At 67.4% G+C, this 54,718-nt stretch carries 54 protein-coding genes, 2 pseudogenes and 1 riboswitch (2 of these 57 cut by a window edge); of the genes and pseudogenes, 24 read left to right on the forward strand and 32 right to left on the reverse strand.

Going from position 1 to position 54,718, the window contains the following annotated elements; all coding sequences use genetic code 11:
• The 6 genes from AC3WLF_RS00785 to AC3WLF_RS00810 form a co-directional block, all read right to left on the reverse strand.
• Window positions 1–233, reverse strand: the beginning of a protein-coding gene (locus tag AC3WLF_RS00785) for an FAD-binding oxidoreductase (protein WP_492357662.1). It extends 1,318 nt beyond the left edge of the window; only the first 233 of its 1,551 coding nucleotides appear in the window; the start codon lies at window positions 231–233; the stop codon falls past the left edge of the window.
• On the reverse strand, window positions 230–1,909 hold the full coding sequence (locus tag AC3WLF_RS00790; protein WP_492318468.1) for a glycerol-3-phosphate dehydrogenase/oxidase: 1,680 nt from the start codon (window positions 1,907–1,909) through the stop codon (window positions 230–232). Before AC3WLF_RS00790 ends, AC3WLF_RS00785 begins: the two co-directional genes overlap by 4 nt.
• 18 nt (window positions 1,910–1,927) lie before the next feature.
• Window positions 1,928–3,451 carry an FGGY family carbohydrate kinase gene (locus AC3WLF_RS00795; RefSeq protein ID WP_492318467.1) on the reverse strand — a complete coding sequence of 508 codons (1,524 nt, stop codon included), beginning with the start codon at window positions 3,449–3,451 and terminating at the stop codon, window positions 1,928–1,930.
• Window positions 3,448–4,911, reverse strand: a complete 1,464-nt coding sequence (locus AC3WLF_RS00800; RefSeq protein ID WP_492351890.1) for an MFS transporter — start codon at window positions 4,909–4,911, stop codon at window positions 3,448–3,450. The genes AC3WLF_RS00795 and AC3WLF_RS00800 overlap by 4 nt, the downstream gene beginning before the upstream one ends.
• Before the next feature lie 150 nt (window positions 4,912–5,061).
• The gene (locus tag AC3WLF_RS00805) at window positions 5,062–6,429 is read right to left on the reverse strand and encodes an NTP/NDP exchange transporter (protein ID WP_492318465.1); all 1,368 of its coding nucleotides are present in this window, start codon (window positions 6,427–6,429) and stop codon (window positions 5,062–5,064) included.
• A 12-nt stretch (window positions 6,430–6,441) separates the two neighbouring features.
• The gene (locus AC3WLF_RS00810; protein WP_492318464.1) at window positions 6,442–7,359 is read right to left on the reverse strand and encodes an aldo/keto reductase; all 918 of its coding nucleotides are present in this window, start codon (window positions 7,357–7,359) and stop codon (window positions 6,442–6,444) included.
• 89 nt (window positions 7,360–7,448) lie between these two features.
• Between AC3WLF_RS00810 and AC3WLF_RS00815 the strand changes: the two are divergent.
• Window positions 7,449–7,721, forward strand: a pseudogene (locus AC3WLF_RS00815) (ABC transporter ATP-binding protein); the annotation flags it as partial.
• A 102-nt stretch (window positions 7,722–7,823) separates the two neighbouring features.
• Here AC3WLF_RS00815 and AC3WLF_RS00820 read toward each other — a convergent pair.
• The 7 genes from AC3WLF_RS00820 to AC3WLF_RS00850 all read right to left on the reverse strand — a co-directional run bounded on the left by AC3WLF_RS00820 (window position 7,824) and on the right by AC3WLF_RS00850 (window position 13,503).
• Complete coding sequence (locus tag AC3WLF_RS00820; protein WP_492318463.1) at window positions 7,824–8,204, reverse strand: type II toxin-antitoxin system VapC family toxin; 381 nt, start codon at window positions 8,202–8,204, stop codon at window positions 7,824–7,826.
• Complete coding sequence (locus AC3WLF_RS00825) at window positions 8,201–8,407, reverse strand: type II toxin-antitoxin system VapB family antitoxin (RefSeq protein WP_492318462.1); 207 nt, start codon at window positions 8,405–8,407, stop codon at window positions 8,201–8,203. Before AC3WLF_RS00825 ends, AC3WLF_RS00820 begins: the two co-directional genes overlap by 4 nt.
• A gap of 110 nt (window positions 8,408–8,517) precedes the next feature.
• Window positions 8,518–8,703: a hypothetical protein gene (locus tag AC3WLF_RS00830; RefSeq protein ID WP_492318461.1), complete on the reverse strand. Its 186-nt coding sequence runs from the start codon at window positions 8,701–8,703 to the stop codon at window positions 8,518–8,520.
• Window positions 8,704–9,204: 501 nt separating this feature from the next.
• The gene (locus AC3WLF_RS00835) at window positions 9,205–10,566 is read right to left on the reverse strand and encodes a GntP family permease (RefSeq protein WP_492318460.1); all 1,362 of its coding nucleotides are present in this window, start codon (window positions 10,564–10,566) and stop codon (window positions 9,205–9,207) included.
• Between the two features lie 111 nt (window positions 10,567–10,677).
• On the reverse strand, window positions 10,678–11,070 hold the full coding sequence (locus tag AC3WLF_RS00840; RefSeq protein ID WP_012355941.1) for a RidA family protein: 393 nt from the start codon (window positions 11,068–11,070) through the stop codon (window positions 10,678–10,680).
• A 52-nt stretch (window positions 11,071–11,122) separates the two neighbouring features.
• Window positions 11,123–12,595 carry an N-acyl-D-amino-acid deacylase family protein gene (locus tag AC3WLF_RS00845; RefSeq protein WP_492351892.1) on the reverse strand — a complete coding sequence of 491 codons (1,473 nt, stop codon included), beginning with the start codon at window positions 12,593–12,595 and terminating at the stop codon, window positions 11,123–11,125.
• A 2-nt stretch (window positions 12,596–12,597) separates the two neighbouring features.
• Window positions 12,598–13,503 carry a MurR/RpiR family transcriptional regulator gene (locus AC3WLF_RS00850; protein WP_492318458.1) on the reverse strand — a complete coding sequence of 302 codons (906 nt, stop codon included), beginning with the start codon at window positions 13,501–13,503 and terminating at the stop codon, window positions 12,598–12,600.
• A gap of 224 nt (window positions 13,504–13,727) precedes the next feature.
• On the opposite strand from AC3WLF_RS00850, the gene AC3WLF_RS00855 reads away from it, so the two are divergent.
• From AC3WLF_RS00855 to AC3WLF_RS00865, 3 genes are all read left to right on the forward strand, one after another.
• On the forward strand, window positions 13,728–14,996 hold the full coding sequence (locus AC3WLF_RS00855) for an amino acid deaminase (protein WP_492318457.1): 1,269 nt from the start codon (window positions 13,728–13,730) through the stop codon (window positions 14,994–14,996).
• A 13-nt stretch (window positions 14,997–15,009) separates the two neighbouring features.
• Window positions 15,010–15,945, forward strand: a complete 936-nt coding sequence (locus AC3WLF_RS00860) for a sugar kinase (RefSeq protein WP_492318456.1) — start codon at window positions 15,010–15,012, stop codon at window positions 15,943–15,945.
• Window positions 15,946–16,010: 65 nt separating this feature from the next.
• Window positions 16,011–16,655, forward strand: a complete 645-nt coding sequence (locus tag AC3WLF_RS00865) for a bifunctional 4-hydroxy-2-oxoglutarate aldolase/2-dehydro-3-deoxy-phosphogluconate aldolase (protein WP_492318455.1) — start codon at window positions 16,011–16,013, stop codon at window positions 16,653–16,655.
• Window positions 16,656–16,749: 94 nt separating this feature from the next.
• Here the strand turns inward: AC3WLF_RS00865 and AC3WLF_RS00870 are convergent, their stop codons facing one another.
• Window positions 16,750–16,881 (reverse strand): entericidin A/B family lipoprotein, encoded by a 132-nt coding sequence (locus tag AC3WLF_RS00870; protein WP_010814145.1) that lies wholly within the window; start codon window positions 16,879–16,881, stop codon window positions 16,750–16,752.
• A 145-nt stretch (window positions 16,882–17,026) separates the two neighbouring features.
• Window positions 17,027–17,817 (reverse strand): annotated as a pseudogene (locus AC3WLF_RS00875) (EAL domain-containing protein).
• Between AC3WLF_RS00875 and AC3WLF_RS00880 the strand changes: the two are divergent.
• The gene (locus tag AC3WLF_RS00880; RefSeq protein ID WP_492357812.1) at window positions 17,698–18,399 is read left to right on the forward strand and encodes a hypothetical protein; all 702 of its coding nucleotides are present in this window, start codon (window positions 17,698–17,700) and stop codon (window positions 18,397–18,399) included. The pseudogene AC3WLF_RS00875 and the gene AC3WLF_RS00880 overlap by 120 nt on opposite strands.
• Before the next feature lie 259 nt (window positions 18,400–18,658).
• Here AC3WLF_RS00880 and AC3WLF_RS00885 read toward each other — a convergent pair whose 3' ends face one another.
• Window positions 18,659–19,972: a hemolysin family protein gene (locus AC3WLF_RS00885; RefSeq protein WP_492317172.1), complete on the reverse strand. Its 1,314-nt coding sequence runs from the start codon at window positions 19,970–19,972 to the stop codon at window positions 18,659–18,661.
• Window positions 19,973–20,224: 252 nt separating this feature from the next.
• On the opposite strand from AC3WLF_RS00885, the gene AC3WLF_RS00890 reads away from it, so the two are divergent.
• The 5 genes from AC3WLF_RS00890 to AC3WLF_RS00910 all read left to right on the forward strand — a co-directional run bounded on the left by AC3WLF_RS00890 (window position 20,225) and on the right by AC3WLF_RS00910 (window position 25,507).
• Complete coding sequence (locus AC3WLF_RS00890; RefSeq protein WP_492317171.1) at window positions 20,225–21,169, forward strand: YncE family protein; 945 nt, start codon at window positions 20,225–20,227, stop codon at window positions 21,167–21,169.
• Window positions 21,170–21,245: 76 nt separating this feature from the next.
• Complete coding sequence (locus AC3WLF_RS00895; protein WP_492317170.1) at window positions 21,246–22,583, forward strand: MFS transporter; 1,338 nt, start codon at window positions 21,246–21,248, stop codon at window positions 22,581–22,583.
• Window positions 22,580–23,530 (forward strand): amidohydrolase family protein, encoded by a 951-nt coding sequence (locus tag AC3WLF_RS00900; RefSeq protein WP_492317169.1) that lies wholly within the window; start codon window positions 22,580–22,582, stop codon window positions 23,528–23,530. The genes AC3WLF_RS00895 and AC3WLF_RS00900 overlap by 4 nt, the downstream gene beginning before the upstream one ends.
• 57 nt (window positions 23,531–23,587) lie before the next feature.
• Entirely contained in the window at window positions 23,588–24,577 is a 990-nt protein-coding gene (locus tag AC3WLF_RS00905; protein WP_492356277.1) for a LysR family transcriptional regulator, read from the forward strand.
• Window positions 24,578–24,613: 36 nt separating this feature from the next.
• The gene (locus AC3WLF_RS00910) at window positions 24,614–25,507 is read left to right on the forward strand and encodes a helix-turn-helix domain-containing protein (protein ID WP_492357663.1); all 894 of its coding nucleotides are present in this window, start codon (window positions 24,614–24,616) and stop codon (window positions 25,505–25,507) included.
• Here AC3WLF_RS00910 and AC3WLF_RS00915 read toward each other — a convergent pair.
• A complete protein-coding gene (locus AC3WLF_RS00915; protein ID WP_035816823.1) occupies window positions 25,482–26,021 on the reverse strand; it encodes an acyloxyacyl hydrolase in 540 nt (179 codons plus the stop codon). The two genes, AC3WLF_RS00910 and AC3WLF_RS00915, sit on opposite strands and share 26 nt — an antisense overlap.
• Before the next feature lie 345 nt (window positions 26,022–26,366).
• Window positions 26,367–26,525: riboswitch (FMN riboswitch) on the forward strand.
• Between the two features lie 164 nt (window positions 26,526–26,689).
• Here AC3WLF_RS00915 and ribB point away from each other — a divergent pair.
• The 4 genes from ribB to AC3WLF_RS00935 all read left to right on the forward strand — a co-directional run bounded on the left by ribB (window position 26,690) and on the right by AC3WLF_RS00935 (window position 30,577).
• Complete coding sequence (gene ribB, locus AC3WLF_RS00920; protein WP_492356278.1) at window positions 26,690–27,373, forward strand: 3,4-dihydroxy-2-butanone-4-phosphate synthase; 684 nt, start codon at window positions 26,690–26,692, stop codon at window positions 27,371–27,373.
• A 104-nt stretch (window positions 27,374–27,477) separates the two neighbouring features.
• Window positions 27,478–28,065: a surface-adhesin E family protein gene (locus tag AC3WLF_RS00925; protein ID WP_492317165.1), complete on the forward strand. Its 588-nt coding sequence runs from the start codon at window positions 27,478–27,480 to the stop codon at window positions 28,063–28,065.
• A gap of 175 nt (window positions 28,066–28,240) precedes the next feature.
• Complete coding sequence (locus tag AC3WLF_RS00930; RefSeq protein ID WP_010814156.1) at window positions 28,241–28,474, forward strand: hypothetical protein; 234 nt, start codon at window positions 28,241–28,243, stop codon at window positions 28,472–28,474.
• 360 nt (window positions 28,475–28,834) lie between these two features.
• Window positions 28,835–30,577, forward strand: a complete 1,743-nt coding sequence (locus AC3WLF_RS00935; protein WP_492357664.1) for a mechanosensitive ion channel family protein — start codon at window positions 28,835–28,837, stop codon at window positions 30,575–30,577.
• Between the two features lie 29 nt (window positions 30,578–30,606).
• On the opposite strand, the gene AC3WLF_RS00940 is transcribed toward AC3WLF_RS00935, so the two are convergent.
• Complete coding sequence (locus tag AC3WLF_RS00940) at window positions 30,607–31,038, reverse strand: RT0821/Lpp0805 family surface protein (RefSeq protein ID WP_492317163.1); 432 nt, start codon at window positions 31,036–31,038, stop codon at window positions 30,607–30,609.
• Window positions 31,039–31,241: 203 nt separating this feature from the next.
• Between AC3WLF_RS00940 and AC3WLF_RS00945 the strand changes: the two genes are divergently transcribed.
• From AC3WLF_RS00945 to mdoH, 3 genes are all read left to right on the forward strand, one after another.
• Entirely contained in the window at window positions 31,242–31,613 is a 372-nt protein-coding gene (locus tag AC3WLF_RS00945) for a hypothetical protein (RefSeq protein WP_010814159.1), read from the forward strand.
• 367 nt (window positions 31,614–31,980) lie between these two features.
• Window positions 31,981–33,579 (forward strand): glucan biosynthesis protein G, encoded by a 1,599-nt coding sequence (locus tag AC3WLF_RS00950; RefSeq protein ID WP_492351899.1) that lies wholly within the window; start codon window positions 31,981–31,983, stop codon window positions 33,577–33,579.
• The gene (gene mdoH / locus AC3WLF_RS00955; RefSeq protein ID WP_492357665.1) at window positions 33,552–36,164 is read left to right on the forward strand and encodes a glucans biosynthesis glucosyltransferase MdoH; all 2,613 of its coding nucleotides are present in this window, start codon (window positions 33,552–33,554) and stop codon (window positions 36,162–36,164) included. Before AC3WLF_RS00950 ends, mdoH begins: the two co-directional genes overlap by 28 nt.
• Before the next feature lie 106 nt (window positions 36,165–36,270).
• On the opposite strand, the gene AC3WLF_RS00960 is transcribed toward mdoH, so the two are convergent.
• Entirely contained in the window at window positions 36,271–36,858 is a 588-nt protein-coding gene (locus AC3WLF_RS00960) for a hypothetical protein (protein WP_454749468.1), read from the reverse strand.
• A 387-nt stretch (window positions 36,859–37,245) separates the two neighbouring features.
• Between AC3WLF_RS00960 and AC3WLF_RS00965 the strand changes: the two genes are divergently transcribed.
• A complete protein-coding gene (locus AC3WLF_RS00965) occupies window positions 37,246–38,451 on the forward strand; it encodes a Bcr/CflA family multidrug efflux MFS transporter (RefSeq protein ID WP_492317160.1) in 1,206 nt (401 codons plus the stop codon).
• A gap of 19 nt (window positions 38,452–38,470) precedes the next feature.
• Here AC3WLF_RS00965 and AC3WLF_RS00970 read toward each other — a convergent pair whose 3' ends face one another.
• Both AC3WLF_RS00970 and AC3WLF_RS00975 read right to left on the reverse strand, forming a co-directional pair.
• Window positions 38,471–39,328, reverse strand: coding sequence for a mechanosensitive ion channel family protein (locus AC3WLF_RS00970; protein WP_492351901.1), 858 nt, complete (start codon window positions 39,326–39,328; stop codon window positions 38,471–38,473).
• Between the two features lie 213 nt (window positions 39,329–39,541).
• Entirely contained in the window at window positions 39,542–40,744 is a 1,203-nt protein-coding gene (locus AC3WLF_RS00975) for an ammonium transporter (RefSeq protein WP_456806532.1), read from the reverse strand.
• 508 nt (window positions 40,745–41,252) lie between these two features.
• Here AC3WLF_RS00975 and AC3WLF_RS00980 point away from each other — a divergent pair.
• The 3 genes from AC3WLF_RS00980 (at window position 41,253) to AC3WLF_RS00990 (ending at window position 42,728) form a co-directional block, all read left to right on the forward strand.
• Entirely contained in the window at window positions 41,253–41,534 is a 282-nt protein-coding gene (locus AC3WLF_RS00980; RefSeq protein WP_010814166.1) for an HU family DNA-binding protein, read from the forward strand.
• 210 nt (window positions 41,535–41,744) lie between these two features.
• Window positions 41,745–42,230, forward strand: coding sequence for an acyl-CoA thioesterase (locus AC3WLF_RS00985; protein ID WP_013952870.1), 486 nt, complete (start codon window positions 41,745–41,747; stop codon window positions 42,228–42,230).
• Between the two features lie 15 nt (window positions 42,231–42,245).
• On the forward strand, window positions 42,246–42,728 hold the full coding sequence (locus AC3WLF_RS00990) for a CreA family protein (RefSeq protein WP_456806530.1): 483 nt from the start codon (window positions 42,246–42,248) through the stop codon (window positions 42,726–42,728).
• Between the two features lie 33 nt (window positions 42,729–42,761).
• On the opposite strand, the gene AC3WLF_RS00995 is transcribed toward AC3WLF_RS00990, so the two are convergent.
• The 5 genes from AC3WLF_RS00995 to AC3WLF_RS01015 form a co-directional block, all read right to left on the reverse strand.
• Window positions 42,762–43,604 carry an acid phosphatase gene (locus AC3WLF_RS00995; RefSeq protein ID WP_492357666.1) on the reverse strand — a complete coding sequence of 281 codons (843 nt, stop codon included), beginning with the start codon at window positions 43,602–43,604 and terminating at the stop codon, window positions 42,762–42,764.
• A gap of 47 nt (window positions 43,605–43,651) precedes the next feature.
• Window positions 43,652–45,400 (reverse strand): class I adenylate-forming enzyme family protein, encoded by a 1,749-nt coding sequence (locus tag AC3WLF_RS01000; protein ID WP_492357667.1) that lies wholly within the window; start codon window positions 45,398–45,400, stop codon window positions 43,652–43,654.
• 97 nt (window positions 45,401–45,497) lie between these two features.
• Window positions 45,498–46,262 (reverse strand): SDR family oxidoreductase, encoded by a 765-nt coding sequence (locus AC3WLF_RS01005; protein WP_011617096.1) that lies wholly within the window; start codon window positions 46,260–46,262, stop codon window positions 45,498–45,500.
• A 205-nt stretch (window positions 46,263–46,467) separates the two neighbouring features.
• Window positions 46,468–47,334 (reverse strand): arylamine N-acetyltransferase family protein, encoded by an 867-nt coding sequence (locus tag AC3WLF_RS01010; protein ID WP_492317156.1) that lies wholly within the window; start codon window positions 47,332–47,334, stop codon window positions 46,468–46,470.
• Window positions 47,335–47,361: 27 nt separating this feature from the next.
• The gene (locus AC3WLF_RS01015) at window positions 47,362–48,114 is read right to left on the reverse strand and encodes a Crp/Fnr family transcriptional regulator (RefSeq protein WP_492356280.1); all 753 of its coding nucleotides are present in this window, start codon (window positions 48,112–48,114) and stop codon (window positions 47,362–47,364) included.
• Window positions 48,115–48,329: 215 nt separating this feature from the next.
• Between AC3WLF_RS01015 and AC3WLF_RS01020 the strand changes: the two genes are divergently transcribed.
• Window positions 48,330–48,827, forward strand: a complete 498-nt coding sequence (locus tag AC3WLF_RS01020) for an Mpo1 family 2-hydroxy fatty acid dioxygenase (RefSeq protein WP_492356281.1) — start codon at window positions 48,330–48,332, stop codon at window positions 48,825–48,827.
• Here AC3WLF_RS01020 and AC3WLF_RS01025 read toward each other — a convergent pair whose 3' ends face one another.
• From AC3WLF_RS01025 to AC3WLF_RS01035, 3 genes are read right to left on the reverse strand one after another with little or no spacing between them, the layout of a single operon-like run.
• Entirely contained in the window at window positions 48,828–50,168 is a 1,341-nt protein-coding gene (locus tag AC3WLF_RS01025; RefSeq protein ID WP_492317153.1) for a sensor histidine kinase, read from the reverse strand.
• Window positions 50,169–50,843, reverse strand: coding sequence for a response regulator transcription factor (locus AC3WLF_RS01030; protein WP_492317152.1), 675 nt, complete (start codon window positions 50,841–50,843; stop codon window positions 50,169–50,171).
• Window positions 50,844–50,860: 17 nt separating this feature from the next.
• Window positions 50,861–51,211 (reverse strand): PepSY domain-containing protein, encoded by a 351-nt coding sequence (locus AC3WLF_RS01035; protein ID WP_492317151.1) that lies wholly within the window; start codon window positions 51,209–51,211, stop codon window positions 50,861–50,863.
• 349 nt (window positions 51,212–51,560) lie between these two features.
• Between AC3WLF_RS01035 and AC3WLF_RS01040 the strand changes: the two genes are divergently transcribed.
• Both AC3WLF_RS01040 and AC3WLF_RS01045 read left to right on the forward strand, forming a co-directional pair.
• Entirely contained in the window at window positions 51,561–52,019 is a 459-nt protein-coding gene (locus AC3WLF_RS01040; RefSeq protein WP_010809407.1) for an HU family DNA-binding protein, read from the forward strand.
• 53 nt (window positions 52,020–52,072) lie between these two features.
• Complete coding sequence (locus tag AC3WLF_RS01045; RefSeq protein ID WP_492357668.1) at window positions 52,073–53,134, forward strand: alpha/beta hydrolase fold domain-containing protein; 1,062 nt, start codon at window positions 52,073–52,075, stop codon at window positions 53,132–53,134.
• A 225-nt stretch (window positions 53,135–53,359) separates the two neighbouring features.
• Here the strand turns inward: AC3WLF_RS01045 and AC3WLF_RS01050 are convergent, their stop codons facing one another.
• The 3 genes from AC3WLF_RS01050 to AC3WLF_RS01060 form a co-directional block, all read right to left on the reverse strand.
• Entirely contained in the window at window positions 53,360–53,728 is a 369-nt protein-coding gene (locus tag AC3WLF_RS01050) for a 5-carboxymethyl-2-hydroxymuconate Delta-isomerase (protein ID WP_035823957.1), read from the reverse strand.
• A gap of 123 nt (window positions 53,729–53,851) precedes the next feature.
• Complete coding sequence (locus AC3WLF_RS01055) at window positions 53,852–54,448, reverse strand: HAD domain-containing protein (protein WP_492317148.1); 597 nt, start codon at window positions 54,446–54,448, stop codon at window positions 53,852–53,854.
• 191 nt (window positions 54,449–54,639) lie between these two features.
• Window positions 54,640–54,718, reverse strand: the 3' end of a protein-coding gene (locus tag AC3WLF_RS01060; RefSeq protein WP_492317147.1) for a methyl-accepting chemotaxis protein. The gene runs 1,550 nt beyond the window's last position; 79 of the gene's 1,629 nt are visible here — the last part of the coding sequence; the start codon falls outside the window, past its right edge; its stop codon occupies window positions 54,640–54,642.

A 54,718-nucleotide genomic window follows, 5' to 3' on the forward strand; every position in this document is an offset into this window, starting at 1 on the left:
CCGGCCCACCAGTCGCGGGTCCACGCCACGACGTCGGCGGTATCGGTCAGGACCTCGTCGGCCACCTTGCGCAGGGCCGCGACATCGGCCGCGCAGACGGCAATGGTGTCGCGTTGCAGGCCCGGCGCATCCGGCGTGCCCTGGATGTTCGCCGCATAGCCCGGCGGCGTGTGGGCGCCGACAACGTAGTTGCCGCGGTTGTAGCCGCGCTTGATGGCTTCCTTGCTGATCATGCTGAGTCTCCCATGAGGACGGATTTTTCGAGGGCGACGGCGGCCAGGTATTCGCTGACCTGCCGCGCCACGGCCGCTTCGGACAATCCGAGTTCGGCCTGGAGGATCTGGCCCACCCGCGCTGCGGCACGGGCGGAGGCATCGCGCGCCATCAGGCGGGCACGGATGCGTCGTGACAAGACGTCGTCAACCGTGCCGGCCAGTTCATGACGCACGGCGTAGACGATTTCGGCTTCGGTATACGGCAGGCCTTCGACGATCGGCCTGGCCAGGGTGGCGTCCGCCTGCAGGATGTCGCTGACAAAGCGCGCCTCCGTGCCATAGCGCTCGCCCAGGTGCGCGGACATGCCGCCGGATGCGACGATGGCCTGCGCGTCATAGCCAGCCGCCCCGAGCAGATAGGCCGATCTGGTCAGGCACTTGCTGCGCTTGCCGATGACCTTCTGCGCGGCATCGATGGTTTGCTCTGCCATGTGCCGCGAGGTCGTGAGCTTGCCGCCGACGATGGTCACCAGGCCGTCGTCGGCGGTATGAATCTCGTGATTGCGCCTGATTTCCAGGGTCTTGCCGCCGGGCGGCGCCACCAGCGGGCGGCACCCCGCGATGCTGCCCACCACGTCATCCGGCGTCAGGTCGGTCTTTAGTGCCGAGCGCGCGCCCTCCAGCAGGAAGTCCAGTTCCTGCCGGGTGCACATGACATTGTCGAGGTCGCCCTCATAGTCTTCGTCGGTGGTGCCGAGGTAGGACACATTGCCCCACCGCGTGATGGTTGCCCGGCGGTTGCGGCCGGGCACCGGGATCGTCACCGTGCAGTCATTGCGGATCTTCAGCCACGGGATGGCAATGTGGACGCCCTTGGCAGGGCGGATGTGCAGGGTCCTGGCTTCGCCCTTCCTGCGGCCGGTCCAGTCGCGCAGCCAGACGCCGGTTGCCATGATGACCACGCCTGCGCGCACGCGGATCTCGCGCTCGCCGGCGTGGACAATGGCGCCATCCACCTTGCCGTGGCCATCGCGGGTGATCTCGGCGACGGTCGCGTGATTGACCACGGCCGCGCCATGGAACGCTGCCGTGCGTGCGATGTTCAGTGTCAGGCGGGCATCATCGACGCGCGCATCGAAGTACAGGTAGCCGCCGGTCAGATGTTCCTCATTGAAGGTCGGGCAGTGTGACAGCACCTCGGCCTTGGTCAGCTTCTGGTGCAGGATTCCCTCGCGCCAGCCACCGGCGAGGTCGTAGGTCCAGAGCAGGCTTTCGAAGGCCTTGGCCAGGCGCTTGTCGAACACGCCGTTGCGCTCCATCACCGGGAACAGGAACGGCAGCCGCTGCACCAGATGGCGCGCGTTGCGGCGCAGGCGCTGGCGCTCCAGCAGTGAATGGCGCACCAGGCCGAGATTGCCCTGCTCGATATAGCGCAGGCCGCCGTGCACCATCTTTGATGACTTGGACGAGGTCCCCGCGGCGAAGTCGCACTTTTCAACCAGCGCCACGCGATAGCCGCGCAAGCTGGCATCCAGCGCGGCGTAGGCGCCCGTCACGCCGCCGCCGACCACCAGGATGTCGAACGCATCCGCCTCCAGGCGGTCGAGCAGGTCCCGGCGCATCAGCCGCAATGGCTCGGTGCTGGTCATGGCGGCGCGCTCGCGGTTAGCGCTGCGGGATGGAAAAATCACCATGTCTGTTGTTGCTCCTGGTTAATGGACCGCAAGCGCGTCCGCATGGTTGAGCTCGGATGCCACCCGCGCATTCCAGAGCGCGCGCCGCTGGGCGCGCTCATCGGCGCTGATCGCAGGTTCGAATACCGCGTCCGGGGTCGTGGTGGCCCGGGCCTGCTGCATGGAATCCCAAAGCAGGCCGGACGAGCCGGCAAGGTAAGCGATGCCGCGCAGGCTGGCGCGGTCGGTCTCCTTCATGCGGTGGATGGAAATTCCGCTGAGATCCGCCTGCATCTGCAGCAGCGCATCGCTGCCGGACAAGCCGCCGCCGACCACCAGTTCCGACACTGGCACGCCCGCGATCTCCCGGTTGGCCTCGATGCAGGAAGTCACCGAGTGGGCAATGCCTTCGAGGATGGCAAAGGCCATCTCGGCCTGCGTCGTTGCCATCGAGATACCGGTCAATGCTGCGCGCGCTTCAGGCTGCATGCGTGGGACTCGCAGGCCGGTCAGCGCGGGAATAAAGGTCACGCTTCGTGACGATGCAACAGTGCTGGCCAGCGCACTGATTTGCCTGGCATTCTCGAACCAGCCGAGCTTGTCGCAGACCCAGTTGAGCGCGGAGCCGGTGGTGGCGACAAAGGTTTCGACGGAGAAATGCGACACGCCCAGCTGCCGGCGTGCGGTCATGGTCAGGGTGCTGTCCGACTTGCCGCTGCGTGCGGGAAGGTTCGGACCGACTACCAGGTCGACGAAGCTGCCGGTGCCATGCAGGCACATCGCCTGGCCGGCATCGAGGCATCCTAGGCCGATTGCGCCGGCGAGCTGGTCCCCGGCACAAGCGAGGATCGGCACGTCAATCCCCAGCACGTCCGGCCGCGTGCGGCCGAAGTCGTCCGCATCCTGGCGCAGCTCAGGCAGCAGCTCGCGCGGAAAGCCAAGCGCGTCGATCCAGTCGAGCTGGTAGCGATGCCCGGTCAGCACGTAGGCGTTGCATGAGGTGGCATTGGTCGGCGTGGTGATGCACGCGCGTGCCGTCGACAGGTGCCAGAGCAGCCAGCTGTCGATGGTGCCGAAGGCGAGCCGGCGCGCACGGAAGGCGTCAGCCACAGCCGGCGTGTCACGCAGGTGCCGCGCCGCCCACAGGTAAGGCGAGCGCACACCGGTGGGGCGGCCGACTGCTTCGCGCAGAGTCGCGTCCCATGCCGGCGCAAGCTGGTCGAGATCGGCTGCGTATCGCGTGTCCTGCCACACCATGGCGGGTACCAGCGCACGTCCGGTCTGCGTGTCCCACAGTACCGCGGTGGCGCGCTGGGTCGCGATGGCGAGGGCGGTGACGGTCAGGTCTTCGTGAGCGGCCTGCGCCAGGGTGGCGCGGCAAACCGCCAGGGTCTTGTCGAGCAGGACGTCGGCGTCCTGTTCGACCACGCCGGGGCAGGGGGAACGGACCTCAAGCGTGGTGTACTCGAGGCACATGACATGACCGTCGGCGGCCACCACCGCTGCCCGCGTGCCTGAGGTGCCCTCATCGATTGCAAGGATGACATTTCTGCGCTGGGTCATGGGCGGGCCTTTTCAATCGCGGGATTCATGAAGCCCGGAGCGTCCGGCACATCGCCCTTGAACTGCGGGGCATCGGCTTCATTGTCGGGGTTGATGGTGGTGCGGGTCGGGTCCCAGCGGATCGCGAAGCAGATGATGCTGGCCAGCAGCGGGACCACGGACAGGATCAGGAAGGTGGTCTCCAGCCCATACTGTGCGCGGAACAGCGGGAACACCAGCAGGCCCAGTGCAGCGCCGATGGCACCGAGTGCGCCGATGATGCCGTTGGCGCCCGCGCGCAGTTCACTGCGGAAAGACAGTGACGACAGGCTCTTGCCATTTGCGCCGGGTCCGCCCGAGTGGAACAGAATGAACAGCGACGGAACGACCACTGCCATCCACATCGGCATCTTGCCGTTGAACAGGCCCAGGATCAGCAGCATGGCGAATACCGCAGCAAAGCCGAACGCCGAGGCGCGGCGCAGGCCCAGCTTGCGGCCTATCAAGGGCGAGAGGAACCCGCCAAAGATGCCGCAGACGTTGAAGACCAGCGCGCCGATCGTCGCGTACACAAAGTCCTTGCCGAACAGGGCCGCACTGATCAGCGGCAGGTACCAGCCGATCGCGAAGTACTGGATCGACTGCCCGATCTGCACAGTTGCCGCCAGCACGGTGCGCGGCAGGTAGACGCCGCGGAAGATCAGCAGCACGTTGGCCAGGCCGCGGCGCGCCTGGTTGAGGACGGGGATGCGTTCCGCGGGCGGTGCGGCAACGAACTCACGTCCGTAGATGCGCGTCATGGCATGTGCGGCGGCATCGAGCAATTCCTTGCGCGCCAGCCAGATCGGGCTTTCCACCAGGAACAGGCCCTGCAGCAGCAGGATGATCACGCCGAAGACCGCGGTGGCTGCCACCGAGTAGCGCCAGATCGTGTCGCCAACGTCCCAGGAGTAGAACAGCAGTGCCAGCAACAGGTTAGAGCAGACGGCCGTGTACCACATGCCTTGCCACGTGTTCAGCCGACTCTTGAGTTTCACCGGCGTGAACTCCGCCAGCACCGCCATGGCGATGGCAAAGTCGATGCCGTAGGCCGCGCCGACAAAGAAGCGACCGGCCAGGATCACCTCGAAGCCGGGGGCAAACACCACCAGCAATGCGCCGGCCACAGCCAGGACCTTGGCGAGGATCAGCGGGCGGACGCGGCCCCAGCGGTCGGCCATCCAGCCGCCGATAGGGTTGAAGGCAATGGCCACCCATGAAGCAAACGAGGTCAACAGGGCGACTTTTGCCGGCGCGAGTTGAAGGTTGCGCGTCATCGGCCCGAGGCCGGCGCTCAGTGCAGAATTGGAAAATGCATCAAGGAATAGCCCGCCGAGTGCGAGCCACCAGATGACACCGGCCCTGCCGCGAATGCCTGGGCAGGAATCTATGTAGGCAATGACATCATCGATGCCACGAATCTTGATGGCAGAGTGTTGCACGGCGGTCTCCTCTTATTTGTTCTGTAAGAGGCCGCAGCAACTGCAAGGCGCGAAGAGACCATCTTACAGATGGTCTCTTATCTAGATCTGCGTGGCCAATGTATGGCTTCGCAGGCACAGCGTCAACCGGGAAAACCCTTGTCCTGGGCATTAGCGTGCAGCGGTATTCCCCACGGCACGGCGCGGACTGGCATCCGGCGGGGCCAGTTGACCCTCATGCCGCCGCCCCAGCCACCAGCCCAGCCCCGCCCACACCAGCGCCAGCACGGCGCCAGCCAGCGCCACCGTGGCGGGATGGCCCGACAGCGCATCGATCGCCGTCTTGACCCACGCACTGACCGCATCGCCCGCACGGTAGACGGCGGTGTCGATCACGTTCTTGGCCTTGTACTTGGTCTCGGGATCGACCACGGTGAACAGCATCTCGCGCCCGGGGCGCAGCAGTGCGTATTCGCCCACGCGCCGCAGGATCATCACGCCGGCCAGCACGCCGAAGGTCGGCAGCATCGCCAGTACGAGAAAGCCGCAGGTCACCGCCAGCGGCACCGCGGTCAGCAGCACGGTGACGCCATAGCGGCGCGCCATGCGGCCGGTGAAGAAGAGCTGGACCAGGATGGTCAGCGCCTGCACGGCAGCATCCAGCGCGCTGAAGACCTGGGTCTGGCGGGTGCGCTCCGGGAAGGCCTCGGCCACCAGCCGCGCCTGCTCGAAATACAGGAAGGTGCTGGCCGTGGCCAGCAGGATCACGAACAGGCCGATGCCAAGCAGGTAGCGCGAGCGCAGCAGCAGCGACAGCCCGGCCAGCAGCCCGCCGCCGATGGGGTTGGCCGGATCCTGCGCCGCGCCGGCCGGGGCTTCGCCCGGCTGCACCACGCCCGCGCCGGCGCGGCGGCGCCAGCCGAACAGCCAGCCCACGCCGGGCAGCGTTGCGGCCAGCAGCGCGGCCGACAGCAGCATCAGTCCGGTCAGGCCGATCCGCGGCACCAGCCAGCCGCCCAGCACGGGGCCGGCCAGCCCACCCGCGCTGGCGCCGGCGGCCAGCAGTGCGAACAGACGGCGCGCCTGCTCGGGGCGGAACACATCCGCCATCAGGCTCCATGCCACGGACACCACGAACAGGTTGAACACCGACAGCCACACGTAGAACACGCGCGCCAGCCAGACGTTGTCAGGCAGGGCGCGAGTGGCCAGCGCAAAGCCAAGCAGGTTGGCGATAAAGAAGGCGTACACCCAGGGCACGAAGCGGCGCCGCGGCAGCCACGCGCAGACCGCGCCGTACAGCGGGATCGCGGCCAGCATCACGACAAAGGTGGCGGTGAACAGCCACTGCAGGTTCTTCACGCCGCCGGCAATGCCCATGGTCTCGCGCACCGGCCGCAGCATGAAATAGCTGGCGAACAGGCAGAAGAAAAACAGGAAGCCGGCCACCACGGCGCCGCCCTCGCCGGGGCGGATGCCGAAACCGCGCCGCAGCCGGGCCAGGCCGCCGGCAGGCGGGTCGCGCGCGGGATCGTCCACGATCGGTACGGCTCAGCGCAGCAGCGCGGCGATGCGCTCGCGCTGGCCGGGATCGGGCATGCGGCCCAGTCCGGCGCCGAGGTTGTCGGCCATGTTGGGCGGCTTGGAGGTGGCCGGGATCGCCGCGGTCACGGCGGGATGGCTGACGATGAACTTCAGGAACAGCTGGGCCCACGAGCCGCAGTCGATATCGCCGGCCCACGGCGGCAGCGGGCGGTCCTTGACGGCGCGAAAGAGGCGTCCGTCCTGGAATGGCCGGTTGATCAGCACCGCCACGCCGCGTGCTTCACACAGCGGCAGCAGCGTGCGCTCGGCATTGCGCTCGGCCACTGAATAGTTGATCTGGACAAAGTCCACGCGCTCGCTGCGCACGATCTTCTCCAGCGCCTCGTGCGCGTCCTCGCGGTAATGGGTGATGCCCAGGTAGCGGATGCGGCCCTGTTCCTTCAGCTCGCGCAGCCAGCGCAGGTTGGCCTGCCAGTCGATCAGGTTGTGTATCTGCAGCAGGTCGACCTTGTCTACATGCAGGTCGGCCAGCGAGCGCGCCCATTGCGCCTGCGCGGGCGCGCCGGATTTGGCCGAGATCTTGGTGGCCAGGAACACCCGGCTGCGGGCGTTGGCCGCGCGCAGCAGGTCGCCGGTCACGGCCTCGGCGCTGCCGTAGCTGGGCGCGGTATCGACGACCGAGCCTTCGCTCTGCAGCAGCAGGCCCATCACCTCCGCCAGCGGCTTGCGTTCGTCGGCGCCGGTGCCGACGTTGAAGGTGTCGGCGGTGCCCATGCCGATCACGGGCAGGGCTTCGGTGGTGCCCGGGATATTGCGGCGCAAGGGGGCGGCGACGGTGGCGGCATGAGCCGGCAGCACAGGGCCGAGGCCGGTAGCGGCCAGGCCTGCTGCAAGGCTGAGGAAGGAGCGGCGGTCGATCGACATGGGATGGTTCCCGGCAAGTGACTTACTGGTTGACCTTAGGCTGCGGGCGGACCCTTGTAAACCGTTGCGTTGATCAGTTGCGCGACAAACTGATGCTCAACCCGGCGCTGTTGATGCTGGACGAACCGATGGAAGGCTCGGCGCCGATCATCATGCAGGAACTGCGGCGGGTGATCCGGCAACTGATCGGCCAGTCGGACATGGCGGCGATCGTGGTGGAACGGAATGCGCGGCTGGCACTGGCGATGACGCAGCGGGCGATGGTGCTGGACCGGGGAAGGGTGGTGCATGCGTCGGACAGCGCTGTGTTGCTGGCAGACAAGGCGCGGCTGGATGCGCTGATGAGTGTGGTCGGGGTATGACGTGGCCAAAAAAACGTCGCGAACCTGGTGCAGGTTAACCTGCCGGTCGCTTTCAGCAGCCAGTGCCTCGTTGCTGAATAGAGTCGCGGCGCTTCACGTGACCTAGTGAAGCTTGGGTCGATGCGCCACACCAAAACGCACTGACAAGTCGTTGAGACGTTGGTCCAGTGTCCATAGCCGTGCGCCTGGCGTGATCAAAGTGGAAGCCAGCAATGAGACATCCACCAGGCCGCAACCGAGTCCATGCAATTTTTCGTGCTCGATGAACGCCATTACCTCTGACAAGCTCGCTTGCCTTGCGGGCTGCAACAGCCCGATGTCACCGAGTGTCCGCGCACGCGGTGCCGGGGGCGTCCCGCAGGCTAGTTCAACCAGGACCATGGGGTGGGTCAGTGCTTGATCCGACACGAGCAGACTGACCAGTGCGTCATTGCGGTTCTTGAAATGATCCACCCACACAGAGGTGTCGACGAGCACGCTCATTTCGATTCGGGTTCGATGCGGCTACGTGGCACATCTTCCATGTCGGGAGCGGTGCCACCCAGCGCCGCGAGGCGCTTGGCTGCTTGCACCCGCACGAAAGTCTTGATTGCCTCACGAAAAAGATCAGATTTGTCCATGCCAGGGTCGGCTATCTCTAGTGCTTGTTCATAAAGGGCGTCGTCGATAGTGACGGTCGTGCGCATAGCATGCTCCTCGCCTCAGATTTGATGTTATGGTGCATCAAAAAAAGCATCTAGGCAAGGTTGCCTGCAGGATGGTGTGACGGTGACTGCCCCGTCACACCAACGAGCCGCTACAGCATCCGCTCCCGTTCGGCCAGCAGTCCATCAAGCTGCGCCTTCACCATGCCAAGCAGGCAAAGCGCGCTGAAGCAGCCCTCCGAGCGTTCGCTTTCGTGATCCAGAAGTACGAGAACGCCGTTAATACCAGCGCGAACCTGCTGCAGGCATTCGTTAGTCATTTCATCGATCGTCGTCATTGATTCCTCACTAGTGAGTGCGCGCCACTCCTTTCCACGTGAGGGCGGCGGGCCAGTCAACGAGGGTGGAAAGACCGGTCTGACGAGGTGGAACCGGCCAGCCTTGCGGCTGCCTCGCTTGGCCCGCCATGGAACCATGCGAGCACACAGGCGTTGCATGCTGCAAGCGCAACGCCTGTCCTCGTCAGACATCCGGGCTTTCCACACCCGATCATCGGTGATCCGATGACGCCACCAGTATTTGCTGTCGGTGCAGGGGAATCGATGAGAGATGTCGCATTTCCAGGGGCGGGCGAAGTTTGAATCCATGCAGCGGATCCAGAAATCGCCGACTCTTGAAAATGCGCGTGCGGCTTTCGTAGACCGCGCCCATGCCGTCGAAGGCAGCCACGGCCGGCCATGAAGTTGGGATGGTGGCGCAGGCAAGCCAATCCCGGTTGATACCGGGGCCTGCCGGGGCCGCCCGGCGCGCCCCCGGGGCGGGGGCGCGGGAGGTAACGCTCAGATCAGCGTGGCCAGGCCCAGCGTCAGCAGCAGCGCCACCACGGAGATGATGGTCTCGCAGACCGACCAGGTCTGGAAAGTCTGGGTCACGGTCATGTTGAAGTACTCCTTGACCAGCCAGAAGCCGCCGTCGTTCACGTGCGACAGGATCAGCGAGCCGGCGCCGGTGGTCAGCACCAGCAGTTCCGGGCGGGTGCCCGGCACGCTGGCGGCGATCGGCGCGACGATGCCCGCGGCGGTGGTCATGGCCACCGTGGCCGAGCCCGTGGCGATGCGGATCATCACCGCCACCAGCCAGCCCAGCACCAGCACCGACACGTTGGCGCCGGTGGCGACGTCGACGATGGCGTTGGAGATGCCCGAGTCGCGCAGGATGCGGCCAAAGCCACCGCCGGCACCGACGACGAGCGTGATGATGGCGGTGGGCGCCACGCACTCGTTGGTGAACTTGAGGATGGTCTCGCGGTTGAAGCCGCGCGCCTTGCCGAAGGTGTAGAAGCTCACCAGCGCGGCGATCAGCAGCGCCATCACCGAGTTGCCGATCAGCTTCAGGAAGTCGTTGGCAAAGGTCTTGGGCGTGGTGAACAGGTCGGCCCAGCTGCCGATCAGCATCAGGATCACGGGCAGCAGGATGGTGAACACCGTGATGCCGAAGCCCGGCAACTCGTGCGATGCCTTGACGCGCTCATCCTCTTCGGTGAACTGGTCCGCCAGCGGGTTGATCTCGGGCAGCTTGACGTAGCGGTCCATCAGCTTGGCGAACAGCGGGCCGGCGAGGGCTGCGGTGGGAATGCCAACGATCAGCGCGTACATGATGGTCTTGCCGATGTCGGCGCCATAGGCGGTCACCGCCAGCAGTGCGGCCGGGTGCGGCGGAATCAGGCCGTGCACCACGGACAGGCCGGCCACCATCGGGATGCCGACCAGCACCATCGACGTGCCGGTGCGCTTGGCCACGTTGAAGGCGATCGGCACCAGCAGCACGAAGCCCACTTCAAAGAACACCGGCAGGCCGACGATAAAGGCGATGGTGGCCATCGCCCAATGCACGTTCTTCGCGCCGAAGAAATCGATCAGTGTGTTCGCGATGCGCTCCGCGCCGCCGGACTCGGCCATCATCTTGCCGAGCATGGTGCCAAGGCCGACCACCAGCGCGATATGGCCCAGCGTGCCGCCGACACCGGCTTCAAAGGACTTGACGATGTCGCCCATCGGCATGCCAACGGCAAAGCCGAGCAGCACCGAAACGACCACGAGGGTAATGAAGGGGTTGAGCTTGAAGCGCGCGATCAGCACCACCAGTGCGATCACTGCGATCAGCGCATACACCAAGAGCGTGGTTCCGGTGACGGCACCCATATTGTCTCCTTGTGTGGAAAAAAGGCCGCTTGTGGCGGCAGGGGTTAGTTTTTAGTTTTTCCCCTCTTCCGCGGTTGGGAGAGGGGAGTACACAATCCGCAGGCAGCAGGCTCAGGCTGCCGGCTTCTTGTAGGCGATGCAGTCCACTTCGACCTTGCAGTCCACCACCATGCTCGACTGCACGCAGGCGCGCGCGGGCGGGTTGGCGCCGAAGTATTCCTTGAAGATCTTGTTGAACGAGGCGAAGTCGCGCGTGTCGTCCAGCCAGACGCCGCAACGCACGACGTGCTCGGGGCCGTAGCCGGCCTCGGCCAGGATGGCCAGCACGTTCTTGATGGCCTGGTGGGTCTGGGGCACGATGCCGCCGTCGATGACCTCGCCGTTGACCATCGGCACCTGGCCGGAGACGTAGAGCCAGCCATCGGCCGCGACCGCGCGGGCAAAGGGCATGTGCTGGCCGCCGGTACCGGTGCCGCCTTCGACGCCGAATCGTTTGATGTCCATGGGTACTCCTGGGATGTGTTGGATATGGGAAGGAAGGAGGGCAGCGCGCCGGTCAGGCGGCGCCGAACTCAGGCCGCGAGCCTCGCGGCAGGAACCGGCCGGCGCGCACGCCGGTGGTCTGGCGCTGCTGCCATGACAGCTCGCCGTTGACCCAGACCGCGGCAATGCCCTCGGCCGGTTGCATTGGATCGGTAAAGCTGGCCGCATCGCGGATGGTGGTGGCGTCGAACAGCACCAGGTCGGCCCAGTAGCCTTCGCGCACGAAGCCGCGCTCCTGCAGGCCGAAGCGCTCGGCGGACATGCCGGTCATCTTGTTGACGGCCACCGTCAGCGGGAACAGCTCGCGGTCGCGGGCGTAGTGGCCCAGCACGCGCGGGAAGGCGCCCCACAGGCGTGGATGCGGCAGCGGGTCGTTGGGCAGCCCGTCCGAGCCGACCACCGTGGCCGGATGGCTCAGGATGCGGTCGACGTCGGCGTCTTCCATGCAGTGGTAGACCGCGCCCGCGGGCATCAGCCGGCGCGCGGCTTCGTGCAGGTCGACCTGCCATTCGGCGGCGATATCGGCCAGCAGGCGGCCGCTCATTTCGGGCGCGCCTTCGGACCAGGTCACCATGATGTCGAAGTCGCTGGTGACCTGCTTCAGGTCCAGCGTGGAGGAGCTGGCGGTGTAGGGGTAACAATCGCAGCCCACCGGCTGCCAGCGCTGCGCGCCGTCGAGTGCGTCCAGCACCTCGGTGCTGCGGCCCCAGTTGGCCACGCCCGCGCATTTCAGGTGCGAGATCACCACCGGCACGCGCGCATGGCGGCCGATGCGGAAGGCCTCGTCCATGGCGTCGAGGATCTCGGCGAACTCGCTGCGCAGGTGGGTGGCGTAGAGCGCGCCGGCCTTGGCCAGCGGTTCGGCCAGCGCCAGCACCTCATCGGTCGGCGCGCTGAAGGCATTGGCGTAGGCCAGGCCCGTGGACAGGCCCAGCGCGCCGTGCTGCAGCGCTTCTTCCAGCTGTGCGCGCATTGCCGCGATTTCTTCCGGCGTGGCGGCGCGGTCGAAGCGGTCCATATGGTTGCTGCGCAGCGCGGTATGGCCGACCAGCGCGGCAACGTTGACCGCGGGCTGCGCGGCTTCCACCGCATCGACGTAGCTTTTGAAATCCGGGTAGCGGAAGGCGTCGGCATGGCCGAGCAGGTTCATCGGGTCGGGCGGCTCGCCCGCCAGCGTCACCGGCGCGGCGCTGATGCCGCAGTTGCCGACCACCACCGTGGTCACGCCCTGCGACAGCTTGGGCGTCATCTCGGGCTGGCGCACCACGTTGGTGTCGTCGTGCGTATGCACGTCGATAAAGCCCGGTGCAAGGACCAGGCCGTCGCCTTCGACTACATGCGAGGCGGCGTCGGGATCGATCGCGCCGGCTTCATCGAGGCGGGCGATGCGGCCGTCGCGCAGGGCCACGTCGGCCAGGCGCGCGGCGGCGCCGGAGCCGTCGATCAGGGTGACGCAGCGGATCAGGGTATCGAACAGGTGTGGCATGGTCAGTCTCCCAGCGGCTGGCGGCTGTCGGGGCCCCTGGCGGGGCCGCTTTCACCGCGGTGGGTGTCCAGCACGTACTTGAGCCGGCGCAGGCGCTCCTTGCTCTGGTCCGGCTGCAACAGCGCGCATTGTGTGGCCAGCACGTCCAGCACCATCAGCATGGCGTAGCGCGATGCCGACGGCTTGAAAATGAAATCCGTCTCCAGCGTGCGCACCGGCAGCAGCACGTCGGCACGCGCGGCCAGCGGCGAGCCCAGCGCGGTCACGGCCACCAGGCGGGCACCGTACTCGCGCGCGATATCGCAGCTGGCCAGCATCTCCGGCACGCGGCCGCTGGCCGAGAAGGCCAGCACCACGTCGTCGCGGCCCAGCGTGGCCGCCACCATCTTCTGCAGCAGGGCGTCCTGGTAGCTCGCCACCGGCTGGCCCAGGCGCGCCAGGCGATGGCGCGCCTCGTCGGCCATGAACGACGAGCCGCCGCCCATGCCAAAAGCGTAGACCATGCGTGCGCCAAGCAACAGGCGCGCGGCCTGTTCGATGCGCTGCGCATCCATCATGCCGCGGTTGACTTCGAGCGCGGTGAGGATGTCGGCGTGGATGCTGTCAGCGAGCGTGGCCGGGGTGGCTTCACCGGCGGGAACGCTGCCGGGCTGCAGGAAGCGCGCACCCACCGCGGTGGCCTGCGCCAGGCGCAACTTCAGGTCGCGCACGTCGCGGCAGCCGATGGCCTTGGCAAAGCGCGTCACGCTGGCCTCGCTGACGCCGGCCTTGCGCGCCAGCTCATTGATGCTGGCGGCGGCCGCGCCGGCCAGGTCTTCCAGCACCACCTGCGCCACCTTCTGCTCGGCCAGGCGCAGCGCGGGGCCGCGCTCGGCGATGCGGGTCAGGATGTCGAAGGGCGCGGTCATGGGCGGCAGGTCTGGTGTGAAGACGGGTTGGATCGAAATGTGACGGAAGCTGCAGTGTCCGCGGGCAGGGGCTATAACAGTGATTGGCGCACGTGGCGGATGCCAGTCGCGTGGTCCCGGCTAGCCCTTCCGGGCATCTGCGTGTTACTTTATAACAAGGATGAAATATCTTATTTTCAGGGCTATCATTACGTCAATCAGATTTTTTCAGGGTGATGACAAGCATGCATGAAATAAAGTATCAGGCCGGCGTGATCGATCCGCTCAACAAGGCGCTGGGCCGGATGGAAGCCCCGATCGCCCCGGATGCGGCCGGCCAGACCGGCTGGAACCTGTTGCAGGAAGAGTTGAGCCTGCCGGCCGCGGTGCTCTATGAAGACCGGCTTGCGCACAACCTGGAGTGGATGCGCCGCTTCATGAACGAGTACGGCGTGCAGCTTGCGCCGCATGGCAAGACCACCATGGCGCCCAAGCTGTTTGCGCGCCAGCTCGGCGCCGGCGCGTGGGGCATCACGCTGGCCACCGCGCACCAGACCGCTGCCGCGCATGCGCACGGCGTCAAGCGCGTGCTGATGGCCAACCAGCTGGTGGGCCGGCGCAATATGGAAATCATCGCTGACCTGCTGCGCGATCCGGATTTCGAATTCTTCGCGCTGGTGGACTCTGCCGCGCTGGTCGACCAGCTCGGCAAGTTCTTCCAGGAGCGCGGCCAGAAGCTGCAGGTGCTGCTGGAACTGGGCGTGGAAGGCGGGCGCACCGGCGTACGCGACGATGCGCAGCAGCAGGCCGTGCTGGACGCGCTGGCGCGCTGGCCGCAGGCGCTGTCGCTGGCCGGCGTCGAGATCTATGAAGGCGTGCTCAAGGAAGAAGCCGATATCCGCAAGTTCCTGCAGCGCACCGTGGCGGTGACGCGGCAACTGGCACAGGAAGGCCGCTTCGGCCGCAGCCCGGTGGTGATGTCGGGCGCGGGCTCGGCCTGGTACGACGTGGTGGCCGAGGAATTCGCGCGCACCGAGATCGGCGCGCCGATCGACATCGTGCTGCGCCCGGGCTGCTACCTGACGCATGACGTAGGCATCTACCGCGCCGCGCAGCAGCGCATCCTGGCCAGCAACCCGGTCGCGCAGAAGATGCGCGAGGGCCTGCTGCCGGCGCTGCAGCTGTGGGCCTATGTGCAGTCGATCCCCGAACCGGACCGCGTCATCATCGGCATGGGCAAGCGCGATGCGGCCTTCGACGCCGGCATGCCAATCCCGGCGCGGCTGTACCGGCCCGGCACCGAGGCGCCGGTGGACGTGCCCGCGCACTGGGAGGTCACCGGCATGATGGACCAGCACGCCTACCTGCAGGTCAAGCCGGGCGACGACGTTCAGGTCGGCGACATGATCGCTTTCGATATCTCGCACCCGTGCCTGACTTTCGACAAGTGGCGCCATATCCCGGTGCTGGACCGCGACATGCGCGTGATCGACATCGTGCAAACCTTCTTCTGAGGCAGACGGCCCCATGAGCATCGACATCCTGGCCTACGGCGAACCGCTGGTGGAGTTCAACCAGCAGCCCGACGATCCGTCGCGCTACCTGCAAGGCTTTGGCGGCGACACTTCCAACTTCTGCATTGCCGCTGCGCGCCAGGGCGCCAGCACCGGCTATATCTGCGCGGTCGGCGCCGACACCTTCGGCGAGCGCTTGCGCGCGCTGTGGACGCAGGAGCGGGTCGATACCCGCCATGTGCGCGTCGACCCGAGCGCGCCTACCGGGGTCTATTTTGTCTCGCACGACAACCACGGCCACCGCTTCGACTACCTGCGCGAAGGCTCTGCCGCCAGCCGCTACCAGCATGAGCATCTGCCGCTGGGCGCGATCGCCGCGGCGCGCTACCTGCACCTGTCGGGCATCAGCCTGGCCATCAGCACCAGCGCCTGCGATGCCGGGCTGGACGCGATGGAGCATGCGCGCAAGGCCGGCACCAAGGTCACGCTGGACACCAACCTGCGGCTGCGGCTGTGGTCGCTGGCGCGCGCGCGCGGCATCATGCGCGAGGCCCTCATGCTGACCGACGTGTGCCTGCCCAGCTGGGATGACATCACCGTGCTGACCGGGCTGGACGACCGCGACGCCATCGTCGACTACCTGCTGGGCTGCGGCATCGGCCTGGTCGCGCTGAAGCTGGGCGAAGAGGGCTCCTATGTGGCCACGCCAGAGTCGCGCGCGCTGGTGCCGCCTTATCCGGTCGAGCCGGTCGATGCCACCGGCGCGGGCGACTGCTTCGGCGGCAGCTTTGTTGCGCGCCTGGCCGCGGGTGCCGATCCGTTCGAGGCGGCGCGCTATGCCAACGTGGCGGCGGCGCTGTCTACCACCGGTTACGGCGCGGTGGCGCCGATCCCCGACGCCCAGACCGTGCTGGGCCGGCTGGCGCAGTCGGTGTCAGTGATCGCATGATCCCGTTGGCCTGAACTCCTGCTTCCCTGAAACCCTGCTTCTGCACTTCCTATTCCGAGACAGCCATGCAAAACCAGACTTCCCCGCTGCTTCAACGCCTTGCCGACGTGCCGGTGATCCCGGTGCTGGAATTCCACTCGGTCGACGAGGCCCTGCACGTCAGCGAGGCGCTGGTCACCGGCGGCTTGCCGCTGCTTGAGATCACGCTGCGTACGCCGGTGGCACTGGAAGCGATCAAGGCGGTGGCGGCAGCCTTGCCGCAGGCCTGCGTCGGTGCCGGCACGGTGCTGAACGTCGAGCAGCTGCACGCCGTGCGCGATGCGGGCGCACAGTTTGCCGTCTCGCCCGGCCTGACCCCGGCGCTGGCCGAGGGCGCGCACGGCGCCGGCATCTCGCTGCTGCCGGGCGTGGCCACTGCCAGTGAGGCGATGGCGGCGCTGGAAGCCGGCTTCACCTTCCTCAAGTTCTTCCCGGCGCAGGCAGCGGGCGGCGTGCCGATGCTGAAGTCGCTGGGCGGCCCGCTGCCGCAGCTGCGCTTCTGCCCGACCGGCGGCATCGACGCCGCGCTGGCGCCGACCTACCTGGCGCTGCCGAACGTGGTGTGCGTGGGCGGTTCGTGGGTGGTGCCTAAGGACGCGGTCGCCAGCGGCGACTGGGGCCGCATCCGCACGCTGGCCGAGCAGGCCAGGGCATTGCGCAACAAGCGCTGAGCAGCGGCAGCGCAAAGAGAAACGGCACGCCATGCGGCGTGCCGTTTTCATATCGACGCGGTCCGGGCCGCATCAGACTTGGGGGGCTGGCGGCTTACTTGTGACGGTCCGCCGAGCTTTCGAGCTTCTGGCCACCGCGCTGAATGTCCTGGCCGAGCCCCGCCATCGTGTTGCAGCCAGCCAACAGGGTGGCAAACAAAACGCACCAGATCCAACCTTTCTTCACGCCGGGCTCCTTTTGAGGATTTTAAGAATCGAGAGATTCAGGGATTGAGGGATTTGCGCCGATTTTACCGCTGCTGTGAGCGGGTTTGCCATCTGGTATGTGCCAATTTGTAAATCGTGCAACGGCCCGCAACGCCAGCCGGTACTCAGGCGTGGGGCCCCAGCAGCTCCCGGGCGCGCTGCTGGATTGCCGCATGGGTCTGGAGCAGCCAGGTCGCGGGGAATGGCTGCGCCAGCAGGTAGCCCTGCACGCTGTGGCAGCCCCAGGCCCGCACCGCCTCGAGCTGCTGGCGGGTCTCGATCCCTTTGGCACAGACCGACACGCCGGCGCTGCGGGCCAGCCTGCAGGCGGCGCGCAGGCTCTCGGCACGGTTGGCGGATTCGCCGGCCCGGGGTGCATGGCCCAGCCGGCGCGCGTCCAGCGTGACGCTGTCCGGGTGCAGCGCCGTCAGCAAGCGGCGGCAGCCCGGGCTGTCGTCGAAATCGCCGAGTGCCAGTTGCAGCCCGCGCCCGCGCAGCGCGGCAAAGCGGGCAATGATGTCGGGGTCGGCCGGCACGGCGCTGGCCGACACTTCAATGCACAGGCGGTTCGGCGCGATGCCGCCCGCGTCGAGGGCATGGGCCAGCGCCTCCACCATCTGCGGGCGGTGCAGCTGCGCGCTGGAGGCCAGCAGGGTGAATTGCAGCGGGGCCACGTTTTCGGCGGCGCGTACCAGTGGCAGCACGCTTTCCAGCAGCCAGCTGCCAATCCGGCCGACCAGCCCAGCGACTCCACCGCCGGCAAGAAATCCTGCGGCGCCACGCGTCCCAGCGCCGCATGATGCCAGCGCAGCCGCACGGTGTAGCCGCTGACAACGGCGCTGGCGAAGTCGGCGCGCGGCTGCAGCTGCAGGCTCAGCTCGCCGCGCTCCAGTGCGTCGGGCAGGGCAGCCAGCAGGGGCGCGGTCGGCGGTGTGGCGGGCTTGTCGGCGCGTGCCAGGCCGTCGCCCCCCCGTCGGTCGACTTGCAGCATGGCGTCCAGGGCCTGCTGCAGGCTGCGTTCAGCCGGGATATCCGGATGGTCGGTGGCCACGCCGATGCTGCACGAAATAAACAGCTCGAAGCCCTCCAGCGCGAACGGCCGGGACAGCTCGTCGGCCAGCCGGCTGGCCACCGGGCCGGGGTCGGGCACGCCGTCCGGCAGCGCGGTAATGACCACCAGGTCTGCCGGCGCCATCCAGTGCATGATGGCGCCGGGCGGCAGCAGGCAGGCGATGCGTGCCTGCACGATGGCCTGCAGCCTGGCCGCGCGCCGGGGGCCCAGGGTTTCGCAGGCGCTGGCAAACCGGTCCAGGCGGATCGAGAGGATGGTCGCCGGCTGCCCGGTGCCGGAGCGGCGTGCGGCAAGCGCGGACACCAGGGCGGAAGGCTGTATCGCGCCCGCGGCCGCTGGCGCGGCGATGTCATCGGCATCAGGATGCATGGATGGTCTTGCGGACAGCCGGTTGATGGCCTCGCGATGTCCGCGTCTCCCCGGTAGCGGATTTGGTCGTTCGGCTGGCCGCTGGGGCGGCCGCCGGCGCTTGTCGTCAGGCCTTGGTGATCCAGCCTGCCACGGCCGCATGCGGGCCGCACAGGCCGATCATAAGCGAAGGGGAGGGGGCGGAACATTGCAAATTGCGCCAAGGTGACTTGGTCGCAACCTGCAACTTGATATGGATCAATATGGCCGTCATCGGCTGTGATCCAGGATTGACGCCACTGCCGGAATCAGGGCATCGGCGGATGGGCTGGCCTGATCAGCCGGTGGTCTCTTCCTCAGGTCCTTCCTGCGGGGGCAGGCGCGAGGCCAGCACCTTGTCGATGCGTTTGCCGTCCATGTCGACGATCTCGAAGCGCCAGTCGCCCCATTGCACGCTGTCGGCGATCTGCGGCAGGCGGCCCAGCAGCAGGAGCAGCATGCCGGACAGGGTGTGGTAGCGCTCTTTTTCTTCCTCCGGCACCTGGCGCAGGCCGATGCGGTCCTTCAGTTCCGGGATCGGGATCAGGCCGTCGAGCAGCCACGAGCCGTCGTCGCGCTGCACTGCCCATTCCTCGCCGGCGGCGTCGGCCTTGAATTCGCCGGTGATGGCCTCGATCAGGTCCTGCAGCGTGACCAGGCCCAGCACTTCGCCGTACTCGTCGATGACAAAGGCCATCTGGCCGCCGGAGCCGCGGAAATTCTCCAGCAGTTCCATGCCGGTCACGCTCTCGGGCACGAACACCGCGGGCTGCGCCGCGGCCTTCAGGTCGGCTTCTTCGCCGCGCAGCCGGCGCGCCAGCAACTGGCGCGCGCTGACCACGCCGATGATGTCGTGCATGCCGCCGCGCACGACCGGAAAGCGCGAGTGGTCGGATTCCTCGATGCGGTGCAGGTTTTCATCGAGCGTCTCTTCCACGTCCAGGTACACGACATCGCCGCGCGGCACCATCAGCGATGCCAGTTGGCGGTCGTCCAGCCGGAACACGTTGCGCACCATGGTGTGCTCGTGCTGTTCGATCACGCCGGCTTCGGAACCCTCGACCAGCAGCGCGTGGATTTCTTCCTCGGTCACACCCGGGCCGCGGTCGACTTTGGTGCCGAGCAGCCGCAGCACCAGCCGCGTTGAGCTGGACAGCAGCTTGACGAACGGGGTGGAGGCCACGGCCAGCCAGCCGATCGGGCGCGCCACCAGCCGCGCGATGGCTTCGGGGGCCATCTGGCCCAGGCGCTTGGGCACCAGTTCGCCCAGCACGATGGAAAAGTAGGTCAGGCCGGCCACCACGATGGCGGTCGCCACATAGCCGGAGGTGTTCGGCGACAAGCCGAAGCCTTGCAGCCAGAGGCCCAGCGGCTGCGCCAGCGTGGATTCGCCGACCACGCCATTGAGCACGCCGATCGACGTGATGCCGATCTGCACCGTGGACAGGAAGCGCGTAGGATCCTCGCCCAGCTGGACCGCGGCAATCGCGCCGCGGTCACCGTTCTCGATCTGGCGCTGCAGACGTGCCTTGCGGGCCGTGACCAACGCGATCTCGGACATCGCGAACAGGCCGTTGAGCAGAATCAGCGCCAGCAGTATGGCAATTTCCATCAGGGTGCGCGCCCTATGCGTGTGAGTTGAAAGCACCAAGCATACCATCCGCGCATGACGGCTCGGCGGTTCCCCGGTGCAGGTGATGGTGGCGCCTTCGCCTGGCGTGGCGATAACTAATGGAGATAGCTCGATACCTAATATTCAATAGATAGTTATCGTTGGCTGCGCCAGACTTCCGTCCATGGCAGCACCTGTGCCGCCTTCCGAACAGCCTGGAGCCTACAGGCGTGCGAATCACAAGGAGACAGAATGGACAGCCAATGGACGGCCGTGCTGGTGGAGAAATTCGGCCATAGCTTCAGCGCTTACGAACTGGATGGCGGCGAGCGCTGCTTCAGTGTGCAGTTGCCTGACTATCCGCATGAATTCGTGGTGGACCGCGAGCGCCTGTGCGGCTACGTCGGCCACTATGGCGTGCAGACCTTCGCGCACGCCGGCGACGGCGGCGCCGCGGTGATCGCGGTCGACCTGATGCGCGGCGTTGTCAGGGCTCAGCTCGATTGCTCGCCCTATCACCGTATCCATGGCCTGCAGATCGACCGGCAAGGACGCGTCTACGCGCTGAGCGAGCGCGACAATATGCTGCTGGTGTTCGAAGCGCCGCTGGAGCGCCCAGTCCCGGACCGCGCCGTGCCCGCGGGCGGGGTCAAGAGCCATCTGTTCGTACTGTCGGCCGATGGTGAGCGTGCCTACGTGACCAACCTGCTGTCGCATACCGTGACGCTGGTCCACCCCTACGATGCCACCCGCACTCCGCGCGCGGCGTACGCCGGCAGGCGCCCCGAGGGCTGCTGCCTGAGCCGCGACGAAGCGGCGCTCTACGTCGCCAGCCGCGACGATCACAGTCTGACCCGGCTGGACGCGTGCACGATGGAAGCGGTGCGCACGGTGCCGACCGGCGAGGATCCCACCCGCATCTACTGGTCGCCGGACGACCGCCTGTTCGTGCTCAACTACGGCGAGCGCAGCATCCGCATTTTCGACCCCGACACGCTCGCCGAAACCGGCCGGGTCGACACCGGCGCCAAGCCGATCGCGCTCGCCTTCCATCCGGCTGACCCGAGCCGCGCCTATATCGCGCTCAACGACCACACCGTCGGCCAGCTTGACCTGCCTGGCCTGACCCTGCGCCATGCCTTCACCACCGGCAAGGAACCGGACGGTCTTGCCATCCTGGCCTTGCCGCCGCGGTAGTCAGCGGGCGTTCAAGGCCGCGAAGGCAGCGCAGATGCCAGCGGCCTATACCCGGAAATCCATACGGAGACAGAGTATGAAAGGCTTGGACCAAGCCGGCGCCGGCACGTCCGTCGCCATCGACGCGACACCTCTCACCGTTGCCACCGGCATCCCCGCCCAGCGCTGGTGGCGCATCATCCCGCCGATCCTGATGGTCTGCATCGTCTCGTACATGGATCGCGTCAATATCGCCTTCGCCATGCCGGGCGGGATGGGCGACGCGCTTGGTATCGGCGCCAGCATGGCCGGCCTGGCCGGCGGCATTTTCTTTGTCGGCTATCTGTTCCTGCAGATTCCCGGCGGCAAGCTGGCCGTGCGCGGCAGCGGGCGCAACTTCATCGCCTGGTCGATGCTGGCCTGGGCCGTCATTTCCGTGCTGACCGGCCTGGTGCGCAACGAGACCGAACTGCTGGTTCTGCGCTTTGCGCTGGGGGTGGCCGAGGGCGGCATGCTGCCGGTGGTGCTGACCATGGTCGGCAACTGGTTCCCCGACCACGAACGCGGGCGCGCCAACGCCCTGGTGATCCTGTTCGTGCCGATCGCCGGCATCATCACCGCGCCGCTGTCGGGGCTGGTGATCGCGGCGCTCGACTGGCGCTGGCTGTTTATCGTGGAAGGCCTGATTTCGCTGGCCTGCCTCGGCGTGTGGTGGAAACTGGCCAGTGACCGGCCCGAGCAGGCGCGCTGGATTTCGGCCGAAGAGAAGGCTTATCTGCTGGCCCGCCTGCGCGAGGAAGAGCAGCAGGCAGCCGCCGCTGGCGCGAACGTGGTGCAGGGCGCGGGCGGCACGCGGGCGGTGTTGGCGCGCATCCTGTCGCAGGACGTGATCTGGCGTCTGATCGCCGTCAATTTTCTCTACCAGATGGGGATCTACGGCTACACGCTGTGGCTGCCCACCATCCTCAAGGGCCTGACCGGAGGTGGCATGGGGCAGGTCGGCATGCTGGCCGTGCTGCCCTACCTGGGCACCATGGCCGGCATCCTCGCGATCTCCTCGCTGTCCGACCGCACCGGCCGGCGCAAGGTCTTCGTGGTCTGGCCGCTGCTGGGTTTCGCCGCCTGCCTGGCCGGTTCGGTCTGGTGGCACGACAATACCTGGCTGTCCTATGGCCTGCTGGTCGGCAGTGGCTTCTTCCTCCAGTCCGCCGCGGGGGTGTTCTGGACCTTGCCACCGCGGCTGCTGGCCGCCGAGCACGCGGGCGTGGCGCGCGGCGTGATCAATGCGCTCGGCAACCTGGGCGGATTCTGCGGCCCCTATGCCGCGGGCGTGCTGATCGAGCGCGTCAGCGCGGGTGCCGGTGTCTACCTGCTGGTCGCCGCGCTGGTGCTGGCCGGCGCCCTGGCCGCCACGCTGCCGAGGCGGTGCCGATGAGCAGGGTAACAACTGCCGCGCTGCCCGCAGGCCTGGCCATCGTCGACGCCCACCACCACCTGTGGCAACTCGGGCGCGGCCGCTATCCCTGGCTGCAGGACGAATACCGGCCGCAGAGCTTCTTTCTCGGCGATTACCAGGCCCTGCGCAGCGATTACCTTGAGGCGCAGTACGCGCATGACACTAGCGCCGTCACAGTGCTGGCCACTGTGCACGTAGAGGCCGAACGCGACCGCCGCGAAGCCGTCGACGAGACCGCGTGGCTGCACGGCCAGGCCTGGCGCCCCGGCATGGCTGCCGCGGTGGTGGCCTACGCGCCGTTCGGCACTCCAGGATGCGCGGAGCTGCTGGCGCGCCAGGCCGGTTTCGCGCGGGTCAGGGGGATCCGGTGCAAACCGCTGACGGCGTCGGCGCCGGGCGAGTCGGTGGCAGGGCGGCCCGGGTCGATGCAGGACCAGGCCTGGCTGGATGACCTGGCGCGGCTGGAACGCCATGGCTTGTCGTGGGATCTGCGGGTACCGTTCTGGCATTTGCGCGAGGCGGCGCGGGTGGCGGCCGCCTTGCCGGGTGTGCCGATCGCGCTCAATCACGCGGGCCTGCCGCTGGACCGCTCGGAGGAGGGCCTGGCCAGTTGGCGCGCCGGCATGGAGGCGTTGGCTGCCTGCGCCAATGTGTCGGTCAAGCTGTCGGAGTTCGGGCTGGCCGGCGGGCGCTGGGATGCGCAGGGCAACCGCCGCATCGTGCGCGAGGTGCTGGCGATATTCGGGCATGAGCGGGCGATGTTCGGCAGCAACCTGCCGGTGTCGGGCCTGAGCGCGGACTTGGGCACGATCCTCGGCACCGTGTGCGAGGCGCTGCCGGACACCGCGGCCAGGCAGCGCGTGCTGGCTGGCAATGCGGTCAGGTTCTATCGGATCAATGTTCCAAGGCCGTCCGAGCTGGCCTAGAACCAGCGGCAAGCACAAGCATGCTATAAGTCCAATCTTCGCCGCAGCCCGGCCACCATGCCAGACCTCCCAGCCACCCTCTCCAGTGCCGCCACCCTGCGCAAACGCCTGCATATGCGGCATCTGCGCCTGGCCCTGGCCCTTGCCGAGCACCGCTCGCTGCGGCGCGCCGCGGCACAGATGGCGCTGTCCCAGCCAGCCGTCACCAAGGCATTGCACGAGCTCGAGAGCGTGGTCGGCACGTTGCTGTTCACGCGGCATGCGCGCGGCATCGAGCCGACGGTGTTCGGCGAGGCGCTGATCCGCTATGCGCGCGTGGTGCTGGCCGACCTGGATGCCCTGCACGATGAATTTGCCGCCATCGCCGCGGGCGAGGTGGGCAAGGTGCGGCTCGGCTCGATCCTGGCCCCGGTGCCTTCCGTTCTGTCGGCCGTCATCAACGCGCTCAAGGCGCGCTATCCGCGTTTGCATATCGTGATGCAGGTCGATACCAGCGACGTGCTGGTACAGGCGCTGCGGCAGGATGCGCTGGACGTGGTGATCGGACGCATTCCCGAAGGCACGGTGGCCGACGATCTCGACTTCGAGCCACTGTTCGAAGAGTCGCTGGCCATCGTGGCGCGCGCCGGCCATCCGCAGGCAGGCAAGCGCGGCGTCAAGCTGGCTTCCCTGGCCGGCTATCCCTGGATCATCCCGCCAGCGGCGGTGCCGATGTGGCAGATCATCGACCAGACCTTCCGCGACAACCGCGTGGCGCTGCCGGAAGACATCATCGAGACCTCGTCGATCATGGGCACGCTGCCGCTGCTGGCGGACAGCGACCGCATTGCCGTCGTGCCGGGCGCGATCGCGGAGTACTTCGTCGCCCTGGGTGCGCTGGCAGTCCTGCCGGTGGCGATGCGCGGGCGGCTGGTCCCCTATGGGATTTTGCTGCGCCGGCGGCGGGCCGCGACGCCGGCCATGCGCCTGCTGATCGACGCGGTGCGCGCGGCGGGGCCCGGCGCTCCGCAGGCGATGACTGAATCGGAGCCATTACCTGCAAGGTAATGGTCATACGCCGCGGTGCATGCTGTAATGCATGCCATGGACACGCTGACCCCAGCCTCGGAGGCTACCCTCGACTTCCCCGGCCTGCTGCGCTACTGGCGCAGCAGGCGCGGCTACAGTCAGCTGGCGCTGTCGCTGGCCGCCGGGGTGTCGCAGCGCCACATCTCCTTCCTGGAATCCGGCCGCGCCCGCCCCAGCCGTGAAATGGTGCTGGCGCTGGCCGAGCGCCTGGGCGTGCCGCTGCGCCAGCGCAACCGGCTGCTGCTGGCCGGCGGCTTTGCCCCGGCCTACAGCGAACACGCGCTGGCTTCGCCGCCGCTGCAGATGGTGCAGCAGGCGATCGCGCTGATCCTGGCCAAGCAGGAGCCGTACCCCGCCGTGGTGCTGGACCGTTTCTGGAACCTGGTGGATGCCAACCCGGCCTACCGGCGCATGCTCGAGACCCTGCTGGGCGGGCGCGCGCCGCCATCGCTCACGGAAGGCAGCCACAGGATCAACCTGATGCTGACCGTGTTTGATCCGGAGGGCCTGTGGCCGGTAATCGAAAACGCGCGCCAGGTCGGGCGCTACCTGTTGCGGCGCGTGTGGCAGGAGCTGCAGGTACAGGCCCACGACCAGACCGCGCGCGAGATCTTCGGGCGCATCGCCGCCTGGCATCCTGACATGGTCGGGCCGGGCGGCGCGCTGCTTCCCGAGGACGACGGCACCGATGGCCCGCCGGCGCCATTGCTGCCGGTGGTGCTGCATGCGGGCGCGTTCCGCGCGTCGCTGTTCTCGACCCTGACCACGCTCGGCATTCCACAGGACATCACGCTGCAGGAGTTGCGCATCGAGTGCTTCTTCCCGGCTGACGACGCCACCCGCACCCTGTTTGAAGCGCAGGCCGGGGCTGCAGCGGCCGCCGTCAGAAGCGGTAGCGCAGGTAAATGACGTGGAAGGTGGTGCCGGGATTGGGGTCCTTGATGCCGCCATTGGACAGGTGCTGGAAGCGGTAGCCCGCGGTAAAGCGCCGGTCCTTGCCCACCGTCAAGCCGATCCCGGCGTACTCCGAGAACTGGAAGGCGGTGGAAATGTCGTGGTTGGCCGAAGTGTGCGTGCTGGTCAGCAGGCGCGGCCCGACCGACAGCTCGAGGAAGGGCACCCAGGTGTGGCGCCACCATGCGATCCGCACCACCGGCGAGGCACCAAACTCCCATAGGTCGTTGGGTTGGTTGTCGCTGCTGCTGCGCCAGCGCGCAACGTTGACCTCCCATTGCAGGTCGACCTGCCAGCCTTGCGGATTGCCCCACGCAAAGCCCGAATCCCACAACATGGCGACCTCCGCCTTCTGCACGTCGTGGCCATCGTCGAAGCCGTAGCCAAGCTGCACGGCAGGCGCGGCGCGTGCCGTCGCTGCCAGGCACAAGGGCAGGGCAAGCAGGCCCGCGGCGACGGTGCGGCGCACCCGCTGTTGCCACGCATGCCGGCAGGGCGGGGGTGGATGGAACGAGGAACAACTCACACGGCGGTCTTGTCTGGCTTCTTGTTCGTGTCGGCGCATGGGAAGCACGGATGAAGAGGTGCTGCGTTGTTGTCCGGCAAGGCATGAGCCGGCCGCCACGGCGGGCGCCCGCTTGCACATGCGCTGCCTCCCTGCCTTATTTGTAGTACACGAGAGGCCACGTTGCGATGGTCGGATTTGTTCAAGCGTGGTCGAGCGCCCGTCCGGCGCTCTGCGTTGGGACAAAGAAAAAAAGTAATCGTGCTAACATTCGCGGGCCGGCGCCGGCTACAAGGCCGCGCCGGTTCGTTACGTCTTCAGGGCGGGGTGAAAGTCCCCACCGGCGGTATGCCGCGGCGCGCAGTGCGTGTCCGGCGAGCCCGCGAGCGCTCGCATTCCCGTGCGAGGTCAGCAGACCTGGTGAGAGGCCAGGGCCGACGGTCATAGTCCGGATGAAAGAAGATGGGCGGAGCTTGCCCGCGCGGCCCGGCGCCTTGCCTGGCCTTGCGGTTCGCTGTTGCCTTGCGCCGAGCGCGGCTGCTCGTGCGTGCGCTTCAGGCGCGGCGTGCGGCGCTGCAACTCCGTTGATCCTTCCCCTGGAACGCCCATTGATGCTGAACAAGGAGCGTTTCATGCCTAGCCTTTCCACCGAAGCTGTTGCACCCGAGGTGTCCGCGGATCTTGCCGCCGGTGCCGACCCACGTTCCCTGGCCGCGCGCATCGCGCAGGCGCTGGACGCCATGCGCGAAGGCCGTCCGGTCGTGCTGCTCGACGATGACGACCGCGAGAACGAGGCCGACCTGATCCTGGCCGCCGAACGCCTGACCAACGCCAGCATGGCGATGATGATCCGCGAATGCAGCGGCATCGTTTGCCTGTGCCTGACCGGAGACAAGGTGCGCAGCCTCGGCCTGCGGCCGATGGTCGAGCACAACCGCAGCCAGTACGGCACCGCCTTCACGGTATCGATCGAGGCCCGCGAAGGTGTCAGCACGGGTGTCAGCGCCGCCGATCGCATCACCACCATCCGCGCCGCCATTGCCGGGGATGCAGGCACAGATGCGGTGGTCAGCCCGGGCCATGTGTTTCCGCTGGTGGCGCGCGACGGCGGCGTGCTGGTGCGCCGCGGCCATACCGAGGGCTCGGTCGACCTGGCCCGCATGGCAGGCCTGTCGCCGGCCGCGGTGTTGTGCGAGCTGATGAACCCGGATGGCACCATGGCACGCCGGCCGGAGGCGCTGGCCTTTGCCGAGATGTATCAGTTGCCGGTGCTGACCATCGAGGACCTGGTGGCCTGGCGGCGCCTGCACGACTGAAAAGTCGCCGCCTGCACGCATCTTCGGCATGCAAACGCGCCGGGATGCGTGCTTCGTGTGCGACAATGCGGATCGCTTTTTCCCGTCTATATGAGGGCAATTCCATGATGTTCCGCATTTTTAGGCACGCAGCTACGTTTGCTGGCTGCCTGCTCGGACTGGCCGCGCCGCTGGCGCATGCCGAAGGCAGCGCCGCGCCGGCACCGTCCCCCGTTCCCTCCAGCACCACCCGCCCGGCTGCCGCCGCTGGCCTGTACGAGTGCCAGGCCGCCGGCACCGGCACGGTATTCCGGTCCACGCCCAGGGAAGGCTGCCGGCTGGTCGCGGCACCCGATCCCGCCGCCCCCGATCCGCAACGATGGCTTCCCCTGATGGGTGCCAACGGCGTGATTTCCTATTTCGACCAGTCCGCGGTGCGCCGCCAGGGCACCGAAGTCGGCGTGGTGGTGATGCGCAATTCGCCGTCGGGCGTGATCCGCACTGCCAGCGGCGAGCCGATCCGCTCGTCGCTCAAGCGCATGGTGCTGAACTGCGCCACGTCCATGTTCGCCGTGGTCGAGCAGACGCTCTACAGCAAGCGCTTTGCGCGCGGCGACTCGCTCTATACAATCCGCGCGCCGCAGTACGGCACCTTCCAGGTCGCCGGCCCCGGCACGATTGCCGGAGAGTTGCTGCGCAAGCTGTGCCGGTAAGCCTGGCGGCGAGCGGCGCCCCACGGCTGCCGGTCCAGCTCCCTATCAGGGTTTGTCCCGGTCAACGGCGCGCAAACCTTCCTCGTTGATGCTGGTGACAGGGCGCGAGCCAAAAGCGCCCGTCATGGCAGGCATCCCTGCCATACCTACCCGCAGGGCAAACGAGGAGACGGAAATGAAGAAATGGATCGTCATGCTGTCGATGGCAATGTTCGGTGCGGGCGCGATGGCGCAGACGCCGGCTACTCCGGCGACGCCTGCCACCCCGGCCACGCCGGCGGCAGCGTCGACTGACAAGGCCGCGCCGGCCAAGGCAGACAGCAGCAAGGCCAAGGCCAAGAAGACCAGCAGCAAGAAGAAGAGCCACGCGCCTGCGGCCAAGGATCCGACGAAGAACAAAGGCGCCTGAGCGCGCTGATGATGGCGGCGGGCGCACGGCTCCCCGGCGAGCGGGGACGCAGGCTGCGCCCGTGACTGCCATGCCGCCACGCAGATAATGGCCGGCCGCGCCTGCATGGCGCGGACCCGCCGTGCGCAGGACAGCCCCGCGGCACGCGTTGCGTGTCTTCCGGGGGGATAGGGCAGGGCATGTCCGGGCGGATCGCAACCAGGAGGCTTCGGCCTCCTTTTTTTTCGTCCGCTGCCGCAGGCGGCTGCCGCCGCGCCGGCTTTGCGCCTGCGCCGCCGCACGCTATGCTTGCGGGCATTGTGCCGGGCAGGGCGTGGAGCCCTCGCGCCGGCGCAGGCCAACTCGGACGGGAGCGGTCTTATGGCAACGCTAGCGGTGTGGCGGCGGTGGCGGCGATTGACGGCATTCTGGATGGCGGGACTGGGCTGGGTGATAGGCGCGCTGTGGATGCAAGCCAGCCTGGCTGCGCCGGCGTCCGAGCCCGCGGCCGTGCCGGCTCCGATTGCCGTGCGCAGCGGCGCTGCGGTCGAGCTGCGCCTGATGGACCGGCCCATCACCACCATGCGCGCCGAGATCGCGGGAGCCACCCCGGCCATGCGCGTCTCGCGCGCGCAGCTGGTATTCGACGACCTGACGGAAAGCGAACTGGCACTGCCGCTCGGGCAGGTCAGCGGCACGTTCGGCGATGCGCCGATGGTCGCCTTCCGGCTGGGCGACCGGCTCTTGTTCGCGCTGACCTCGCAAGACCTCTCCCCGGAGGATCACCTTACGCTTGAGGCTGCCGCAACGCGCACCGCGGCGGGCCTGCGCCAGGCCATTGCCGCGCGGCGCGCGCACCTGCACTGGCCCAACCTGCTGCGCGGCGCCGCGCTGAGCCTGCTTGGCCTGACCGTGCTGGCCGCGCTGACATGGGGCGTGGCGCGAGCCGGCGTGGCCCTGCGCGCTCGCCTGCACGTGGCATTGGAGCGCCACCTGGCGCAGCGTGTCGGCGGCCAGTTCGACTGGACCGGCGCGCTCTACCAGCTGGTGGCGCGCATCGTGCAGATCCTGGCGATCGGGCTGGTGCTGGTGCTGGCCTTTGCCTGGCTGGAGTTTGCGCTCGAGCAGTTTCCGCTGACCCAGCCCATGGGCGACCGTATGGGCGCCTTTGTCGTCGGCTTGCTGTCACAGATCGCGCTGTCGATGGTGTCGTCGGTGCCGGGCCTGGTCACGGTGGCGGTGATCGTGCTGATTACCCGCGCAGTGCAGCGGCTGGTGTCGAATATCTTCAAGGCGGTGCAGAAGGGCCAGATCACGGTGCCCGGCATGCATCCGGAAACCGCAGGCGCCACGCGGCGGCTGGCGGCGGTGGTGATCTGGGCGCTGGGCTTCACCTTTGCCTACCCCTATATCCCGGGCTCGGACAGCGATGTCTTCAAGGGGCTGTCAGTGCTGCTCGGCTTCATGGTCACACTCGGATCGGCCAATGTGGTCAACCAGCTGATGAGCGGCATGGTGGTGGTGTATTCGCGCGCGCTGCGGCGCGGCGACATGGTGTGCATCGGCGATACGGTGGGCACCGTGGCCTCGCTGGACGCGCTCTCGGTGAAGGTGATCAACCTGCGCAATGAAGAGGTGACGCTGCCCAATGCGGTGGTGGTCGGCAGTGCCATCCATAACTACACCCGGCACGGCAGCGTGCGTGATCCCCGCGCGCAGGAAGGCTGGCAGGCTGCGCTGATCTCGACTTCGGTCACGATCGGCTACGACACGCCCTGGCGGCAGGTCCATGCGATGCTGCTGGCAGCCGCGGCGGAGGCGGCGCATATTGCGCCGTCGCCGACGTCATTCGTGCTGCAGCGGGGGCTGTCCGACTTCTACGTCGAGTACGAGTTGTTCTGCGCGCTGGACCATCCGCGCAATCGCTTCTACGCGCTGTCGGCCCTGCACGCGGCGATCCAGGACCAGTTCAACACCCACGGGGTGCAGATCATGTCGCCGCATTTCATGGCGCAGCCGGACAAGACCGTCTACGTGCCCGGGACCAGGTGGTACGAGGAACCCGGGTCGCCGCAGGTCGATCCGGCGGCGCGACCGCATCGCGCGCCGTCGCGCGCGGCATGAGCGCCGGCGGCGCAAGCGCTCGGCGCCGCTTAGTCAGCCACGTGGCGCGACTTCCATTGCCCGTTGGGCTGCTTGCAGAACCAGCCGCTCCAGTGCTCTTCAGCGCTGCCGCGCTTGAGGTCGGACTTCAGGCGCCGGCAGGGCTGGCCCTTGTCGGTCTTGCTTTCGATCGGCGTGATGGTGCCGTCGATCTGCTGGCGCCGCCCCGCCGCGGGGAACGTCCATTCAACGGCCTTGCCGTCGGCCGTATCGTTCAGTGCGGTGCGTACTGACTTGGCCAGCGACGCGCCTTCCTTGTCATTGAGCGTGCCGATGATGGTGCCGCTCAGGTAATTGTCGAAGTACGCCTGCGCCGGCGCCGCAGCGGCAAACAGCAGGGCGGCACCAAGCGCGCCACTGACGGCGGCGCGCAGGGCAGGGCGGACAGGGCTGACGGTGGGGTCGGATGGCCGAGGCAGCATGTCGATTCCTTGTGGCTTCGTGGTGGCGTTTGGGTGGCATTGTAAGCGCAATGCAGCGCCGCAGCAGCGCTGCGGTGCGGTTGACACGTGCCAGCCGCTGACCTAGCGTTGATTGTTGCCCCCCGCGCTTCGCGTCGGCCGGCAGCGGCGCCTGCCGTGCGCTTTGCAAGGCAAGCGCCTTTCCCCCTGCGAGAGGAGATCCCATGAAGCTGAGCTATCTGACCATCGGCCTGGCCCTGGCCTGCGCATTCGGCACGCTGCACGCCCAGACCACGGGCAAGGCCGACAAATTCAATCCTTACACCGACGGCGCCAAGCAAGACAAGTTCAGTACCTACTCCGATGGCGCCAAGCAGGACAAATTCAGCCCGTACTCGGATGGCGCAAAAAGCGACAACGTGACTTCGCTGAACCCGGGTGCCCGCCCTGACCAGATGGAGCCGATCCAGGGCGGCGCGCAGAAGTCGTTCGACTCATATAGCCAAGGCGGAATGAAGAGCGGGAAGTTCGATCCGTATTCCGAAGGCGCCAAGAGCGGCAAGTTTGATCCGTACAGCGAAGGCGCTAAAAAGTAACACCGTATTAAAAAGGCCGGCTGCCGGCCGGCCCCGATCCGCACCAGATTCTCGCAGCCGGCAGGCATTGGCCTCGCCGGGGCTTGCGGCCGTGTGACCCCGACGCCCGCAAAGCCTTGTCCGGAGCGGCTTTCGGGTAACCTGGCCAACATTTTGTTTCAAACCTTGCGTGATCGAAACGTGACTTTTACGTCTCGAATTGTTATGGTTTATTGCGCATCGCAACAAACCGGACACAGTGCCCCGCGGGCCGTCTGCCTCGTGTCCGGGCCTCGCCACTCGGCGCCGGGCCCGTCTCTTGCTGTGTCGTCCTTCGTTCCGACCGCCGATGCCGGTCACCCCGATTCAACCGCTTACCCTGGCATACATGTCACAGATCGCCACGCCACGCCTGTCCATTACCCATACCTTGCCCGCCGCCGGGCCGGGAGCCCGCCGCCGCGCGGCGCGGGCGGGTGTGCGGATCGCAGCCTGGCTTGGTGGCGGCGCGCTGGCGCTGTGTGCCATGGCAGCCCATGCGTTCGATTTTGACACGGTGGCGGCGCGCGCGCGCCAGCTGGCAGCCTCGCCCTACAAGGCGCCGCCGCAGAACCTGCCGCGCGAGCTGCGCGAGCTGTCGTACGAGCGCTACCGCGAGATCGAATACAAGCCGGAACGCTTTGCCTGGCGCGGCACGCGCGCGCCGTTCGAGCTGTCGTTCTTCCACGAGGGCATGGTGTTCGACCAGCCCGTGCGCATCCATGAGGTGGTGGGCAACAGCGTGCGTGAATTCCGCTTCGACCCGTCCGCGTTCAACTACGGCCCGCACAAGGTCGATGCCGGCAAGCTCAAGGGCCTGGGCTTCGCGGGCTTCCGCATCCTGTATCCGCTGAACCAGGGCAAGCGCAAGGATGAACTGGCGTCGTTCCTGGGCGCGAGCTATTTCCGCGCGCTGGGCAAGGACCAGTGGTACGGCTTGTCGGCACGCGGCCTGGCGGTGGACACCGCGCTCAATTCGGGCGAGGAGTTCCCGCGCTTCGTTGAATACTGGATCGAGCGTCCCGGCCCCAATGCCAAGGAGATCACGATCTACGCGCTGATGGATTCGCGCCGCATGAGCGGCGCGTACCGTTTCACCATCAAGCCCGGCGCCGAGACCGCGATGGAGGTCAAGTCGCGCCTCTATTTGCGCGAGAACGTGACCAAGCTGGGCCTGGCGCCGCTGACCAGCATGTTCCTGTTCGGCGAGAACCAGCCGTCGCCCGCACAGGATTTCCGTCCCGAGGTGCATGACTCTGACGGCCTGTCGATCCACCTGGGCACCGGCGAATGGGTCTGGCGCCCGCTGGTCAATCCCAAGCGCTTGCTGGTCACCTCGTTCGCGGCGACCAATCCGCAGGGCTTCGGGCTGATGCAGCGCGACCGCACCTTCAACAGCTACCAGGAGATCGGCTCGTGGTATGAGCGCCGGCCCAGTGGCTGGGTGCAGCCGCGCGGCAACTGGGGTTCGGGCCGGGTAGAGCTGGTGCTGATCCCGACGCCGGACGAGACCAACGACAACATCGTCGCGTACTGGGTGCCGGACAACCCCCCCAAGCCGAAGCAACCCTTCGACTATGAGTACCGGCTGCTGTGGCAGAAGGACGGCGAACAACAGCCGCCGCTGTCGTGGGTGACCCAGACCCGGTTGGGGCAGGGCCAGACCCGCAACAAGGAAGACACAAGCTTTTCGCTGGTGGTGGACTTCGAAGGCCCTGCCTTCCGCAAGCTGCCGGCGGACGTGCGCATCGACCCGGTGGTTTCGGCCGATGCCAACGGTGAGCTGCTGAAAACGTCGGTGCAGCGCAATGAGGCGACCGGCGGCTGGCGCATGACCATGGTGATGCGCCGCAAGGACGAAACCAAGCCGGTAGAGTTGCGCGGCTATCTTCGCAACGGCAATACAACCCTATCCGAGACGTGGAGCTACATCTTACCCCCAGGCTAAAGCAGCGACCGGCCCAGGCGGCGGCATGCGAGCGCTATGTCGACCGCCTGCCGGTATCGCCTGAAGTACGCAGCGAGCTGCTGGCGGACGGCGCTGCCGCGACACCGGTCGCACCGGTCACGCCCGTGGCATCGGTTGCCCCCGTGATCGCCGTGAGCGCCGACGGCCGCGATGCGCAGGACGCGATCACGCGCCTGCAGTCGCGCCTGGCGGCCAAGGACACGCCGCCCGCGCAAGGCAGCAGTGCCTACGCCTCCGTCGGCCGGCGTTTTACGATCGCATACGGCAATCCCCAGGTGGATGGCGCGCCGCTGCTGCAGCGGCGCGAAGACGGCACCGTGAAGGTCGACACCGGCCCCGAGCCCGAACGCAACTCGATGGTGCCGCGCCAGTGGCCGCCGCATATCGTCACCGGCTGGCTGCGCAATACCTGGCGCCGCATGCTGGGCCGCCCGCCCGTGCCCGAGACCTGGGACACGCTGCACGACGGTCCCGATGCCGAAGGCAAATGGCATCCGGCCGGCTCGCACCGCCGCTGGTTCCTGCTGGGCCTGGTGGTGATCCAGACCGTGCTGGCCACCTACTTCATGAGCAACGTGCTGCCGTACCACGGCACCGATCCGCTCGAGATCGCCATCCTGGTGCTGTTCGCCGTCCTGTTCTCATGGGTGTCGGCCGGCTTCTGGACGGCAATGATGGGCTTCCTGGTGCTGGCCAAGGGCGGCGACCGCCACCTGATCTCGCGCTCGGCCGCGCCCGACGGGCCGATAGCGCCCGAGGCGCGCACCGCGATCATCATGCCGATCTGCAATGAGGACGTGACGCGCGTGTTCGCGGGGTTGCGCGCCACCTATGAATCGCTGGCGCGCACCAGCCACCTGTCCAACTTCGATTTCATCGTGCTGTCGGACAGCGGCAACCCGGACCTGCGCACCGCCGAGCATGACGCATGGATGGAGCTGTGCCGCGCCGTCGGCGGCTTCGGCCGCATCTTCTACCGCTGGCGCCGCCACCGCGTGAAGCGCAAGACCGGCAACGTGGCCGACTTCTGCCGCCGCTGGGGCAGCAAGTACCGCTACATGGTGGTGCTCGATGCCGACAGCGTGATGAGCGGCGACTGCCTGGCCACGCTGGTGCGGCTGATGGAAGCCAACCCCGGGGCGGGCATCATCCAGTCCGCACCCCTGGCAGTGGGCCGCGAGACCCTCTACGCGCGAGTGCAGCAGTTCGCAACGCGCGTGTACGGGCCGCTGTTCACGGCTGGCCTGCACTACTGGCAGCTGGGTGAGTCGCACTACTGGGGCCATAACGCCATCATCCGCGTGCATCCGTTCATCGAGCACTGCGCGCTGGCGCCGCTGCCCGGCCGCGGCCCGCTGTCGGGCGAGATCCTGTCGCACGACTTTGTCGAGGCCGCGCTGATGCGCCGTGCCGGCTGGGGCGTGTGGATTGCCTACGACCTGGAAGGCTCGTACGAAGAACTGCCGCCGAACCTGCTGGACGAGGTCAAGCGCGACCGCCGCTGGTGCCAGGGCAACCTGATGAACTTCAGGCTGTGGCTCAAGCAGGGCTTCCACGTGGTGCACCGCGCGGTGTTCCTGACCGGCATCATGGCCTACCTGTCGGCGCCGCTGTGGCTGCTGTTCCTGCTGCTGTCCACGGCCATGCTCGCCAAGCACGCGCTGGTGCCGCCGGAGTACTTCACGCAGCAATACCAGCTGTTCCCGACCTGGCCCGAATGGCATCCGGAAAAGGCGCTGGCCTTGTTCTCCGCCACGGCCACGCTGCTGTTCCTGCCCAAGCTGGCCAGCGTGGTGCTGCTGCTGAAGCAGGCGCGCCGTTATGGCGGGGCGGTGCAGCTGGTTGCCAGCATGCTGATCGAGGTGATGCTGTCCGCGCTGCTGGCGCCCACGCGCATGCTGTTTCACACCAAGTTCGTGATCGCCGCGTACAGCGGCTGGGGCATCTCGTGGAAGTCGCCCCCGCGCGAAGACGCCGAGACCAGCTGGGGCGAAGCATTCCGTCGCCACGGCTGGCACACCGCCCTGGGCCTGGCTTGGGGTGGCCTGGTGTACTGGCTGAACCCGTCCTACGTGCTGTGGCTGCTGCCGATCGTGGGTTCGCTGGCGCTGTCGATCCCGTTGTCGGTGATGCTGTCGCGGGTGTCGTTCGGTCGCGCCTCGCGCAATGCGGGCCTCTTCATGATCCCCGAGGAGACGCAGATACCGCGCGAGATCGTCGAGACGCAGCAGCATGTCGAAGCCGCGGCCGAAACGCCTGACTTTGTCGACGCCGTGGTGGATCCGGTTACCAATGCGCTGATGTGCGCGACCGCCACGCCGCGCGTGGTGCAGCCGGAATCGGCACGCAAGCGCCATGAGGCCCTGGTCGAGCATGCGCTCACGCATGGCCCGCGCGCGCTGACCCCCGCGCAGAAGCATGTGCTGCTGGGCAATCCGTTTGCACTGGCACGCCTGCATGAACTGGTGTGGGGCTCGCCGCTGGCCGATGCCGGCTGGAAGGACACGCGCATCCTGGTGCGGCGCGCGGCCAACGTGCTGCCGCTGCGCCCGCGCGCTGCCTGAGCGGTACTGACCCAAACGAGAACGGCCCGCATTTGCGGGCTGTCTTTCTTTTGCGCGGGCGGCGTGCCGTGCCGCATCAATTGCAATCGATTCTTGTTTGTATTGGCTAGCGCAGCGCCGCCGTGCAGATGGGCGCGTTGATGTAGACATCGCCGATGCGGCGCTCGCCACGATCCTTGCGCGTCATGTAGCGGAACATCAGGCTGATGCCAAGCTTGGTCAGGATCTCGACGTCGCGGTTGGCGCAGATATTGCGCTGCAGGGGCGCAGCGTAGTTGACCTCGAAGCTGGCCAGGTCCAGCATCGGCCCGCGGTAGTTGGTGAGCTCCAGCTGGAACAGCACATGCTTGCCGGGGATCGACTGGCAGCGGCGCAGCCGCGTTTCTCCGTCAATTTCGATTGGCAGGGCGTCGTTGAGCTGGCGGCAGGCGCGTGCCAGCACGTTGTCAGGCCGCGTGGTGTTGCGCAGCAATTCAGGCACGCCGGCGGCGCCGGTGTTCTGGCCGGTGGCAGCGCCCTTGAGCATGCGTGACAGCGGGTCGGCCTCATCGATCGCAGGGGCCGGCGCCGAGGCGGCAACATTGCGCGCCTGCACCGGCGCGGCGTTGCCGGGCTGGGGCAGCGGCAACAGCAGCGCGGCCGCGAGTGCGGCCGGGCCTAGCGAAGCGGAAAGCGGCGTGTGTCGTATTCTCATGCAGGCTAACGTTGCCGGGACCGATACTGTCGTCCGTCTCTGCGTGGCCGACGGTGTGGCTTGCGCCGACAGGCTGGCATTGTACCCTCCACCCTGCCACAGGTGAAAGCCGCGCCACCCCGCAAGAGCATCCGCAGCGCCGGATTCGCGCTGATCGCAAATGACCTGACACCACTATTCACCAATCGCGCCAACTTCGCCAGCATCATCGAACCCGACCTTGGCAGGGCAGTTTTTCTGAACGACTGTTTCAAAACCCGCTACGCCAGTGCCGTACCGCTTTCGTTATGCTGTGCAACAATTGCGGCTTTTCACGGGTTGCAGGCGCGGGCTGCGGCGCAAGCAGGCTGGCCGTGCATGACAACGCCGTTCCCCCGGATACTTCCCATGCTCCGTTCCACCAGCGCTGCCTCGGCCGCGCGCTTTCCTGCCTGGCTGCTGATCTGCGGTTCGCTGATGGCGATCGCGCCGTTGTCGATCGACATGTACCTGCCGAGTTTTCCGTCGCTGGCCGGCGATCTCGGCGTGGACATCGGCCAGGTGCAGCTGACCCTCGGCACATTCCTGGTGGGGCTGGCGCTGGGGCAGGCTTTCTATGGGCCGTTCAGCGACCGCTTCGGGCGCAAGCCGCCGCTCTATGTCGGCCTGTGCCTCTACGTGGCCGCCGCGGTGGGCTGCGCGCTGGCAGGCAGCGTGGAGTCGCTGATGCTGTGGCGCTTCCTGCAGGCGCTGGGCGGCTGCGCCGGCATGGTCATGGCACGCGCGGTGATCCGCGACCGGCTCGAGGCGCATGAGTCGGCGCGCGCGTTCTCGTCGCTGATGCTGGTGATGGGGGTTGCGCCGATCCTGGCCCCGATCGTCGGCGGCGCCATTCTCTCGGTGTCGGGCTGGCGTGCGATCTTCTGGGTGCTGGCGGTGGCAGGGATGCTGATCCTGCTGCTGGTCCACCTGCGCATGGAGGAATCGCTGGACCGGCGCCACGCGGCGCCGCTGCGGCTCGGCACGGTGGCGAAAAGCTATGCCGAGCTGCTGCGGGATCGCGAATTCCTCGGCTATTCGCTGTCTGCGGGTTTCGGCTCGGCGGGCATGTTCGCGTATATCTCCGGCTCGCCGTTCGTGCTGATCGAGCTGCACGGCATTGCGCCGTCGCACTATGGCTTTGTCTTCGGCGCCAATGCGCTGGGCCTGATTACGATGTCGCAGCTCAACGCCAGGCTGGTGCGCGGCTGCTCGCTCGACCAGGTGCTCGGGGGCGCGCTGCTGGCGGCCTGTGCAGCTGGCCTGGCGCTGGCAGTTGCCGCGCTTGCAGGCATGGCGGTGCTGCCGGTGCTGCTGGCGGGCTTTTTCGTCTTTATCGGCGCGCTCGGCTGCGTATCGCCGAATGCGTCGGCACTGGCGCTCGCCCATCAGGGCCATCGCGCCGGCACGGCCTCGGCGCTGATGGGTACGCTGCAGTTTTCACTCGGGACGCTGGGCGGCGCGGCCGTCAGCCTGTGGCGCGACGGCACCGCGCTGCCGCTGGGCGTGGTGATGGCGGCCTGCGGCGCGGGCGCGGTGCTGATGCGCTACTACGGCCGCTCAGGCCGCCGTTGACACTGGCTGCGAGCCGCCGTCAGGCGGCCTGTTGCACGGCGGCCTCCTGCTCGACAGCCGCCTGTTGCACCACCACCATCTGCGCCGGCATCGGTGCGGCATAGCCAGCCTGGCCGAAGCTCTCGCGGATGATGCGGTTGGTATCGAAATAGACTTGCCAGTAGTGGTCGTTGTGGCAGTACGGACGCACCGCCAGCACCGGGCCGACCAGCGTGAACTCCAGGATCTCGACGTCGACCGGGGGCTCGGCCAGCACGTTGGGGATTTCCGCGATGCGGCCCTTCAGCAGCGCTGCCGCATGGGCGGTGTCGGTGCTGCCGGCAAGCTGCGCTTTCAGTTCCACGCGCCGGTACGGGTTGGCGGTGAAGTTCTGGATGGTATCGCTGAAGATCTTGTTGTTGCCGACCACGGTCTGCACATTGTCCGGCGTGTCGAGCGAGGTTGCGAACAGGCCGATCTCGCGCACCGTGCCGGTCACGCCGCCGATCGTCACGAAGTCTCCCACCTTGAACGGGCGCAGCACCACCAGGAACGCACCGGCAGCGAAGTTCGCCATCAACCCCGACCAGGCCATGCCGATGGCCACGCCAGCGGCGGCGATCAGTGCGGCGAAGGTCGTAGTCTGGATGCCGAAGAAGCCGAGGATGCCGATCACCAGCACCACGTTCAGCGTCACGGTGACGATCGAGCCGACATAGCGCAGCAGCGTGGGATCGACCTTCTGCTTGCCGAGCGCGTTCTGCACCATGCGCACGACAAAGTGGATCAGCCAGCGGCCGATGACCCAGAAGGCAAGGGCCGCCAGGATCTTGACCCCGAATTCCGTCGCGTAGGTGACGACCAGGGCCTTGAGGTTATCGAAGGTAGTGGCATCCATCGGCGTATTCCTTTCATGTTGGTGTCCGGCCGGCCGCCGGCACAACATCCCCCGATTCAGCCGGCAGCGATGTGCTAGCCCTGCGCGCTGTTGCGGCGCAATACATGGGCACGGCAATTATTGAGACGCCGTACCGGAAGTGCAAGCAAATTATTGTTAAGACAAGCCGCTTCGCGCAGCTTGTCTATTTAAATCAGGACGGCCCGAAAGCCATTACCAGTTGGTTTCCCGTTCCGGCGTTGCCGAAATCCGGTGCAAGGTCAGGTCCGCACCGTTGAATTCGCCTTCGGCATCCAGCCGGATGCCCACCAACTTCTTCAGCGCGCCATATACCAGGGTGCCGCCGGCCAGCGCCACCACGATGCCAAGCACGGTGCCGATCGCCTGCGCGCCCAGCGACACGCCGCCCAGCCCGCCCAGCGCCCTGGCCCCGAAGATGCCCGCGGCAATGCCGCCCCAGGCGCCGCACAGCCCGTGCAGCGGCCACACGCCGAGCACGTCATCGATATGCCATTTGTTCTGCGCCAGCGTGAACATATAGACAAAGAGCGCGCCGGCTACCGCGCCGGTGATCAGCGCGCCGAGCGGGTGCATCAGGTCCGAGCCAGCGCACACCGCCACCAGCCCGGCCAGCGGCCCGTTGTAGGCAAAACCCGGGTCGTTGCGTCCGGCCGCCCAGGCCGCCAGCGTGCCGCCGGCCATTGCCATCAGCGAGTTGATCGCCACCAGGCCGCTGACCTTGTCGACCGTCTGCGCGCTCATGACGTTGAAGCCGAACCAGCCCACCGCCAGCACCCAGGCGCCCAGCGCCAGGAACGGGATGTTTGAGGGCGGATGGGCGCTGATGCGGCCGTCCTTCTGGTAGCGCCCGCGCCGCGCGCCCAGCAGCAGCACCGCGGGCAGCGCGATCCAGCCGCCCAGCGCATGCACCACCACCGAGCCGGCGAAGTCATGGAATGGCGCGCCGGCCACGCGCGTGATCCAGTCCTGCACGCCATAGCGCTGGTTCCAGGCGATGCCTTCGAAGAACGGATAGACAAAACCTACCAGTACGAAGGTGGCGACCAGTTGCGGGTTGAAGCGCGAACGCTCGGCAATACCGCCCGAGATAATCGCCGGAATGGCCGCGGCAAATGTCGCCAGGAAAAAGAACTTGACCAGTTCGTAACCGTTTTTCTGTGCCAGCGTTTCGGCCCCGGACATGAATTGCACGCCGTAGGCAATGGTGTAGCCGATAAAGAAATAGGCGATGGTCGAAACCGCAAAATCCACCAGGATCTTTACCAGTGCGTTGACCTGGTTCTTCTTGCGCACCGTGCCCAGTTCCAGGAAGGCGAAGCCGGCGTGCATGGCCAGCACCATGATGGCGCCTAGCAGGATAAACAGGGCGTCGGTGCCGGTCTTCCAGTTGTCCATAGTGACCTCATGCTCAAAATGGGAGCGTGGGTATGCAAAAAGCATTCCAGCAATGGCCGCATCCTGGTGCCACGTGCACCTTGTCGGGTAAAACCGCACCGGAATGCCGCGCACGGGCAGGGGCGGCGCTGTTGGCAGCGTTGCCGCTGGGATCGCCGTGATAGTGCGGATGCGCCGAAATGGCGCGCAACGGCGGCGCTGGCTGAACCGTTATGGTGCGACGCCCCATTTGTGGGAATTTGTCCTATGCTGCTGGTTTGCCCCAGGCGCGCGCCGGTCTGGCGTTGCCGCGCTGCGGGACGGCCCGGCAAAGCCGGCTTCTGGCAAGCGGGAAAAGCGTGGAAAATTGCCCGCTAACCGGCCTCAATCAAGGATTTGCGGGTTTTTTTGTCGCATTGGTGCCACTGGGGATTGCTCTACGCGCGACGGGCAGATTAGACTGCGCCGATCGATGGCTTTGCCGCGAGGCACGCACATCGGTGACGACGACCAACAAGGGAAATCAGCCATGAATAAAGGTGAACTGGTATCGGCCATCGCCGCGGAAGCAGAACTGAGCAATGCCGCCGCCGAGCGCGCGCTCAACGCAGCGCTGGACAGTATCAAGAAGGCAGTGGCAAAGGGCGATTCGGTGACGCTGGTGGGCTTTGGCAGCTTCAGCGCCGGCAAACGCGCCGCCCGCACCGGCCGCAATCCGCGCACCGGTGAAACCATCAAGATCCCGGCCGCCAAGACGGTCAAGTTCTCTGCCGGGCAAGGTTTCAAGGACGCGGTGAACAAGAAGAAGTAAGCAGTTTGCGTCCACAGCGTGAAAAGCGGCCTTGCAGGCCGCTTTTTTGTTGCCTGGCACGGCCCCGCCTGCCGATACCGGGCCGGCGCCGGCAACGGCGGGCACGATCCGGGTTAAACTGCCGGCGCCAGCGTTCCGGCGTGCCCTCAGGCAATGCCGCCATCGCAGGTTCGCCCCCGAAATCCCGCCCCCGCAATCCGTACCCGCATCATGAACGACCAGTCCCACCAGCTTTCCATGACCGTGCTGATGACGCCGGACATGGCCAACTTCTCCGGCAACGTCCACGGCGGCACCATCCTCAAGTACCTGGACATGGTTGCCTATGCCTGCGCCAGCCGCTACGCCGGCCGCTACGTGGTGACGCTGTCGGTCGACCAGGTGGTGTTCCGCCAGCCGATCCACGTGGGCGAGCTGGTGACCTTCCTGGCCTCGGTCAACTTTACCGGCCGCAGCTCGATGGAAATCGGCATCAAGGTGGTGACGGAAAATATCCGCAGCAAGCTGGTGCGCCATACCAACAGCTGCTACTTCACCATGGTGGCCGTGGACGACAACGGCACGCCGGCCGAGGTGCCGCCGCTGGAGCCGCGCGACGAGGTGGAGCGCCAGCGCTTTGCCGCCGCCCAGCAGCGCCGCGCGCTGCGCCAGGAAATGGAAAAACGTCACGACGACATCAAGTCGTCGGTGACCTGAATACCGACCCCCGCCATGAAGCGCAACTGCAATCGCATCCGCACGGTCCTGGCCGTCGCCTGTCTGGCGGCCGCCTCGGGCGCCCACGCCGAGGAGATCGGCAGCGTCAGCACCAATTTCCGCATGACCGGCTCCGACAAGGTCGTGATCGAAGCCTATGACGACCCCCAGGTGGACGGCGTGACCTGCTATGTGTCGCGCGCCCGCACGGGCGGCATCAAGGGCCAGCTGGGCATGGCCGAAGACCCGCCGGAGGCATCGATCGCCTGCCGGCAGGTGGGCACGATCGCCTTCAAGGGGCCGATCCGGCAACAGGACAACGTCTTCTCCGAACGCATGTCGATCCTGTTCAAGGCCCTGCACGTCGTGCGCGCGGTCGACCGCAAGCGCAATACGCTGGTGTACCTGACATACTCCGACCGCATTGTCAGCGGCAGCCCGCAGAACAGCGTCACCGCCGTGCCGGTGCCGGCCGGCACGGTCATCCCGGTGAAGTAACCCGTGCAGCAGCCGGCCCCGGCACCCGGTGGATCAGGGGGCCAGCGCCGCGCTCTCCGCCTGGCAGTCGCGCGACGGGCGCGCGCCGCTGGCGCGTGCCGCCGCCACTTCGCGGCGGGCCCGGTCCAGGTCGGCGCGGAAGGTCGGGTCGGCATGCAGCCGCGCCACCGTTGCCGCGGCCATCATGCGGCCCTCGTTGACATCGCTTTGCCAGTGCACGTTGCAGACCACGCGGCTCTGGCCGAACGCGCGCCCGCGCGCCAGGATGTCATTGGCGCGTTCCGGCTCGACCTCAGCCAGGATCAGCGCCCAGGCCCAGCCGATGGCGCTGTGGCCGGACGGGTACGAACCGTCCTTTTCCAGCTTGGCGGCCTCGGCCGGCGTGCACATCTGGGTCTTGTTGGCAACGAAGGGGCGTGTGCGCTTGTAGTGTTCCTTGGCCTTGTAGGTGGACAGGCCGGCATCGACCAGGCTGCGGCGCAGCAGGATGTTCAGGTACGGCGTTTCTTTCTCGCTGACCGGCACGCCCAGCGCGCAGGAGAATGCGCTGGCGGCCTGCGGGAACGTCAACACGGCATCCTCGCCAGCCACTTGCCAGCGCGGTGAACCGCGCAGCGTCCCGGCCTGCCGCGCGGCATCCTCATCCAGCGCCAGCGCTGCCGAGCCCTGCGCCGGCGGCGCGGGCAGCAGCTTCAGGCTGTCCGGGCGCGCGTCGGTAGCCAGGTAGCCGGCAGGCACGCCCGGGCGCAGCTCCGGCACCGCGGACAGGTTGGTGCCGCCGGCGGCGCAGCCAGCCACCAGGGCGGCGAGTGCCACCGCGATAGTTGCCCGCACCGGGGCGGACAGGGAGTGGTCACGCTTTGCTTGTTCCGTCAATTTGTCGTTCCTTGTTGTTCTTGTCGAGTCGGCTGTCCTGCCGCAGCTCAGGTGGCAGCGTCGAACAGCTTGCGCAGGTTCGACTTCAGGATCTTGCCATTGGCATTGCGCGGCAGCATCTCCTGGTAAATCAGGATACGCACCGGCACCTTGAATGCGGCCAGCCGGGTGCGCACGAAATCCTGCAGCTCGGCCTCGCTCGCCTGCATGCCGGGCTTCAGGCTGATCACCGCGGCCGGTTCTTCGCCCAGCGTCTTGTGCGCGAGCCCGACCACCGCGGCATCCATCACCGCGGGATGCTCGTACAGGGTGCTTTCCACTTCGATGCAGTAGATGTTCTCGCCGCCGCGGATCAGCATGTCCTTCATCCGGTCGACGATATAGACGTAGCCTTCCTCATCCAGCCGCGCAATGTCGCCGGTGCGCAGCCAGCCGTCGGCAAAGGTCTGCGCCGTGGCCTCGGGCTTGTTCCAGTAGCCGCGCACGACATTGGCGCCGCGCGCCATCAGCTCGCCGGTCTCGCCGGGCGGCAAGGTGCGGCCGTGTCCGTCCACCACCTTCATCTCGCCGATCGGCAGCGCCGGGCCGCTGCTGTCCGGACGCATCACGTATTCCTCGGCGCTGTGGCTGGTGAAGGTGGACGACGTTTCCGTCATGCCCCAGCCGATGCCGGGTGCGGCCAGCGGGAATACCTCGCCGATGCGCCGCACCAGTTCGGGCGATGCCGGCGCGCCGCCGTAGTTGACGTTCTCCAGCGAGGACAGGTCGAAGCGGCCGCGCTCCGGATGCTCCAGGATCTGCCATGCGATGGTGGGCACGCCGCCGGCCGCGGTGCAGCGCTCGCGCTCGATCAGCTCCATGCCGCGCAGCGCGTCCCAGCGGTGCATCAGCACGATCTTGCCGCCGGTGGCAATGGCGCCGTTGAGCACCGCCATGCAGCCGGTGACGTGGAAGAACGGCACCGCCAGCAACATGGCCTTTTGCGGTGCGGCGGGGTCCGGCGCGGGAATCGGCTCGCCCCGGCGCAACAGGTTGCGGATCGGGCTGAAGCTGCCGGCAACCGCCACGTTGGTGGAGTTGCGGTGCGTGCCGAGCGCGCCCTTGGGTTTGCCGGTGGTGCCCGAGGTGTAGAAGATGGTGGCGTCGTCGTCCGGATCGATATCGACCTGCGGCGGCGCCTGGTCTGGCAGCGCGGCCCAGTCAGCCGGGCTGCCGATCACGCTTTCCAGCGGGGCCACGCGCGGCTCGGCCGCGGTGCCGCCGGCACGTGAGGCATAGACGCGTTCCAGTGCCGGGCAGCCCGGCAGGTGTTCCAGGATGCGGTCGAGCCGTTCGGCATCGACGATCGCCACGCGGCTGCCCGAATCGGCCAGGCCGTACTCCAGCTCGGCCCCGGTCCACCAGGCATTGAGCGGCGTCACGATGGCGCCGGCCAACAGCGCGCCGTAGAACGCCACCGGCCATTCAGGCAGGTTGCGCATGGCTACGGCCACGCGGTCGCCCTTGCGCACGCCGTCGCGCACCAGTGCATGGGCCAGGGCGATGGCGGCGCGACGGAAGGCATCGTAGGAGACGCGCTCGTCCTCATAGACCACGAAGGTGCGGTCGGCAAACGCGCGCGTGTTCAGCAACAGCTCGCGCAGCGTGGGCGGTGCGTTCTTCCAGACGGTGGTGGGGATGCCGCGGATCACGCGCGTTTCGGTTTCGAACGGCGCGCCGGGCGCGGTAAGCCGGGCGTGGGCCTCGGCCAGCGACATGACCGGCCAGGTGCCGGCCAACTGCGGATTGCTCGACATGACTGCCTCCCGGAACTGCACTGCAGGTTGAGGGAAATGCAGGAAAGCGGCGGGCGCCGGCCTCAAGGCCGGCGCCCGCAACGCTGGGGCCAGACGCTCAGATGGTCACGCCGCCGTCCACGACCAGCGCCTGGCCGGTCATGAAGGTGCTGGCTGCCGACGCCAGGTAGACCGCCGCCCCGGCGATCTCGACGGGTTCGCCGATGCGGCGCAGCGGCGCGCCCTGGGTGGACTGCTTGTAGCGCTCGGGATCTTCCCACAGCGCGCGCGCAAAGTCGGTCTTGATCAGCCCCGGCGCGATGCAGTTCACGCGCACGTTGTGCGGCCCGAACTCGACGGCGAGGTTGCGCGCCAGCTGGAAGTCGGCGGCCTTGGAGATGTTGTACACGCCGATGGTGGGCGAGCCGCGCAGGCCGCCGATCGACGACACGATGATGATCGAGCCGTCCTTGCGGTCGATCATCTGCGGGGCCACCATCTGGATCAGCCAGTGGTTGGAGATGACGTTGTTGTCCAGCACCTTGCGGAACTGGTCGTCCGACACGCCGCTCATGGGCCCGTAGTACGGGTTGGACGCGGCATTGCAGACCAGCACGTCGATCTTGCCGAAGGCGCGGTTGGTCTCGTCGACCAGGCGCTGCAGGTCGTCCTTCGAAGAAATATTGGCAGGGACCGCGATCGCGGTGCCGGCGCCGTGGCGGGCGTTGATGGCATCCACCACTTCCTGGCAGGCCTCGATCTTGCGCGAAGAAATGACCACCTTGGCGCCCTGGACGGCCATCTGCTCGGCGATGGCGCGGCCAATCCCGCGCGAGGAGCCGGTGACGATGGCAACCTTGCCCGTCAGATCAAACAATGACATGGAGTCTCCTGTATGGCTGCGCCGGCGTCAGGGGCCGGCTTTGTCCTGGCGACGCGCCCGCAGGCAGCATCGCCGGGACATTATGGTGGCGCCGCTGGCCTCAGTCCACAGGCCCGGGTGCCGCGCGCCGGCCATATCAGGATTCTTTCTGCGGGCAATGCGCGCCGTGCATGGCAGGCATGCTGCATAGCAGAATAATGGCGCCTCAGGTGCCGGAGGATGCCGTTGCGGGCGCCAGCAGCGCTGGCAGGGCGTCGGCCAGGCCACGCCGCAGCTCATCGTCCAGCAGCACGCCAAAGCGATCCGACAAGGCCCGCACCACGGCCTCGGGCGAGGCCAGCCGGGTTCGGCGCACGGCGCCGTCCGGTGCGCGCTCGGCCAGGTCGCCGTCGGCCAGCGTCACGCGGGTGTCGCCGTCGGTGCGCGCGGCCATCAGCCGCTGCAGGAATACGCTGTCAGGGTGCGTCGATACATACCAGTTGCGCGGCACGAAATCGATCCACGGCTGCGGCGTCAGGTCGAAGCGGTAGACCTTGATCCAGCCGGCATCGCCGCGCGCCTCCAGGTCGTAGCTGTGGAACGCGGTGGCGGAGGTCTGCGGCGGCGAAGGCGCCAGACGGTAGGGGAAGCTGTCATCGGCCGGCTCGGACAGCGGCATCGCCCGGTATGGCGTGGGGCCGCCGAAGCCGACATCGGCCAGGTAGCTGCGATGCGCCACCTCCACACGCAGCAGCATGTGCGAGGTCGCGGTCGGCACGTCGTCGGGAACGCCCCAGCGCACGCGCGCGGCCAGCGGCGTCACGGCGTAGCCGAGCGCGCCCAGCCCGGCCGCCAGCAGGGTATTGAGTTCAAAGCAGTAGCCGCCGCGCCGGCGCGTGACGAGCTTGTCGAAGACCGCATCCAGCTCGATCCGTACTGGCCGGCGCAGCAGCGGATCGACGTTTTCGAACGGAATGCTGGCCAGGTGCGCGGCCAGTACGATATCCAGCGCTTCCAGCGTGGGCGAGGGCGGGGCGGCGATGCCGAGGCGCGCCAGCCAGGCATCCAGTTGGGGGGCATCCAGGGTCATCATGATGTGCGGGGCTCCGGTGCGATGCGTTCAGTTGAGCGCTTCCAGCGCCGGCAGGTCAAGCAGTTCGATGCCGCCATACTCCAGCCGCAGCAGCCCGCGCGCTTCCAGTTCGCGCAGCGCGTGGTTCACGGTCTGGCGCGACAGGCCCAGCATCTGCGCCAGCTGCTCCTGCGGGATGCGCACGCGCTGCGTGGCCTGGGCCTGCGGCAGGTTGCCGTAGCCATGCGCGATCGCGGCCAGGCGCCGGGCAATGCGGGCCGCCGGCGGCAGCAACTGCGCTTCCTCGACATAGTTGAAGGCCTGGCGCGTCTTGGCTGCCAGCAATTGCCCGAAGGCCTGCCACCATGCCGGCTGCTGCGCCAGGCGCTGCTCCAGGCTGGCGCGCGGCACATGCCACAGTGTCGTGGTGCTGACCGCGCGCGCGTCGTGGGTGCGCGGCAGGCCGTCGAACAGGCAGATCTCCCCGAACCAGGTGCCGGGTTCCAGCAGCCCGAGCAATGCCGCCTTGCCCGATTCGCCGCTGGCGTGGATCTGCATGGTGCCGCTGGCGACACAATACAGGCCGTCGAAACGGTCGCCGCGGGCAAAGAGCGTCTCGCCGGCCACCAGCCGGCGCAGGCTGCCGTCATCGAGCAGTGCCTGGCGCAGTGCGGGCGGCAACTGGCTGAACCAGGCACCGGCACGTACGGCAGCAAGCGCATCGTCGCGCAACGGCACCGGGGCGGGCAGTGTGCCGGCGAGTTGCGGTTGAGGGTGTTGCGGCGGGCGCGCCAGTCCCATGCCGGTCTCCTTTCATATGGGGTTGTGCCGGGTGTCAGCAGGGACACACAAGGGCACGCAGCGACGGTCCGGACTGTCAAAAACCTGACAGACCGCACGGTGCGCGCCCACTACTATAAATCCACATCGCGCCCCCCGCGCAGCAGCAGGCGGCAGCGTCCGGCCGCCCTTGCGGCGCGGAACGCGCACGCCTGCGCATACAAGGAGATACCCCCGTGAAAACCCTGATCGAACACCTGGCCAACTACGCCGCCTACCATCGCGACCCGCGCAACGTCTTTACGCACTTCATCGGCATTCCGATGATCGTGCTGGCAGTGACGACGCTGCTGGCGCGCCCGGCGCTGACGCTGGGCGACGGCTCTGCCTACCTGACGCCGGCGATGCTGCTGTACATCCTGTCGTGCCTGTTCTACCTGCGCCTGTCGCTGGTGTTCGGGGTGGCGATGGCGGTCATCCTGGCGTTCTTCCTCTATGCCGGCGCGCACTTTGCGGCGATGCCCACCGCCTGGTGGCTTGCCATCGGCCTTGGCCTGTTCGTGGTGGGATGGGTGATCCAGTTCATCGGCCACTATTACGAGGGGCGCAAGCCGGCCTTCGTCGACGACCTGGTCGGCCTGCTGATCGGTCCGCTGTTCCTGGTGGCGGAAACCGCCTTTGCGCTGGGGCTGGCACGCGGCACGCGCGAGGCCATGGCCGCCCGCGCGCACTGATCAGGGCAGCCCCGCCGGCAGCCGCAGCCGCGCCGCCAGCCCGCCCAGCGGGCTCGATGCCAGCGCCAGGCTGCCGTCGTACATCGCCGCGATTTCCGTCACGATCGCCAGGCCCAGCCCGCTGCCGGCAGCGGCCTCGTCGAGCCGGCCAAAGCGGGCGGTGGCCAGTGCCTGCGCTTCCGGCGGCATGCCCGGGCCGTCGTCCTCGACCAGTATTTCGAGCTCGCCATCCGCTTCCTGCAGCGTGACGCGCACGCGCGTGCGCGCCCACTGGCAGGCATTGTCGAGCAGGTTGCCGAGTATTTCGACCAGGTCTTGCCGGTCGCCGGCAAAGTGCCCGGCACCCTCAACCGTCAGCGCCAGCGCGCGCTCAGCGTGCAGCCGCGCCAGTGCTCGGGTCAGCTCCCGCACCGGCGCGCCGGCATCGATGCGTTGGCCGCGCGCCGCCGCGGCGCCCGCGGCGCGGGCGCGCGCCAGATGGCGGTCGACCTGCCGGCGCATCGCTTCAACCTGCGCCCCCACGGCTTGCGCCGGCGCCCCCGGCAGCGCCGCGGCCTCGTTGGCGAGCACTGCCAGCGGCGTCTTGACCGCGTGCGCCAGGTCCGCCGCCTGCCGGCGCGAGCGTTCCAGCGCCTGGGTGTTGCGTGCCAGCAGGGCATTGATCTCGGCCACCAGGGGTTCGACTTCGGCGGGCCAGTTGCCGCCCAGGCGTGCCTCGCGCCGCGCCTGCATCGTGCCCAGCGCGCGCCGCAGCCGCGCCAGCGGCGCCAGCCCAAATTTCACCTGCGCCGCAACCGCCAGCATCAGCCCCAGTCCCAGCGCCGTCAGCGACCACGCCAGCGTCCGGTTGAAGCTGCGGCGCGCGGCACGCAGCTCGGTCCGGTCCAGCGCCACCGAGATCTCCACCGGGGTATCCGCGGATGGCAGCACCAGTTGCCGCGACACCACCAGCAACGACTGGTTGCTGGGGCCCGGGCGCACGTCGGCCTGGGCGCCGGCAAGGCGGCGCTCCACCGTCACCGGCATTTCCGTATCCCACAGCGAGCGCGAGCGCAGCAGCGCGCCGGGCGCGCGCGCCTGCCAGTAGGTGCCGGAGTAGGGCAGCTCGTAGCGGGGATCGGCAGGGGTACGGGTGAGGACCAGCTTGCCGTCGGCGCTCCAGTCCAGCGCCGCGGCCAGGCCCGCCAACTGGTGGTCGAGCTGGCGCACATAGGTGTTGTTGACGTGGCGCTCGAACAGCGTCGACAGCAGCCAGCCGCTGGCGCCCAGCGCCGCTGCCAGCCAGACCGCCGCCACTGCCAGCAGGCGCAGCGCAAGGGATCGGCGCAGGCGGGCGGGCATCTAGGGCTGCAGTGGCGACGGCGGCCGCATGCGGTAGCCCTGGCCGCGCACGGTCTCGATGACATCCACGCCAAGCTTGCGGCGCAGCCGCCCGACAAAGACCTCGATGGTGTTGCTGTCGCGGTCGAAGTCCTGGGCATAGATATGCTCGGTCAGCGCGGTCTTGCTGACGATGGCGCCGGGATGGTGCATCAGGTAGTCCAGCACGCGGAATTCATGCGAGGTCAGTGCCACCGGCTTGCCGTCGACGGTGACCTTGCCTGCGCGCGGATTCATGCGCACTGGGCCGCATTGCAGCTCCGGCGCCGGCATGCCATGCGCGCGCCGGATCAGCGCGCGGATGCGCGCGAGCAGCTCTTCCATGCGGAATGGTTTGGCCAGGTAGTCGTCGGCGCCGGCATCGATGCCTTCGACCTTCTCGGTCCAGCTGTCGCGCGCGGTCAGGATCAGCACCGGCACGCTGACCTGCGCGGCGCGCCAGCGGCGCAGCACCGAAAGGCCGTCCAGCCGCGGCAGGCCCAGGTCCAGGATGACGGCGTCGTAGGGCTCCTGCTCGCCCAGGTGGCAGGCATCCAGGCCGTCCGCGGCCACGTCGACGGCATAGCCGGCGTCGGCCAGGCTGGCACGGACCTGGGCGGCGAGGGCGGCTTCGTCTTCGACCAGCAAGATGCGCATCGGGGGTTTCCTGTCGGTCAGGGTTTGCGGCGGGCGTTTTCCAGCCCACGCCCCTTCGCCTTGAGCAGGGCGGCCGTGCGTGCATCGTACTCGAGCTTGGCCACCGAACCACCCGGCAACAGCAGCTTGACCTCGTATTGCCAGATGCCGTCGTCGCGGTCCAGCTCAACGCCGATGACGTCGCCCTCGTACTGGCGCGACACCGTTTCCAGGATGCGCGACAGCGGCAGGATTTCGCCGGACTGCACGGCCGCGCGGGCGCGGTCGGCGTCCTTGTCGGCGTGCGCGGCCGGCATCGCCGCCAGCGCCAGCAGCGCCGCGGCGACCAGCATGCGGGGGTGCAGGAGGGCCGGGAATTTGAACTTCATGGCCCGGAGTTTGCATCAGATTGCCTGAATGCGGGCTGAACGCAGCCCTCGTGGCCAGGCCGCAAACGGTAGCGCCGCGGCTCGCGCATCGCTGCGCGCGCCGGCACCGAAGCGTCTGCCGCGAACGCCAAAACGGGGGGACGTAGGCCGTATTCGCGTTTCCACTGAGGCAAAGCCGCGACAAAACCCGGGGTTTTCACGGGGTTTTACGTTTCGCCTGCACGAAAACCCCTTGACTTACGGTACTTTCCGCTATGATTCAGTGGGCATCGAGAAGACGATTGCGCAACGCTGAGAAGCAATGCGAAACATCTGCCGACACCCATCTGTTCAACTTACGAATATCGATATGGCGACCAAAGCGAAACCGACCGCGAAGACCGCAACCAAGCCCGCTGCCAAGAAGGCCGCGGCAACCAAGGCACCCGTGAAGGCTGCCGCCAAGAAGGCCACGCCGGCCAAGAAGGCTGCTCCTGCCGCTGCGCCCGTTGCGCGCCCGCTGAAGGACACCTTCAACAAGTCGAGCCTGGTCGCTCACCTGGTAGCCCAGACCCAACTGGAAGCCAAGGCCGTGAAGACGGTGCTGGCCCATCTGGAAACCACCATCATCGGCGCGCTGAACAAGAAGGGCGCTGGCGAGTTCACGCTGCCCGGCCTGCTGAAGGTCACGGCGCAGCAAGTGCCGGCCAAGAAGAAGCGTTTCGGCAAGGACCCGTTCACCGGTGAAGAGCGTTGGTTCCCGGCCAAGCCGGCCAGCGTCAAGGTCAAGGTCCGTCCGCTGAAGAAGCTGAAGGACGCCGCAGCCTGATCTGCGCCACGTTGTCCTGACAAGAAAGGAGCCGCTTGCCGGCTCCTTTTTTATTGCGCGAGCGCAATACGTGCCGCGCGCTCCTGCATTTTCAGCCGCCGGCGACAGACCGGCGCGGGGGAGACACGATGCCGAGTCTGCAAAGCCAGCTGTGGCGGATCGCCTTGCGGCTGGTGCGCCGCAAGCAGCGGTTTGCCAGCGCCCAGGCGCTCCATGATGAAATCCGGCGGCGCCGTATTGTTGGGCGCGCCTATCCGTCCCGGCGCCTGCGTGCGCGGCAAGCGGTCAGCGAGGAGCGGATCGCCGGGATGGAGGTCTACACCGTGCAGCCCAGGAACGGGCCTGCGCACGGTAAACCCCGTCATGTCCTTTACCTGCACGGCGGCGGCTATGTTTTCGATATCGTCAGCCAGCACTGGAATTTCATCGGCAAGCTGGTGGACGCGCTGGGCTGCGCGGTGACCGTGCCGGTCTATCCGCTGGCGCCTGAACATACCCACCGCGACGTGTTCGCGGCCATGGTGCCGCTGTGGCAGGTGCTGCAGCAGCGCTATCCGGGCGCAGACCTGACCGTCATGGGCGATTCCGCTGGCGGCGGCATGGCACTGGCGCTGGCACAGGTGCTGCGTGACAGCGGCCAACCGCTGCCGCAGCGCCTGGTGTTGCTGTCGCCGTTCCTGGATGCCACCGGCGACAATCCCGGCATCGATGCCCTGGAGCCGTTCGACCCGATGCTGTCACGCCCCGGGGGCATTGAATGCGGGCGCGTCTATGCCGGCGCGGATCCTGTCACCTTGCCACAGGTCAGTCCCATGCACGGCGTGTTGCGCGGGCTGCCGCCCACCACGTTGTTTATCGGGACCCATGACATCCTGCTGCCCGACTGCAGGAAGTTCCGCCAGATGGCCGGCGAGCAAGGCTTGCCGCTTCGGTATCACGAGGGCGAGGGAATGTTCCACGTGTGGATGCTGCTGCCGATGCCGGAAGCGGACGCGGCGTTTGCCGAGATTGTGCGGTCAGTGCTGGCCGACGACGCACATGGCACGGAGGGCAGGGACGGGCTGGCGCCTGTGCGCGCTGCCGTTGCCCCGCAGGAGGTAACCGACCCAGGTTGATGCCGGCCGCCCGGTGATTCATGCCAGGCTGGCCGCAACCGGATCCGACTGGAGCAAGTTTAACCTGCGTCAAATGGACAGGACGGGCGCCCCCCTAGAATCGGTCAGGTCATGGGTGCGGGGGCGCTCCCCATGACAGAGCTTCCGGAATCTTCCTGAAGCTTCCGCCCGCGGCCGCAATGGCCGCGGGTTTTTTATTTGGCGGCGACCATCCGGCCCGCCAACTCAGGCCACCACCTGCTTGGCATAGGTTGCCCGCGCCATCTCGCAGACCTCTACCGAGACCTGCACGTCCTGGCCGGTGCCCGAGCCGGCGCGCACCGCTTCGGCGATCACGTCGCAGACGGCCTGCGCCAGCGCCTGGCGCACGGCGGTGTCGCGGCCGTCCAGGATCGACAGGCGCGCGTGGACAAAGGCCCGCTCGACCGCGTCCACACCCTGGCGGTAAGTCGACAGCGTGATGCAGCGCGACTTGATGTCCGCCTCCTGGAACTGTCCGGAGGCCAGCAGGGCGGCATTGGCTTCATCCAGCAACTCTTCCTGCGAGCAGTTCAGGCGGGTGTTTTCGGTGAGTTCGATGACGAGGTGAGGCATGGCGGCGTCCTGACTGTGTTCCGGTGAAACCGAGCATGATACGGGATCGCCGGCACGTGGCGGGCGCAGCAATGCAAACGGGGCGCCTTGGAGCGCCCCGTCGGGATGTGCTGCTGGTGCGGATCAGGCGTGGACGGGCGTGCGCTCGCGTGCCGGTGCCAGCGCGTTGCCGAAGCGGGCCGGATTCTCCCGGGCGAGTTGCTGCAGCTGGGCCAGCTTGGCCTTCAGGCCGGCATCCAGTTTCGGTGCGGGCATCACCGTGGACGGGCAGGCCACCCCCAGGATGCCGAGCGCCTGCTGGAAGTTCTCCAGGGTCAGCCCGGCAGCCGGGTCAACGGTCACGAGGTGCTCGCGCATGGCCTCGGGCATCGACTCCGGGGCGGCGCACGAAATGATCACGTAGTGGACCGGCTTGGCGCCCTGGGCGAAATAGGCTTCGATTTCCGCACCATGGCCGCCTGCGGCCGGCGGGGTCATGGCTTCGACCTGCAGGTCCAGCTGCTGCAGGATTGCCGCGGGCGTGCCGCGGCGCCAGGCGTCGGACACCACCACGCGGGCGCCGGCCACGCCGAACAACCTGCGTACGAACCCCAGCGCGACAGGATCAAAGAACCGGACGTCGCGCAGCGTGCCCGAATCCGGAATGCCGCCGAGGCGGGTGCGGGAGCGGTCGGAATACAGGACGCCGGGTACGTCCAGCATGATGAGTCGTTCAGCCATGGTTTCCTGTGCGGGTGACAGTTCAGTTGGTGTGAACCAAGATTACTCGCCACGGGCAGGCTGACACGTAACCGGCACCAGTTCAGTTGCAACAGATCTGTAACTTTATCGGGGTAGACGTAAATGCCGGTTACGTCGCCATGACAAATGTTTCGCCCAGACACATCTGCCCGTTACAAAGATGACACGCACTAGAAGCGGAAGCGGGCCACATCGTCGGCCAGTGCCGCTGCCTGCTGGTCCAGCCGGGCTGCCTGGCTGGCCAGGTCA

Source organism: Cupriavidus sp. FW306-01-F10A, from assembly GCF_058782785.1.

Coding starts and splice junctions, on each gene's coding strand:
- AC3WLF_RS00790 (WP_492318468.1), bottom strand. CDS start 1,909: ATGGTGATTTTTCCATCCCGCAGCGCTAACCGCGAGCGCGCCGCCATG.
- AC3WLF_RS00795 (WP_492318467.1), bottom strand. CDS start 3,451: ATGACCCAGCGCAGAAATGTCATCCTTGCAATCGATGAGGGCACCTCA.
- AC3WLF_RS00810 (WP_492318464.1), bottom strand. CDS start 7,359: ATGTCGATCGACCGCCGCTCCTTCCTCAGCCTTGCAGCAGGCCTGGCC.
- AC3WLF_RS00820 (WP_492318463.1), bottom strand. CDS start 8,204: ATGAGCGTGCTCGTCGACACCTCTGTGTGGGTGGATCATTTCAAGAAC.
- AC3WLF_RS00825 (WP_492318462.1), bottom strand. CDS start 8,407: ATGCGCACGACCGTCACTATCGACGACGCCCTTTATGAACAAGCACTA.
- AC3WLF_RS00830 (WP_492318461.1), bottom strand. CDS start 8,703: ATGACGACGATCGATGAAATGACTAACGAATGCCTGCAGCAGGTTCGC.
- AC3WLF_RS00835 (WP_492318460.1), bottom strand. CDS start 10,566: ATGGGTGCCGTCACCGGAACCACGCTCTTGGTGTATGCGCTGATCGCA.
- AC3WLF_RS00840 (WP_012355941.1), bottom strand. CDS start 11,070: ATGGACATCAAACGATTCGGCGTCGAAGGCGGCACCGGTACCGGCGGC.
- AC3WLF_RS00845 (WP_492351892.1), bottom strand. CDS start 12,595: ATGCCACACCTGTTCGATACCCTGATCCGCTGCGTCACCCTGATCGAC.
- AC3WLF_RS00850 (WP_492318458.1), bottom strand. CDS start 13,503: ATGACCGCGCCCTTCGACATCCTGACCCGCATCGCCGAGCGCGGCCCC.
- AC3WLF_RS00855 (WP_492318457.1), top strand. CDS start 13,728: ATGCATGAAATAAAGTATCAGGCCGGCGTGATCGATCCGCTCAACAAG.
- AC3WLF_RS00860 (WP_492318456.1), top strand. CDS start 15,010: ATGAGCATCGACATCCTGGCCTACGGCGAACCGCTGGTGGAGTTCAAC.
- AC3WLF_RS00865 (WP_492318455.1), top strand. CDS start 16,011: ATGCAAAACCAGACTTCCCCGCTGCTTCAACGCCTTGCCGACGTGCCG.
- AC3WLF_RS00880 (WP_492357812.1), top strand. CDS start 17,698: ATGATGCCAGCGCAGCCGCACGGTGTAGCCGCTGACAACGGCGCTGGC.
- AC3WLF_RS00885 (WP_492317172.1), bottom strand. CDS start 19,972: ATGGAAATTGCCATACTGCTGGCGCTGATTCTGCTCAACGGCCTGTTC.
- AC3WLF_RS00890 (WP_492317171.1), top strand. CDS start 20,225: ATGGACAGCCAATGGACGGCCGTGCTGGTGGAGAAATTCGGCCATAGC.
- AC3WLF_RS00895 (WP_492317170.1), top strand. CDS start 21,246: ATGAAAGGCTTGGACCAAGCCGGCGCCGGCACGTCCGTCGCCATCGAC.
- AC3WLF_RS00900 (WP_492317169.1), top strand. CDS start 22,580: ATGAGCAGGGTAACAACTGCCGCGCTGCCCGCAGGCCTGGCCATCGTC.
- AC3WLF_RS00905 (WP_492356277.1), top strand. CDS start 23,588: ATGCCAGACCTCCCAGCCACCCTCTCCAGTGCCGCCACCCTGCGCAAA.
- AC3WLF_RS00910 (WP_492357663.1), top strand. CDS start 24,614: ATGGACACGCTGACCCCAGCCTCGGAGGCTACCCTCGACTTCCCCGGC.
- ribB (WP_492356278.1), top strand. CDS start 26,690: ATGCCTAGCCTTTCCACCGAAGCTGTTGCACCCGAGGTGTCCGCGGAT.
- AC3WLF_RS00925 (WP_492317165.1), top strand. CDS start 27,478: ATGATGTTCCGCATTTTTAGGCACGCAGCTACGTTTGCTGGCTGCCTG.
- AC3WLF_RS00930 (WP_010814156.1), top strand. CDS start 28,241: ATGAAGAAATGGATCGTCATGCTGTCGATGGCAATGTTCGGTGCGGGC.
- AC3WLF_RS00935 (WP_492357664.1), top strand. CDS start 28,835: ATGGCAACGCTAGCGGTGTGGCGGCGGTGGCGGCGATTGACGGCATTC.
- AC3WLF_RS00940 (WP_492317163.1), bottom strand. CDS start 31,038: ATGCTGCCTCGGCCATCCGACCCCACCGTCAGCCCTGTCCGCCCTGCC.
- AC3WLF_RS00945 (WP_010814159.1), top strand. CDS start 31,242: ATGAAGCTGAGCTATCTGACCATCGGCCTGGCCCTGGCCTGCGCATTC.
- AC3WLF_RS00950 (WP_492351899.1), top strand. CDS start 31,981: ATGTCACAGATCGCCACGCCACGCCTGTCCATTACCCATACCTTGCCC.
- AC3WLF_RS00960 (WP_454749468.1), bottom strand. CDS start 36,858: ATGAGAATACGACACACGCCGCTTTCCGCTTCGCTAGGCCCGGCCGCA.
- AC3WLF_RS00965 (WP_492317160.1), top strand. CDS start 37,246: ATGCTCCGTTCCACCAGCGCTGCCTCGGCCGCGCGCTTTCCTGCCTGG.
- AC3WLF_RS00970 (WP_492351901.1), bottom strand. CDS start 39,328: ATGGATGCCACTACCTTCGATAACCTCAAGGCCCTGGTCGTCACCTAC.
- AC3WLF_RS00975 (WP_456806532.1), bottom strand. CDS start 40,744: ATGGACAACTGGAAGACCGGCACCGACGCCCTGTTTATCCTGCTAGGC.
- AC3WLF_RS00980 (WP_010814166.1), top strand. CDS start 41,253: ATGAATAAAGGTGAACTGGTATCGGCCATCGCCGCGGAAGCAGAACTG.
- AC3WLF_RS00985 (WP_013952870.1), top strand. CDS start 41,745: ATGAACGACCAGTCCCACCAGCTTTCCATGACCGTGCTGATGACGCCG.
- AC3WLF_RS00990 (WP_456806530.1), top strand. CDS start 42,246: ATGAAGCGCAACTGCAATCGCATCCGCACGGTCCTGGCCGTCGCCTGT.
- AC3WLF_RS01000 (WP_492357667.1), bottom strand. CDS start 45,400: ATGTCGAGCAATCCGCAGTTGGCCGGCACCTGGCCGGTCATGTCGCTG.
- AC3WLF_RS01005 (WP_011617096.1), bottom strand. CDS start 46,262: ATGTCATTGTTTGATCTGACGGGCAAGGTTGCCATCGTCACCGGCTCC.
- AC3WLF_RS01010 (WP_492317156.1), bottom strand. CDS start 47,334: ATGATGACCCTGGATGCCCCCCAACTGGATGCCTGGCTGGCGCGCCTC.
- AC3WLF_RS01015 (WP_492356280.1), bottom strand. CDS start 48,114: ATGGGACTGGCGCGCCCGCCGCAACACCCTCAACCGCAACTCGCCGGC.
- AC3WLF_RS01025 (WP_492317153.1), bottom strand. CDS start 50,168: ATGCCCGCCCGCCTGCGCCGATCCCTTGCGCTGCGCCTGCTGGCAGTG.
- AC3WLF_RS01030 (WP_492317152.1), bottom strand. CDS start 50,843: ATGCGCATCTTGCTGGTCGAAGACGAAGCCGCCCTCGCCGCCCAGGTC.
- AC3WLF_RS01035 (WP_492317151.1), bottom strand. CDS start 51,211: ATGAAGTTCAAATTCCCGGCCCTCCTGCACCCCCGCATGCTGGTCGCC.
- AC3WLF_RS01040 (WP_010809407.1), top strand. CDS start 51,561: ATGGCGACCAAAGCGAAACCGACCGCGAAGACCGCAACCAAGCCCGCT.
- AC3WLF_RS01050 (WP_035823957.1), bottom strand. CDS start 53,728: ATGCCTCACCTCGTCATCGAACTCACCGAAAACACCCGCCTGAACTGC.
- AC3WLF_RS01055 (WP_492317148.1), bottom strand. CDS start 54,448: ATGGCTGAACGACTCATCATGCTGGACGTACCCGGCGTCCTGTATTCC.